Consider the following 56,071-nt stretch of genomic DNA (forward strand, 5'->3'; position numbering starts at 1 on the left):
AACATCATGGACGTTTCCAAGATCTCGCCCGGCAAAGACCTGCCGAACGACATCAACGTCGTCATCGAAATCCCGCAGGGATCGCAGGTGAAGTACGAAGTGGACAAGGACAGCGGCGCCCTCGTCGTGGACCGTTTCCTCTTCACGCCGATGGCCTATCCGGCTGCCTACGGCTTCATTCCGGGCACGCTGGCCGCCGATGGCGATCCGGCTGACGCTCTTGTCCTGACGCCGTCCGCCGTCGTGCCGGGTGCCGTGATCCGTGCGCGCCCGATCGGCATGCTGAAGATGGAAGACGAAAGCGGACAGGACGAAAAGATCATCTGCGTCCCGCACGACAAGGTCCACCCGCAGTTCACGAACGTCCACTCCGTAGACGACCTGCCGGAAATCACGAAGAAGGCGATCACGCATTTCTTCGAGCGCTACAAGGATCTGGAACCCAACAAGTGGGTCAAGGTCACGGGTTGGGCTGACAAGGCCGCCGCAGGCGAAGTCATCATGGCTTCGGTTGCCGCCGCCAAGTAATCCCCTGACTTCCGTCGGAGGAACGCCCATAGTGTGCTCCCGACGGACACCCTGACGGGTACGCTTTCAAAACCCCCTGCTTCCCCCGGAGGCAGGGGGTTTTTGTTCGATATCACATATATTTGTGGGAATTTATGATACAAGTAACATTATATTATGTTCTTTACCGGTAAATATATGTTACCTCCGAGATGCTAACCTGCTTTTCCAAGGAATCAGCGGATTGTCTCGAGTTCATCTCCACGCAGCTTTCTGCCTGGCCACAATTCTTCCGTCCTGCGTCATGGCCCAGAGTGCTGGGACCCAGAACACCTCAGGGACCTCCTCAACACCCAGCACGGGATCCGCTTCAGACCGGACGCTCTCGACCTTTCAGGCCTATAGCCCGGACGCAAAAGTCACACAGATCAAGGTCACAGCCCCGCAGCAGGGAATTCCGCCCGTCATCTGGCCGTCCGAAAACTCGGAACTCCCCAGCGAGCGAGTCAACACGCCTCTGAACCAGATCTATTTCGGCAATGAATGGGTTCCTCCCCTTCCAAAACCCGAAGCTCTTCTGACGAACCCGTTCGGCTGGAATACCTGGCTGCGCGATCGCGGCATCGCGTTAACGATGGACACCACCAACGAGTTTTCCGGCGCCATCACCAGCCCGACACCGGGCTATGGCCTGAAACAGGGCAGCAGCAATGCTGGCCAGTACAGCCTTGAGAACGATATCGACTGGGAAAAGCTCGCCAATGTCCGCGGCTTCTCGACCCATGCACTTGTCGTGGGCCGGTACGGTATCCCCGGCAGCCGCATGTTTGGCGATAACCTCAACCCCAGCTCCGAAATCTACGGCGCAGGCGGCAACGTGGTCGTCCATCTCGTCTATGCCTATGCCGAAGAGACAATCGCCAAGGGCCGCGTGGACCTTGCGGCCGGGCGTATCCCGTTCCTGAACGATTTCTCGTCCAATCCGCTGTATTGCACCTTCCAGAACAATGCGTTCTGCGGAAACCCGAAAGCATCGTCAGACAACACGACCCATTCGTCCTACCCGGATGCGGGCTGGGCTTTCCGCGCCCGGACCCGGCCAACCGTCAGCACCTACATCCAGACCGGCGTCTATTTCGCGCAGGCCGGAATTTACGGCAACGTGCAATACCGTACGGGTTTTAAGTTCAATGGCGGTGACATCCACGGCGAAGCAATCCCGGTCGAAGCCGGGTGGGAACCGCTGTTCGGCAAGGACAAGCTGCCCGGTCACTACAAGGTCGGCTACGCCATCGACAACGCGCCCCACAAAGACAACTACTATGACATGAACGGGCAGCCCTATGTCATCAGCGGCCTGCCCCCCCGGACCGTGAACTATTCATGGTCGGCCTGGGTTCTGGCCGATCAGATGGTGCTGCGCCATCACGTTAAGGGCAATGCCGATGCCGGCCTGATCCTGCTAGGCGGCATGTACGCCAACAGCCCGCGCACCCAGCTTCGTGGCCAGCAATATTTCGCGGGCCTGATTGATACCGGATTCTGGGCCTCACGCCCGCTGGATACGATCGGTATCAACTTCTCCTATGTCCGCGTTTCCAAGAACGCGACCGCAACGGAACGGCTTCAGGCCCTGTATGGCGTGCCGCTCATGGCAGGCTCCCTGACACCGCAGACATTCGGCGAAGTTCTGGAAGCCACATACCGCATCCATGTGATGCGCGGCGTCACCTTCGCGCCTGACTTCCAGTACTATTTCCGTCCGGGCGCACAGAAAGCCCTCAAGGACGCCGCAATGCTTGGCTTCAAAAGCCACATCCAGTTCTTCTGAACAACACTTCGTCCGGGAAGCACGATCTCAACAGGCGGCTTCCCGGATAAACCGCTTGCCCGCATGGCGTTTTTCCAGACCATCCTGAGTTTCGAACAGTGTTCGAAAATGCAGCGGAAATTCCCCGCCCGCACCGCGGAAGGGACTGGTTGATCACTTCAATATGCTGGATTTTTTCTGGAGCGGGCGATGGGATTCGAACCCACGACCCCAACCTTGGCAAGGTTGTGCTCTACCCCTGAGCTACGCCCGCACTCCGTGGAGGGGCTTATGGCCGAATCAGAGCCCCGGCGCAAGAGAAGAAGAGGCCATCCCAACACCACTTTGGCGACAGAATGCAGAAACGAAAAAAGGCACCCGAAGGTGCCTTTTTTTCATTGGAGCGGGTGATGGGATTCGAACCCACGACCCCAACCTTGGCAAGGTTGTGCTCTACCCCTGAGCTACACCCGCACTCCGTGGAGGGGCTTATGGCCGAATCAGCAGAACCGCGCAAGAGGGATTTTTCGATTCTGATGCAATATCTGCTTCCCGCCCCCCTCCGACAGGGTGTGGACTTGCACCACAGGCACACACATCCGATCTTTCAGGGAACTTGTTTTCCCAGCGAACGGTCCCCGCCCCCATGAGCAGCACATTCGACGAACACATTATCGGCCAATCCCCCAAAACACCCCCGGCAGGCGCAACCGCCACCATCATCGACGCCGATCAGTCCAGCTTCATGGCGGACGTGGTCGACGCCAGCAGCACGATTCCGGTTCTGGTCGATTTCTGGGCGCCGTGGTGCGGCCCATGCAGACAGCTGACGCCCGTTCTGGAAAAAATCGTCCGCGCGGCCGGAGGGCGGGTCAGACTCGTCAAGGTGGACGTGGAAGCCAACAAGGCCCTCGCCGCACAGCTCGAACAACTCGGCCTGCCGCTTCAATCCATTCCCGTCGTCGTGGCGTTCTGGAAAGGGCAGGTGCTGGATCTTTTCCAGGGCGCCCAGCCGGAAAGCGAAATCCGCCGCTTTGTGGAGTCCCTGCTCAAACTGGCCGGAGATGTCATGCCCGCCACGGAAATTCTGACAGCCGCCCGTCAGGCGCTGTCAGATGGCCATGCGGATCAGGCGGCCGGTCTGTTCTCGCAGCTTCTGGAAGCAGAACCGGAAAGCCCCGAAGGCTGGGGTGGCATGATCCGTGCGCTGATTGCCCTGAACGAGCCGGAAGCCGCCGAAGATGCCTCCTCGCAGGTTCCGACCAAACTGGACACCCATCCGGAAATCACAGGCGCCCGCGCCGCGCTGGCGTTGCATGTAGAAGGCACCAAAGCCGCCTCGGAACTCGACACGCTACGTCAGCAGAGCGCCGCAGAACCCGATGATTTCGATCTGCGCCTTAAACTAGCCGCCGCCCTTAACGGAGCCGGTCAGCGCGCGCAGGCCGCCGATACGCTGCTGGACATTCTCCGTACCGACCGGGACTGGAACGATGGCGCAGCGAAAACCGAGCTTCTGCGCTTTTTTGAAGCGTGGGGACATACGGACCCTGCTACGCTGGCCGCAAGACGCAAACTCTCTTCCCTTCTGTTCTCGTGAGCCGATGACCGAAACTCCCGATCTCCCGCCTGACGACGTATCGAACGAGCCCGCCCGGCGCGCTCCGCCCCTGACGGAACTGACGCTGGCCGATATTCCGCCCCGCGTCGGCCTGTTTCCGTTGTCAGGCGCGTTACTACTGCCCGGCGGCCATTTGCCGCTGCTGGTCTTTGAAGCGCCCTATGTAGCGCTGCTGGAAGATGCGCTGGCCGGACGCCGGATGATCGGCGTCATCCAGCCACTCATGGACCCTGATACGGACGAGCACCCCCTGCTCTACCGGACCGGAACGCTGGGCCGCATCACGGAATTTGCCGAACATACGGATGGTACCTTCACCGTCACCCTGCTCGGAATTTCCCGCTTCCGTCTGATCCGTGAAACCCCTACCGAGCACGGATGGCGCGAAGGTATCATTGATGCCACCCCATTCGCCGCCGATCTGGTCGAAGAAGATCCGATGCCGATCAATCGCGATCTGCTGCTGGAGGGTCTGAAAACCTATCTCGAATCCCGCGATCTTCAGGCAAGCTGGCCGCTGATCGAGGATATGGACGATGAGACGCTACTGGTTGTCCTGCCGATGCTTGTACCGTTCACACCGGTGGAAAAGCAGTCCCTGCTGGAAGCCATGACGCTGGACGAACGCGCCGGGCTCTTGCTGGATCTGCTTGAGAGGGGCATGGAATAGTCATGACGACTGAACTTGATCCCCGCCTCCTCTCCCTTCTGGTCTGTCCTCTGACCAAGGGGCCGCTGACCTATGACCGCGAGACCCAGGAGCTGATCAGCCCCCGGGCCAAGCTCGCCTTCCCGATCCGGGACGGGATTCCGGTCATGCTGGCTGACGAAGCCCGTTCGATCGAGACCTGAAGTCAGGCTTTTTCCCGGATGCCGTTCTGGGACGGCATTTTTGGCGCGGAGGGGAGCCCTCCTCGCTGTGACGGGCGGGACTGGGCTTTGCGGACCTTGAAGTTCCGCACAACGCGCGTCAGTTCCCCGGCATCACCGACCAGTTTCTGGCTGGCGCTGCTGGTCTGATGGACGATTGCGGCGTTGCTCTTGGTCACGCCCTCAAGCTGCGTTGTGCTGGCGTTGATATCCATGATGCGCTGGGCCTGCGCTTCAGCGCCCGAGGCAATCTGCCCCACAGCCGTTCCCAGACGCTCAACTGACGTGCTGATGTTGCCGAGGGCCGTACCGGTTTCGTCGACCATCTGCACACCGCGCTGCACATCCTGCATACTGCTGGCGATCAGTGATTTGATTTCCTTGGCCGCCGTGGCGGAACGCTGCGCCAGCGCCCGGATTTCCTGCGCGACGACGGCAAAACCACGTCCTGCATCCCCGGCATGGGCGGCTTCCACACCCGCATTGAGCGCCAGAAGATTGGTCTGGAACGCGATCTCGTCGATGACGCCGATGATCTGGACGATCCGGTTGGAGGACGACGAAATCTTGGCCATCGCCTCGACGGTCTTGCCGACGATTTCACGGCCCTGTTCGGTTTCCTGACAGCAATCGGCCACGGTCGTATCGGCCTGACGGGCTTCGTCGGCCACGGCCTTCACCGAAGACGTCAGTTCCGCGATGTTGCGCGCCACAGCCGCCAACGCATCGACCTGCTCGGCGATACGGCCGGTGATGTCTTCCGTAGAGCCACTGATTTCGCGGGCTCTCTGTTCCACGGCCCCCGAGGTCTCGCGAACGGCATGAACGATCCGTCCGAGCCCTTCGCAGGCGCGATGAAATGCACCGCCCATCCGGCTTGAGCCGTTTTCCAACGACGGGTCGATCTGCTGGACCAGATCGCCGCCTGCCATGCGATCCAGTGCATCGGCCAGCGCGTCCGACAGGGCTGCGAGGCTCTGAATGCGCTCGTTTTCCGCCCGCGACCGTTCCTGCACGTCCAGATTCTGGGTGTAGGTTTCCAGCCCGAGTTCCATATCGAGCAGGCCGCAGCGGATCAGAAGTCCGATCTGGGAAGCCGCTTCCTCAGCGGAGGTTCCTTTGGCCGGCCGGCGCAGAAGACGATCCAGAACGCTGCGGCGCGGCTGGGGCCAGTGCTGGCGAAGCAGTTCCGTCACCATGCCTTCGATCAGGAGGGCATAACCGCCGACATACCATTGGGGTTTGAGGCCGATCCGGGCATGCGTGTTCCCAATTGCACGCGTGCTCGCAACATAATCGGCGCCGAACTCGCCCTGGAGGATCTGCTTCCAGTGCTTTTCCTGCTGGCTGCGGGCGCCATTGCGGTGCTGCTCGCTGGAAAAAAACTTGTTCAGGGCCGGAGTTTTAAGAATCCGGCCATAAAAATGGTCCAGCGCAGATCCCAGAACGCTCAGGGCCTGTGGGCGGATTCTGGCCAGATGGGCTTTCTCAGCCGCGCCGATGCCAAGAAAAAGCAGTCGTTCGGCAATATCTGCCTTGACCTGCTCAGTCATAATCGGAGTCTCCAGAGCGTGGATTTGGCGCATGTTCAAGCCAAAGCCCCTAACACGCCAAGTGTTACGCAATCATGAAGAAACCCCGACAGATCTCCGGTCAGTTGGGCGTATTGTTTTTACCGTAAGACACTTCGGTATCCGGCGTTGCCGGATGCGGTGCGATATCGACGCTTCCACCCTGCCCACCGAAGGACATGCCACCAGAGGATGGCCCACTGTCGGTCTCATGGGAGGACGGCGCCGGACTTTCCGCACCCGGCGGCATGGGCATGACCGGAGCGTCATCGGCATAGGACACGCCGCTTCCCTGACGGTGACGGGCGCTGCCATGGGCATGCGATCCGTGACCCGGGCCTGCACCTGGCGGCGGAAGGGGGGCCATGTCCGGGGATGGCCCGCTGAGCATGGAGCCGCAGCCTGTCATGGCAAGAAACGACAGCATAAAGAGGGAAGAGACGAAACGCATGACAGGCAATATAGCACTTTTCAGCGGTTGACGCATCCCTTTGCAGGATGGGACACAGCGCGTTCCCGCCGCGATCAGCGGCCTGTCCAGCAAGGATGCATTTACCATGTTCGAAGGCCGGATCACGACCCCTGCCACACGGCGGCGCGCCTGGTGGGACAGTCTGTTCGTGGACCATTCCATCTTCCGGCTCGGCTGGACCAATCTTGCCCCCGTCGTGCCGGGCAAGGTCTGGCGCTGCAACCATCCGACGCCCGCGCGGCTGCGGAGCCTGAAGCGGCGACTGCATCTGAAGACGCTCGTGAACCTGCGCGGACATCGCAAATGCGGCTCCGATGCGCTGTCACGCGGGGCTAGCGCAAAACTGGGGCTGACGCATCTCGACATGGCATTCGAAAGCCGGGGCGCCCCGCATCGTGACCGTATCCTGCGGTTTTACGACATGTATCAGACGCTGGCTTTTCCCATGCTCATGCACTGCAAATCCGGCGCGGACCGCGCGGGTCTGGCCTCCGGGCTGGTACTGATGTTCGAGGGCGGTACGGCTCAGGACGCTCTGGGGCAATTGCATTGGCGGTTCGGACATTTCAACCGTTCCCGCACCGGGATTCTGGATGCGTTTTTCCTGCACTATCAGAAGGAAGCCGAGGGACGTTTGCCGTTCATGGACTGGGTGCGGAACGAGTATGACGAGGACCGTCTGCGCGCCGACTTCAAGGCTGGAAAGCTGGCGTCTTTCGTCAATGACAGCATTCTGCGTCGGGAATAAAAACCCGACGTTCAGTCCGCTTTCGGATCTGCCGCGCCGAGGGAGCGGATCAGGTCCAGCATCCGTTTACGGACCGCAGGGTCCGGGATGCGGTAATAGGCCCGCACCAGCTCGACCGTCTCGCGGCGGCTGAACAGGGCGGCCTCGTCCACCGGCAGATCGAACAGGCGGGGCGATGCAGCGCTTCGGGCCGGACGATCGCCAAATGCAGCCTGAGTTTCGGCGAACCCCGTAACCGGTCCCTTGAAAGGCTGGGACTGACCAAAGACGGGGGTGAAAGGCCGGGAAGTCTCAGGGAAAGGCCGCGACGCAAAGGTCCGGGATTCCTGAGCCTCCCGCATATCATCGAAAAAGAAGCCGACGGGCACGTCCAGAATCTGCGCCAGATCGTAAAGACGGCTGGCGCCGACGCGGTTGGCGCCCCGTTCGTACTTCTGAATCTGCTGAAAAGTCAGGCCCAGCGCCTCGCCAAGCTTTTCCTGCGACAACCCCATGAGGGTACGGCGCAGCCTGATCCGGTTGCCGACATGGGCGTCTACAGGCCCGGCCGCAGCGGAACTGCGGGTTTCGGAGCGAGTACGATCCGAGGAAGAGGACTGTTTTTCTGGCACGTCCTGATGGTTAATAAAACTACAACAACTTGTCAATGTTAACCTTTTTGTGTCGTTCTATGTCGACTCTGAATCGCAGGAAACAGGGCCATAATCATGCACAGGATCGCAAGCGTGAGGGGCGTCGCGCGCCCGAAGCGGGAGAAAAATGTCGGGGGAAGCGGCGACGGAATATCGCTGACCAGAACACCGGCTAGCCCCCAGCCCAGACGGGCAGTTTCATGTCCGGTCGCGTCATAAATGGCGGAAATTCCGGTATTATTGGCAAAGACAACCGGAAGCCCCTCCTCCACGGCCCGCATCCGCCCCGTAGCGAGATGTTGGCGCGGACCGGCGCTGTTGCCGTACCAGGCGTCATTTGAAATCGTCACCAGCCAGTCCGGGCGGTCGTTGCGGGCCGTGACGGAGCCAGAGAAAATGATCTCGTAGCAGACCATCGGCCCCACGCGCCCCAGACCCGGCAAATCCCATGTCTTCAGACCCGGCCCCGGCGTCAGAACACCGGGCAGCACGTTAAACGGCAGAATCCAGGGTTGGTATTCGCCGAACGGCACCAGACGACTCTTGTCATAAATAGCCGCAATGCTGCCATCGGGAGCAACCGCAATCAGGCTGTTGAACCAGTCCTTGCCGGACTGCCGGTCCGAACCGACCAGAGCCGGAGCGCCATCTGCGGCACGAGCGATCATCTGCCGGGCGAGCGTATCTTCGTCCAGAAGGCCGGGGAAACCGGATTCCGGCCAGATCACCACAGGCGACCGACCACCCTGCGCATAGGCTTTCTGCGCCCCCTGTGCCGTCAGGCTCAGATAGCGGCGGAAATTACCGACCGCATCCGCATGGCTGATGACTTCCGCTTCCGGCACGTTGCCCTGCACCAGAACCGCGCGAGGATTGGTGATGTTCAGGGGCGTTGCAGTGAACAGTCGCCATGCGCCCGCACCAACCCAGAGCACGCAGACGGCCAGTACCGCCAACGCCGCACGTCTGCCGCGAAACAGAGCAAGTGAGCCGAGCACGAGGGCCAGCGATAGCCCATCCACACCCAGAACGGCGGCGGGCTGAATCAGGACGTCTCCAGCGAGGCCCGGTAGTTCAAGGTCGCTGCCAAGCGGATTCCACGGAAAACCCGAGAACATGAAGACGCGCCCCATATCCATGACGGTCCAGCTTCCCGCGAACATCAGCACCCGTCGCCAGCCCGGCGGCACTACACGACACAGCACGGCCGGAACGCAGATGAAGGGAGCGATCAGCAGCGAAACGCCGGGAGATGCAAACGGCACGATCCACCAGAATTCGTGAACGCGGGTCAGGATCGCATTCGTCAGCCAGTAAAGCCCGACGGTGTGGAAGCCCATGCCAAACAGGAAGCCACACCATGCCGCCTGCTTCCACGACCGCGCATCCTCCGACACGCGATACAGGACCATCAGTCCAACGGGCAGCAGGAACAGGAAATGGACCGGAGGCAGGGACAGGGCTGCGAGCGCTCCGGCAAGCAGCATCAGTCCGGCGAGCCGCCAGCCGCGGACAGGGAGCGTCGAAATCATGGGAGAACCGTCCGGCTGACGAAGGGGCTGAAACAGAAAACAGCCGGACCCTCAAGATCCAGCTGCGGAAAGGCTGTCAGTCGAGGGCGTCGCGCAGGCGGCGTTCGTAATGGCGGTAATATTTGTCCGCCAGAAGTTCGCTCTTCACCAGAACGGCGACATCCGTGGTGTTGAACTGCTCGTCCACCACGGCACCATCACCCACATAACCGCCCAGACGCAGATAGCCCTTAATCAACGGCGGGAGCTTGTTGAGGCAGGCCCGGTAGTCCAGCACATGCGGATCGGTGCGCTGCATTTCCACATAACGGTCTGGCAGCGCGCGGATACGCAAAGCCGGGGGTGCCAGATGGTTGTGATGCATGTAGGTAAGCTGGTCGGCCAGAGCATCCGGATCGGTTCCCGGCAGGCTGCCACAGCCGAACAGCACGTCGATCCGGTGCAGGAAGATGTAGGACGCAATACCGCGCCACAGCAGCTGCATGGCGGAACGGCCGCGATATTCCTTCGCCACGCAGGAGCGACCAACTTCGAGCAGACGTCCGGGAAATTCCGTCAGGGTCGAGATGTCGTATTCGGAGGATGTATAGAAACGCCCAACTTTCTCCGCAGCATCGGAACGCAGCAGACGATAGGTTCCAACGACACCGGCGGCACCGGGGCCTTTGTCATGATCGATAACCAGAAGGTGATCGGCCGCCTCGTCGAATTCATCGACGTCACGCTTGGTGCGGAAGGCGCGCTCGTCAGGATGGGCGCCGAGTTCTTCAAAGAAGACGCGATAGCGCAGGGCCTGAGCAGCGTCGCGCTCCTCTTCCGTCTCGGCGATGCGTACCCCCAGCGTGCCACCCCGCAGTTCCTGAAACCCGCCTTCGCGGTTCAGGGACAGGGTGGAGAGCGTCTCCATCTGACGCAGGGTTTCTTCGCTACTGGCCAGCGTATGCGGAGCGGAAATGGGAGTGCCATCCAGTTTGGTGGTCATGATCCGCTCTTGTTCCTGTTTTCGGGAGGAGATTTTTTCCTGCTTTCGGGCTCGGCACGACGACCGAACAGCTCGATGCGATGGGAGACGAGGTCAAATCCCAGACGCTGAGCCAGCTGCTCCAGAAGACGGACCGGTTCGTCGTCCTCGAATTCAATGACACGGCCGCTATCCACGTCGATCAGGTGGTAGTGGTTGCCGCTGTCACTGGCTTCATAGCGTGCTCGTCCACCGCCGAAATCGCGGCGTTCGAGAATGCCTTTCTCCTCAAGGAGACGCACCGTGCGATAGACGGTCGCCACGGAGATGCGGCTGTCGATCTCGGAGGCACGGCGATAGAGTTCTTCGACGTCAGGATGATCGTCGGCAATGGACAGGACATGTGCGATGACACGTCTCTGGCCGGTCATTTTCAGACCGCTTTCCACACACAGGCGGGCAATGTGCGAATCATCCGGCACGGGGGAAGAGGAGGCCTTCCGATTCCCGGGGCTGCTGCGTCTCTCAGCGGTTTTCGTATCTGCGACCATATCTGCGGCCTAGCCGAAAAACAGGCGTGTTGTCCACTTTATGGAGCCTGTCGGGATTTTCCCTGTCACCGGGATGAAGAAACCGGCGACAGGGAAACGAGGCTCTCAGTCTTCGCGACGACGGCCAAGGCCGATCTTGCGGGCCAGCGAAGAGCGGTGGTTCGCATAGTTCGGAGCAACCATCGGGTATTCCGGCGGCAGGCCCCAGCGCTCGCGATATTCCTGCGGCGTCATGTTGTAGGCTGTCTTGAGGTGGCGGCGCAGGAGCTTCAGCTTCTTTCCGTCTTCAAGGCAGATGATGTAGTCCGGGAAAACCGACTTGCGCGGCGAAACGGCCGGGACCAGCTTCTCGGCAGGAGCCTCTTCCGGAACGTTCACCGTTGCAAGAGAGTCATGAACGGACCGGATCAGGGCCGGAAGAGCGTCAGCCGGAATATCGTTGTTTGATACATAGGCCGTAACGATCTGCGCGGTCAGCTGATGCAGTTCGGGAGCATTTGTCTCTTGCGACATATTAGATAAGTCCTTCATCCTTGAGCGAGTGAGCATGTAGCAGTCATAAATTGCTTCGTTCAAGCATAAAAAGAAAGAAACGAGACTGTGACAGAAAATGAAATATTCTTCATAGATATAACAGAGAAAAAATGCCCCATGACGACTGTATATGTTCGGGCCAAACTCGATGCCATGACTTCGGGACAGAGACTTGACGTGTGGCTCCATGGAACAGAAACACGCAAGAACGTCCGGGCATCAGTGCAGGCACTGGCCCATACAATTCTGGCTGATTCGCCTGTTCCAGACAGGGCAGATCTTTACTGCCTGAGTATCAAAAGGCGTTAGAAACAAGGACCTGCGCGTCACTTCCGTCCCTGTAATAGCCGCGACGCAGGCCGGCTTTTACAAAACCGCATTTTTCATACAGTGCAGCAGCCGGATTGTTACAGACTGCTACTTCCAGAAATACTTGTCCTTTGGACAGAATGGCCTGCACCAAAGACATTCCGACACCTCTGCGGCGAAAATATGGATGAACCGCAAGTGTCAGGATTTCCGTTTCATCCAGAACTGTCCGCGAGAGAATGAAACCGGCAGGACTATTGTCGATCAGTGCAATGACGACTTCTGTTCCATGCATGGATAGTAAATCAATAAAGGACGCCGCACTCCAGACTTCTCCGCCATGAAACGCGGCTTCATGAAGCTCCGCCAGAAGCGGCGCGCATTCGATCCCCATCGTCCGCAATTCAAACGCCGGTTCCGGACTGCTCACAGGGGCAAGGGCCTCAGACCGGCTGCGGGCGGCTTGGCTTCGGGCGGATCGACATAAAGCGGCATCAAGGGACCGGGAGAAACGCCCTGTGCGGCCTGAACGATGCCCAGAGCGGTCGGGGCCTCGCAGGACAGCACAGGACACAGCCAGTCCGATTTTTCGGACACGGCATCGCCCGTCACGCAGACCCAGTCCGCGGGATCGAGATCAACCGTTTGGCTGGCCGTGACGGGCCCGTGCGGCGGGTCCACGAACACCCGCCCCCGACGCGCAATGCTAACGCAGACAGCGTCCGGACGACTGAGGGTGGCGCGGATCGCCTCACCCAGCGTGACGCCGATCGTGGGGCAGTTCCAGCCTGCCGCCAGACCTGCGGCCAGTGACAGGGACGAGCGCAGTCCGGTGAAGGATCCCGGACCGAGAACGGCCACAACACGATCAGGGGCCGTGGTCCAGTCGTTCTGTGCCAAAAGGTCGCGGATGGCGGGAGCGAAATGCTCGGAAGCGCCGCGTCCGGCCATCAATTTTTCCGCAACAACCCGATCATCCTCAACCAGAGCCACCAGACTGGTCAGACCGGCCCCTGCCCCGGCTCCATTGAAAACGACCGTCCGTGAAGACCCCGTCACAGACACAGACAGGCTTCTCCGAAATCCAGACGGGGCGCACGCGGCTCGGCATGGTCGGGGGCGGGTTCGTTTTGCGCCGGATAGCCAAGCCCGACAAGGAAGTTCACGCGCCAGCCGGTGGCGTTCAGCAGCGTGTCCTCGACCATGAAGCAGTCAAAGCCGGACATCGGCATGGCGGACAGGCCCAGCATCCGGGCGGCCATGATGAGATAGGCACCTTCGAGCGTACCGTTGCGAAAGGCCGTCTCGTCAGACAAACCCACATCAGCGGCAAACCAGTCGCGCAGGCCCTCCTGCGGGTTCAGACGGGGCAGCGCTTCAAAAAATAGCGGATCATGGCACACGACGGCCAGAACCGGGGCCGCCATGGCGCGAGATACGTTTCCCGGCGATAGCGCGGGGCGGATGCGCTCGCGGGCGTCCTGTGTCGTCAGGAAAACGAAGCGACCCGGCGAGCAGTTGCCGGAGGTCGGCCCCAGCTTCACCAGATCGTACAGACGGCGCAGGACATCTTCCCCGACCGGGCGCGGCGAGAAGCTGCGCGGCGTCCGGGCCTGCGTGAACAGGGCTTCCGCACCCGGAACCGGAGCGCAATCAGGGGCTGTCTGGCCGTCCATGGTTCAGTCCTCGACCTGTTCGACCGAAGCGACTTCGGGAACATAATGCCGCAGCATGTTCTCGACGCCGTGCTTCAGGGTCGCACGCGAAGACGGGCAGCCGGAGCAGGCGCCCTGCATAGCCAGATAGACCACGCCATCTTTGTAGCCACGGAACGCGATGTCGCCGCCGTCACCGGCCACGGCAGGGCGAACGCGCGTGTCGAGCAGGTCCTGAATGCGGCTGACAACTTCGGCGTCTTCGGGCGCAACATCATGTTCCGGAGCGGACTGCGTTCCCGAGAGGACCGGGCGGCCGCTTTCGAAAAACGTCGTGATCGTGCCGAGCACGACGGGCTTAAGGTCGCCCCAGCTGATGTCGTCGGACTTCGTGACGGAGACGAAATCGCCGCCAAGGAAGACGCGGCGCACATTTGGCTGCCCGAACAGCGCGGTCGCCAGTTCGGAGCGTCCGGCAGCGACATCGGCATCACCGAAATCGACGGGACGGGCATCGCCGGTCACGCTGCGGCCGGGCAGGAATTTCAGGGTAGCGGGATTGGGAGTGTCTTCGGTCTCGATGAACATCGTGGTCATGTCCTTGCGTTCCAGTCCGCCCTGACATGTGCCACTTCGCCTCAAGGTGCAAGTGTCGGGACTGCATTGGTCCGACTTCGCGTGTTTTTAACGCTGGAACACGCCCGATCAGACCTGTTCGCCCTGCCCCTCGCCTTTTCCCTCATTTTTCCTTGATGGAGACGGGAGTCCCTTCGGCAGAATGATGGTCGCGCACAGCCCGCCATAACCTTTCGAGGCATCTCCGCGTCCAAGCACCAGCGTGCCGCCCTCGCGCGAGATTTCGCGCTGCACGATGGCCAGACCCAGCCCGATTCCCCCCGTGGCCCGCGAGCGTGAGCTTTCCAGACGATAAAAGGGGGCGATCACACGTTCGTATTCGCTTTCGGGGATGCCGGGGCCGCTGTCGCTGATGGCGATTTCCAGCGCGCCGTCCTCACGGGTGCGGAGCGTGGCGAGGACATTACCACCATAATTGATGGCGTTTTCGATCAGGTTCGACAGGACGCGCTTCATCGCGAGCGGACGGACATGGACCAGTGCGCGGTCCGGCCCTTCGTAATGGGCCTCATGGCCACGATCCACATGGTCGTCCACGAGGGTTTCGAGCGTCGCAACGATATTGATGGTGCGAGGGACTTCGGGATCGTCGGCACCGGCCAGATAGGCGAGGATGCCGTTCACCATGGCTTCCATCTCGTCCAGATCGGCCTCGATGGCGGCCTGTGCTTCGCCGTCATTGAGAAAACCGCAGCGCAGGCGCAGGCGCGTCAGGGGCGTTCGCAGATCGTGCGAAACCGCCGCCAGAGCCTGCGTTCTGTCGTTGATGAGGCTCTGGATGCGCTCCTGCATCGCGTTGATGGCACGGGCGAGGCCGCGGACTTCCGGCGGACCACGCTCAGCCAGCGGCACCCATGTTTCGTTGGAACCGATGCGGTCGGCAACCGAGGCCAGCGCACGGAGCGGCATGCTGAGGCCGCGGATCAACATGGTCGCGGCAATGGCGACCGCTCCGGCAGCAATCGCTGCCGAGGCCAGTCCGCGCGTGACGCGGTGATGACCGAGCATCCCCGGCACCCGGAAATGGATGTAGCTTCCATCTGGCAGACGCTGGGACCCCAGCACGTCCGCACTCCCCGGTCCGAGTGTATAGAGGTCCAGATGGGCCTGTTCGAGAATAGGATCGTCCGCCTTCAGACGCCGGACGAGCTGTGTGAGCGCGACGGGGGGATGTCCCGGCAATACGGGCGCGATGGAGGCTGGCTGCCAGGCCACACTGAGTTCGCTGCCCGAGAGCATGACGGCCAGAAACGATCTCTGACTGACGGGCGCCGCAGCCAGCACCCGCAGATCCGTGCTCAACGCCTCGCCAAGCTGGGCGATGCGCACGTCATCAACGATATAGGTTTCAGCCTGACCGTAGAAAATGGCGTTCGTCAGGAACACCAGTGTCACTGCGACGGTCAGGACAACGCAGACGCGCCCGACCAGCCCCAGCGGCCACAGCAGGATGCGATTCTGAATGTTCAGACCCGTTCAACCTCTGCCACGAAGATGTATCCAAGGCCGCGCACGGTCCGGATGAGCTGGTCGGCGTCCGAACCAAGCTTGCGGCGCAGGCGGCTGACGAGAACATCGATGCTCCGGTCCGACACATCCCCCAGACGGGTGCGCGACAGTTCCAGCAGACGGTCGCGCGCGATGACGCGCTGCGGGTTGTCCAGAAAGCTGGTCAGCAGGTCGTGCTCAGCGCCGGAGATATCGACGGTCGCGCCCGACGGGTCCGTCAGTTCGCGGCGGCGCAGATCAAGCGTCCAGCCCGCAAAACGCAGCGTCTCGCGGCGGACACGCTCCTGCGGGGCGCCGGTGGTGGCGATGCCGCGACGCAGCACGGCCCGCACGCGCGCCAGAAGCTCGCGCTGCCCGAACGGCTTGGGGACGTAATCATCCGCGCCCGATTCGAGGCCGGTCACGCGGTCGCGCTCTTCACCCCGCGCGGAGACCATGATGATCGGCACCTGAGCGGGAGGCGTCTCGTTTTCGTGCTGGGCACCCTGTCCGCTGCGAAGGGCACGGCACAGTTCAATGCCGCTTTTGCCCGGCAGCATGATGTCCATGATGATGAGATCGACGGGTGCGACTTCAAGCGCGGCCCACATCTCCTCCCCACAGGCAACACCCCGTGCGCGGAAGCCGCCGCCCTGAAGGGCACGGAGGATGAGGGTCCGCATTCCGGCGTCATCTTCGACGACGAGGATACGGGCGGGAAGATCTGGGTCGGAAAGATTTGGCACCATGTCTTTTTCCATAGTCTCCACAGGGCGGGCATCACAAGCGACAAATCCTGACAATAAATCTTTCAGTGATTTGAAGGCTCATGACGAAAACCAATTGGCATCGTACAGTACAACGCATTACAGCCGCACCCGTTTTGCTGGCCTGTTTCATGCGTTCAGTTGGAGCCGCCAATGTCAAGAGTTTCACCCGGCGTCGTCAGTGGCGCCAGTTATACGGCCCTTATCAAGGCCTGCCATGAAGGGGGCTATGCCCTTCCCGCCATCAATGTCGTCGGCACCGACAGCGTCAATGCCGTTCTGGAAGCAGCGGCCCGGAATGGATCGGACGTCGTCATTCAGGTTTCGAATGGTGGCGCGCGCTTTTATGCCGGCGAAGGCCTGCCCGACGCCCATCGCGCCCGCGTGCTCGGCGCGGCCTCGATGGCACGCCACGTCCATCTTCTGGCGAAGGAATACGGCATCGCCGTCATTCTCCATACCGATCATGCCGACCGCAAGCTGATCCCCTGGCTCGACGACCTCATCACCCTGAGCGAAGACGAGTTCCGGACGACCGGCAAGCCGCTGTTTACGTCCCACATGCTCGACCTGTCCGCCGAACCGCTCGAGGACAACCTTGCGACGTCCGCCGCCATGCTCAAGCGGCTGGCGCCTCTGGGGATGGGACTGGAAATCGAACTGGGCGTGACCGGCGGCGAGGAAGATGGCGTTGGTCATGACCTCGAAGACGGTGCGGACAACGCCCATCTCTACACGCAGCCCGAAGATGTTCTGAAAGCGTGGAACCTGCTCTCCCCGATTGGCACCGTGTCGATTGCCGCGTCTTTCGGCAACGTGCATGGCGTTTACAAGCCGGGCAATGTGCAGCTTCGCCCGGAGATCCTGAAGAACTCGCAGGAAGCGGTCGAACAGGCCACGCAAAGCGGTCCCAAGCCGCTGCCACTGGTGTTCCACGGCGGTTCAGGCTCGACGCTTGCGGAAATCGATGCCGCGGTTTCCTACGGCGTGTTCAAGATGAACCTTGATACCGACATCCAGTTCGCGTTCGCACAGGGCGTGGGCCACTATGTTCTGGAGCATCCGGTCGCGTTCCAGCACCAGATCGACCCCAGCACCGACAAGCCGATGAAGTCCCTCTACGATCCGCGCAAATGGCTGCGCGTGGGCGAGAAATCCATCGTCGGCCGACTGGACGAAGCCTTCGAGATTCTGGGCTCGAAGGGCCGGTCCGTCGCGCACAAAGCCTAACGGATAAGGGCCTGACGGGACCAGCTTGCGGGAGGCCTAAGCCTCCCGTTCAAGAGCTTTCCGTTCAGGGACCGGGCGTTGCGGAGGCGAGCTGCGCTTTCGTCACGTCCGGGTTGTTTGGGAGAGCGTCTTCCCAGCCACCGCCGAGCGCATTGTAAAGACGCGTCAGGTTGGTCGCCAGCGTGGCGTCGCTGCTGACGAGGTCAAGCTGGGCGGACTGAAGCTGTGACTGCGCGTTCAGGACGTTCAGATAGTTCGTCAGGCCGCTGCGATACTGGCTCTGCGCCAGCATGAGGGCATGGGTGTTGTCGTTGACAGCCGCCTGAAGGCCCTGACGATGGAGCTGTTCGTCCCGATACGCGATCAGCGCATTGTCCACGTCATGCCAGGCCTTGATGACGGTCTGCTGATAGGAAATCGCTGCCGCTTTCTGTGCGTATTTCTTCAGCTCGAGCTGACCGTACAGGCGTCCACCCTGAAAGATCGGGAGCGAAATGGACGGGCCGACATTCCAGGCGCGCGCGTTCCAGAACCCCAGATCGCGGAACGACAGGGTCTGGAAACCGAAATCGGCGTTGATCGTGACCTTCGGATAGAAATCCGCCGTGGCCTCGCCCACCTCGGCCACCGCACCACGCAGATGGGCCTCGGCTTCGCGGATATCCGGACGGCGCTGGGCCAGTTCGGACGGAATACCAACGGGCACCACAGGCGGCACGACCGGCACGCCGGCGTTCTTGTCCAGCTCGGCATTCAGGCTGCCCGGAGGGGCGCCCAGAAGCAGCGCAAGCGCGTTCTCTTCCTGCGCTACAGCCTGTTCGAGCTGCGCTTCCTGACCCTGCATGTCATGCAGACGGCCCTGAGCGGAGTCCACGTCCAGCTCCGTCACCAGACCGCCATGATAGCGCTCCTGCGCGATGGAGGTGATCTGCGTGAGAATCCTGAGGTTGTCGCGTAGGATCTTCAGGCGCTGTTGGTCGCCACGCAGGCCCATATAACCCCGTGCCATGTCGGCCTGCTGGGCGATGAGAATGGAGCGCCGCTCCTCGTCCGTCGCCTGAAGATCGGCCTTGGCGGCGTCGTACTGGTGCGCGACACGGCCCCACAGGTCGATTTCATAGGTCGCATCAATCGCGCTGCGCCACTGGTTCAGCAGCGGAACCGTGGCGCCATCGGCCCCTCCCTGAAGGAGTGGTCCGACCGAAGATCCGAGGGTGTTACCAGCGGACTTCGCGATATTGCCGCCCACCCGGCTGATGATCTCCTGCATTTCCTTGGTGCTGTACTGGCTGCGCTGATATGAACCCGAGGCGCTCAGGGCCGGGAAGCGCTCGGCCCCCGCCATGATGAGCTGCGCGCGGCTCTGCGCCAGATTGGCGGTCGCAAGGCGGAAGGACAGGTTCTGATTGACCAGACGGGCTTCCAGCGACGTCAGTTCGGGATCGTGGAAAACCTGCCACCAGCGGCTGTCGGCCTTCATCTCGCTGATAATGCTGTCAGGCGCACCCGCCATATGGTCCGTATAGTGCGCGGGCGACCAGGGTTTGGGCGCGTGATATTCAGGCCCCACCATGAGGCAGCCGGACAGGGTGAACAGGGCGCAGCCGCAAAGCAGCGCGCGGGAAGTGAAGGCTGCGCTCACAAAGAAACTCCTGAAGCGGAAATGATCTTGCAGTGACCGACCGGTTCGGTCAGCATGTTAGAGAGACGACCTGACGGACAGAAGGATTTTTCGCTCACATGACGGGCATCACGGACGACGGCCACACGGACACTCCCGACGGGTCGGGCAACACCGATCCTGCGGGCAGCGCCAAGCGCGAACAGATCCTGAAAGGGGCCGAAGCGATCTTTCTGGCGGACGGCTATGAAGGCGCGTCCATGTCTCGCATCGCGCAGATGGCCGGCGTGTCCAAGGGGACGCTCTACAACCATTTCGATGGCAAGGCGTCCCTGTTTTCCGCGTTCTTCGAAGAACAGGTCCGCTGCCGTCTTTCCCCCATCGAAGCGCTGTCGCGCGGCGGTGAACAATCCGTCCGCGTGACGCTGACCCGCTTTGCAGACATGACGGTTCACCTGCTGATTTCGCCGGTGGCGCTGGGGCTGTATCGCATCATCGTCAGCGAGGTCGACAAGTTTCCCCATCTGGCCGATACGTTCTGGCGCTACGGTTTTGGCCGGACGCTCAGCAATCTGAGCGAATATCTGGCGCGAAGTGTGGCGCAGGGAGAGCTGGACATCGCCGACCCGAGCCTGTCGGCCGAGCAGTTCCTGCTGATGTGTCAGGCCCGCATCATCCAGCGTCGCCGCTTCGGGCTGCCGGTCGATGATAGCAATGCCGCCATCGCGGACTTCGCCGCCTTTACCGCCGACAGTTTCCTGAAGATCTACGAACCGCGCCATCAGTGACCACCGCCTGAGGCCTGAGCCGCCTTCTTGCCGTTGGGAGACAACAGGAAGCACAGCGGCACCACGAACAGCGCAATCACGCCAATCCAGCAGAAAACCTCGTTATAAGCCAGCATGGCGACCTGAGAGGTGAATTCCTGAAAGGTCCGGTAGAGGGCGAACTGATGTGCCTGCGCGGCCGGGAACCCGTGCGCCTCCGCGACCTTCTGCGCATTGGCGATATAGGAATTAAGCCCCGGATTGGCCGCCGTCATGTTGTCCGTGACATAGGTCTGATGGCGCTGCCGGGTCTCGATGATCGCCGCCGTCGCCAGAGAAATGGCGAGGGAGCCGACATAGTTCCGGGCCATCGAGAACAGGGCCGACGCATCGGCATTCAGTTCACGCGGCAAGGTCGAGTACGCGATCGTCGAAATCGGTACGAACAGGAACGCCAGCGAGGCCGTCTGGCTGATACGGTAGAGCATCAGATGCCTGAAATCGATCGCGGCGTAGAGGTTCGAGGCTTGAAACATGGCCATGCCCATGGCGAAAAACCCGAACGCGATGAGATAGCGCATCTGGATGAACTTCATCAGGATGCCCACGATCGGGATCAGACAGATCACCGCAACGCCGCCCGGCGCCAGAAGCAGACCCGAAGTGGTCGCGGTATAGTCGAGAACCTGCTGGGCAAACTGCGGTACGACGATCGCCGAGGCATAGAGCGTCGCACCGACCATCGAAATCAGGAACGTCCCGACCGCGAAGTTGCGGTCCTTGAAGACCGACAGGCGAACCAGCGGGTTCTTCGCATAGCACAGCCACAGAATGGCTCCGAGGACGCCGATCACACCCAGCACGGCCATGGTCACGATGAAGGGCGAACCGAACCAGTCGTCATCCTCACCACGATCGCACATGACTTCGAGGCAGCCGAGGCCGAGCGTAATCAGGCTGATGCCGATCACGTCTACCTTCTCGCGCTTCATGCGTTCCCACGGCGGATCTTCGACGAAAGCCGTCACGGCCATCACCGTCAGGATGCCGAAGGGCACGTTGACGAAGAAAATCCAGCGCCAGGAGAAATTATCGGTCAGATAGCCGCCTAGCATCGGACCCAGAACCGGTCCGACGATGGTGGCGATGGCCGTCAGGCCGAACGCCGCCCCACGCTTTTCAGGCGGGAACGTGTCGAGAATGATGGACTGCTGACTGGGTTGCAGGCCGCCTCCGAAGAAGCCCTGCATGAGCCGGAACACCACCAGCATCGGCAGCGATGTCGCCAGTCCGCACAGGAAGGACGAGACGGTGAACATCGTGATGCAGATCAGGAAGTAGCGTTTGCGGCCAAAGAACCGCGACAGCCAGCCCGAAATCGTCAGCACGATGCCGTTCGCCACCAGATAGGACGTCAGCGCCCAGGTGGCGTCATCATACGAACTGCCGAGCGATCCCGCGATATGCGGCAGCGCCACGTTGACGATGGTGGTGTCCAGCACCTCCATAAAGGCCGCCAGCGTGACCGTGACGGCCACAAGCCACGGATTATGACTGGGTTTCCAGTCCTGATGCCCGGCAGTATCACTCATTTCACATAAACCGTCGGCTCGACAGACAGGCCAAGGGCCAGCGGAAGGTTCGGGTCAAGTCCACTGTCCACCACGATCTTGACCGGGATGCGCTGGACCGTTTTCACGAAGTTTCCGGTCGCGTTTTCAGGAGGGAAGGCGCTGAAGGATTCACCCGAGCCAAGCTGGATGGAATCCACATGGCCATGCAGTTTGAGCTGCGGGTAGGCATCGACGTCGATATCCACCTTCTGTCCGGGACGCATGTGGGTGAGCTGCGTTTCCTTGTAGTTCGCCACGATCCAGACTTCCGGCTCGACGATGGAGAACATCTCCTGCCCGACCTGCATGTAATCGCCGCGCTCGACGTTACGCTGGGAAATCCAGCCATCATGCGGGGCGCGGACTTCCGTCCATTCAAGGTTCAGGCGAGCCTGCGTCAGCTCTGCATTGGCGGATGCGAGGGAGGCCTGTTCCTGCGTGACGCGGGCATCGGCACTGGCCACGTTTTCCTTGACCGGCTCAGCCTGCGTGAGCTGACCCTGGGCCTGAAGGACACGGGCCTTCGCCTGGTCCAGCGCAGCACGGGCATAGTCGATATCCTGCTGCGACGTGGCAGCACGGGCCACCGAACGCTGGCGACGGTAATCGGCTTCAGCCTTGATGAGTTCCGCCTGAACGGCAGCGAGGTTGCCCTGCGCCGTGACGAGCTGTCCGGGGAAGTTCTTATGCGCCACGGCCAGCATGAGCTGATAGGCGTCAATATTGGCCTTCGCCTGAGACACGGCGGCTTCGGCCTTGTTCAGGGAAGCAGCGTAGTCCCGGCTATCGATTCTCACGAGCAGATCACCGGCGTGGACGAACTGGTTATCGTTCACCAGAAGCTGCGTAACGTACCCGTTGACGTGAGGGGCTATGGCGATCTTGCGACCGGCCGTGTAGGCGTCATCCGTCTCGATATTGTTGCGGGTCAGGAAAAGATAGGCCCCGATACCCACGAGAACCAGAATCACCAGCAGGATCAACGCGATCCGGACAAGGGGATTGCGCTTTTTCTGCGGCTTTCCGTTCTTGTCGGATGTTGTGCCATCCTGCGCGTGATCGGCCTGATCGCCTTGCGCCATAATGTTTTTCTCGCTTTGAAAACAGGTCTGTCAGATCGTGACCGGGTTGACTGTGCAGGGCCTGAAACCCTCATACTGACCGATCGGTTCGGTCATCCATGACATATCGTCTCGCGGGCTTCAAGCTGGAAAAAACTGATCCGTTTCCAATTGTCCGTTCTTCACGCGTCGGGACGCTCGCAAAAATCCCGCAGACGCGCGAGCCCCTCTTCGAACCGCGCCCGTTCGATCTCTCCCTGCGAGCTGTCGCCCAGCCGCAGCAGCCAGGACGGGTGGGCAAGCGCCAGACGCTGGACGGCATTTTCGTCCTCCCCCGCCGTCCAAAGCGTTCCGCGTCTCTCCGCCATCGCCCTGCCCGGACCATCCAGCGCCTTCAGAGCCGTGGCACCAAGCGAGACGATGAGTGTGGGGCGGACCAGCGCGATTTCCTGCTCTAACCAAGGGCGACAGGCCACGACATGTGCCTCATCCGAGCTCTGATGGATGCGGCGGCGCCCCTGAAGGCGGAAGCGGAAATGCTTGACCGCATTCGTCAGATACAGCGCGCGGCGATCGACCCCGACCTTTTCCAGTGCCTCCTGCAACACCTGCCCCGCGGGGCCAACGAAGGGCCGCCCCGCCAGATCCTCCTGATCGCCCGGCTGTTCGCCGACGAGCATGATCCGCGCATCGATCTGCCCCTCCCCGACGACGGCCTGCGTGGCCGCACAGTGCAGCGGACAGGCGGTGCAGGTCCGAATTTTCGCCGCCAGATCTTCAGGCGTGTCCGAAAGAGGTTGGATGGGAAGATTGTCGCGGGAGCGCAGCTTTTCGTGAAAGATCGGCGCTGGCAGAGGCACCTGTTCGGCCATGGCCCGGACGCGCGCCTCTGCCCCGGCGACAAGCTGCGGGATCAGGCGCGTTTCGGGCAGGTTTTTCCAGTACCGGCCCGGCATCTCACGGCGCATGGCTTTCGTGCGGACGCGGGCCGGATTGAACGTAGAGGCATAATAGGTGTTCCACAAATCTCCGAACCCGTCATCCAACTCCGGCTGTTCGCAGGGTTCGGCGGAGTAAGCCAGATTTTTTCCGTCCCAGCGGATGGAGCCGCGAGGCGTCAGGATCATCCAGTCCATGTCCGTAAAGCGCTTGGCAAAGAACGGCGCGACCCGTTCGAGAATATGATGCTGCGGCTCGAACCATGCGAGGAACCGTCGCCGTCCCGCCTCCCCGATCTGTGCGGGCAGTTCGCGAAAGCGGACGAAGGCCGTTATCTTGTGGCAGTCCTGCCGGTTCTGCCGGATCATGATCCGCGCTTTTGCGATATCGACATCCGTCGCCACATCCAGCAGATGCGGATTGCCCTGAACGCGCCATGCAATCCGGTAAGCCAGCGCGAACCGACCGGGATCGGAATGGCACAGCATGTCCCGCAGCAACGCGATGCAGGACGCGCGCAATGTCACGCTTTTCAGGACGGGCCCTTCCATCAGCGCCACCATGCCGTCGCTGTCATTGGTCTGCTGCCCGAACAGATCCGTCTCGCCGCCCCTGATCCGCCAGTCGAGGGCCTCCGGCGGAATCGCACGCTGCAACGCAGAACGCGCCATCTCCCGCCAAGGCTCAAAGGCTGCGTTGTCCTCAAGGGTCAGGACGTAACGTGTCACAAAAGATTCATCTGCTGGGGCGCGGGGCTGAACAGGCTGCGCAGGTCGTGTCGGTCGGTCAGGCGGGCGGGACTCCAACCCGGCGTCTGTACAAAGGGCCGAACCTTGCGGATGGACACGTTCAGCCTAGCCAGATCCTCCAACCGCACGGCCTGATGCCGCCGCGCCCTGAGAATGGCGGCCACGGCTTTCACCCCTAGCCCCGGCACCCGCAGCAGCATTTCCTTCGGCGCGCGGTTCAGATCCAGCGGAAACAACGCCCGGTTATCCAGCGCCCAGGCCAGTTTGGGGTCCAGATCCAGATCCAGCATCCCGTCCGCACGTCCGGCCGTCAGCTCCCCGAAAGCAAATCCGTAGAACCGGAACAGCCAGTCCGCCTGATAGAGCCTGTGTTCGCGCTGAAGCGGCGGACTTTTCGCAGGCAGCAAAGCGGACGCATCGGGAATAGGACTGAAGGCAGAATAATAGACACGCCGCAGCCCATAAGAGCCGTAAAGATTGGCGCTGCTGGCCAGAACATCCTGATCGGACGCCGCATCCGCCCCCACGATCATCTGCGTACTCTGCCCCCCCGGCGAAAACCGTTCGGCCCGGCGTCCAGTATGACTACGGTCCTTGCCCGCATCAATCTTCAGCCGCATCTCCCCCATCGCCTGCCGGATACCGCCCGCTTTTTTCTGCGGCGCATACTGCTCCAGCCCTGCCACGGTCGGCATTTCCACATTGATCGACAGACGGTCCGCATAACGCCCCGCCTCTTCCAGCAGACGCGGCGACGCATCGGGGATGGTCTTGAGATGGATATAGCCCCTGAACCCATGCTTCAGACGCAGGTCCCGCGCCACCTGCACAAGCTGCTCCATCGTGTGATCGGATGAGCGGATGATGCCCGAAGACAGAAACAGCCCCTCAATGCAGTTGCGCCGATAGAACTCCAGCGTCAGCCACACGACTTCCTCGGGCGTAAAGCGCGCGCGCTCCACATTCGAAGACGACCGATTGATGCAATAGGCACAGTCATAGACGCAGAAATTGGTCAGCAGGATCTTGAGCAGCGACACGCACCGCCCGTCCGGCGTATAGGCGTGACAGATTCCGTTCCCGGTCGTGGACCCAAGCCCCCCGCTCTTTGCGGAGTCCCGACGCGTCGAGCCACTCGACGCACAGGAGGCATCGTATTTCGCCGCATCGGAGAGAATCGCCAGTCTCTGGGAGAGTGTTTTCTTCATGTCGTGTTCTTATTTCGTTCCAGATGATGGAACGCAAGAGAAACCGTGAAATTAACCTGTTATTTGCCGGTTTTCCGTTATTTTTGAAGGACTTTTTTTAACGGAACCGATTCAGCTTCCGTTAACCACTCCCCCCTATCCTGAGGCCGCAAACCTGCACCGACGGAGAACCGATTCAATGTCATTGTCCATCAATACGAACACCGCGGCAATGGCCGCACTCCAGAGCCTGAACCAGACGACGGCCGACCTGAACAAGACCGAAAACACGGTCTCCACCGGCAAGTCCGTCAACACGGCCTCTGACAATCCCGCGATGTACTCCATCGCCCAGAACATGACCGCCCAGATCTCGACCCTGTCGGGCGTCTCCACGGGCCTCCAGTTCTCCGCTCAGGTGCTGAACACGGCAACGACCGGCCTGTCGAGCATTTCGAGCGCTCTCCAGTCTCTGGCCACTACGATCGGCACGAACACGACAGGCGTCGACAACTCGACCCTGAACGATGCCATCACCAAGACGCTGGCCTCCATCGACTCTGCTGCTACGGGCGCAAAGTTCCAGGGCGTGAACCTGCTCTCCGGCCAGACCGGCAACGGCACGACCTACACGAGCCTGTCGACTGCCATGGACGCACAGGGTGGCACGTTCACGCAGAACGGCTTCAATGTGACGTCTGCGGGCCTCGGCCTGACGAACCTGAGCATGGAAATGTCCGGTTCTTCGCTGGCTCTGGGAAGCAGCACGAGCGCAAATGCACTGAAGACTGACCCTGGGACATCTTCTGCAGCTCTTGATACCCAGAGCGTTCTTCAGCTGAAAAACGAAGCGGCGGCTGGAACCGGCGGTTCGGTCAGCGCAACCAATCCATCTATCACATACAATTTTATCGCTGACGCTAAAAGTCACTCTAGCACTGACACTACTGCCACTCCCCCCGTGACCACGACCACGGCTAATACCAGTCAGACAAAAGCTATGGAGATGATCGGAGCGGCTGTGGGGGCAACCGCTACCTCGCCGGCGACAGCGTTCAAACTGGATTCAGATGGCAAACTGACGACTGATAGCAGTTCGAGTGTCACGATCACATCGCAGACAACGGCGTCCGACGGGTCGACCACCTACAACCTGTCGGACGGAAAGAGCCTTGTTCAGTCAACAGACGGAAACGGTAATTCCGTATACACAGCGAACACGGCTTTCGACGCCAACGGCAATGCCACGACCCAAACGGTTGTGACCGATGTCGACATGTCCTCCGCAAATTCATTAAGCTCTACTGGCGGCTCGTCCAGCACCCAGAGCGTCAAACAGGTCGATCTACTGACGCAGGCCATGAACTATCAAGGCTTTGGCGCTTCACGGGATTCCAACAACAATCTGACGATCGCCGGTAATTCCATTGATGCGACCAGCACACAGTTGAGCACTGCCACTGCAGCGGGCGTGTTTACTGCGCCAACCAGTTCATCAGGCGTCACTGCCACGGCCGTCACCGGCGCATCCGTCGTCAGCGCTGTCGTTCAGGCAGCGATCTCCAGCGTAACGCGCACCGCGTCTTCGATCGGCTATTCCAGCACGACGATCTCCAACCTCCAGACCACGACGTCCAGCCTGTCCGACGCCCTGACGACGGGTGTTGGCGCGCTCACGGATGCCGATCTGGCAGCCGAGAGCGCCAAGCTGACCTCGCTTCAGACGAAGCAGCAGCTCGCCGTTCAGTCACTGTCGATTGCGAACTCGCAGTCGTCCACCCTGCTCAGCCTCTTCCGCGGCTGATCAGGTTTCTGAAGGGTGCCGGTTCATCCGGCCCCCTTCAGACTCCCCTGCCAATACGCAGGACTACTTCAGAAGCCCCTTGCTCCCTCGCCCAGAGGCTTTTGAAACAGTCTTTTCCGAAAGGAGTTTGCCGTCGTGACCTATGCAGCCTCACAGTATCAGAAACAGTCCGGAAGCTATCTGTCTTCGCGGGAAGTCGAGGTCATGGCGTTCCGGCACGTCAACACGCTGCTGACGCAGGCAAAAGATCATGACAAGAAGGTTGCGGCGCTGGCCGCCAATCTGAAGCTGTGGAGCATTCTGTCCCTCAGCGTCGAGCGGGTCGATTGCCCCCTTCCGGCCGTTCTGCGCGACGATCTTCTCAAGGTCGGATCGTGGTCCATGCGGTATTCCAACGCGGCCTTTAATGCCCCGAAGGACCTTCAACCCCTCGTCGATATCAACAACGACATGATCGAAGGACTGTCCACCGAGCCCGCGCCTTATATCGCAACGCCCTCCGCGTCTCAGGCCTATGCCGGCTCGGCCGCGAAGTCCTCTCTGGAACTTGTGGGCTGAGAGTTTTCGACCGCAAAGCAGCCCCCAACTAAAAAAGGGCGCCGGTTCAGCCGGACGCCCTTTTTTCATGCTCCAAAGTCCGGGCACACGAAACATTCTCGTGTGCCCCGGTGGCCTCAGGGCGTCATGGCCAGTCGGTTGTCGGAACGGTCAATATCCGGGATGACGTGATCGGGGTCGAGCGTCACGGCCTTGAGGCCGTCATGAACCGGCAGCGAGACCACAATGTCGCTGCTCTGGCGCCAGGCTTCCGTCGGGATGCGGAGATCTTCCGATTTTCCGTCCGCATAATCAGCACGCAAAACCACGGGTAGCGGAAGCGCACCATAGTTACGAACCTGTACGGTTACGGGCTTTCCGGCGTCGTGATGGACGGTTCCCAGTGCATAGTCCGGGCCGGCATTGGTGAAGTACCAGCCGCGCCAGAACCAGCCCAGGTCTTCGCCCGCTTCGCTGCTCATCAGGCGGAAGAAATCCGACGGAGACGGGTGTTTGTAGGCCCATTCAGCAATATAGCGCCGGAAAGCCGCGTCGAACCGGACTGGTCCGAGGATCTGTTCGCGCAACAGTTTCAGGCCGTAAGCGCCTTTGAAATACGTCACGCTGTGGCGATATTTTTCAGACACACCATCGGCGGCGGTCATGAGAACCGGTGCATCCGGGTCGGTCAGGACTGGGACGATATCCTGCGCGGGATTGCCGGTTTTGGGCGCAAATTCGGAATCACGCTTGGGGGCGAACTCACCGTTGTTGAAGTGATCAGACGCATAGACGTCGATGAACGTGTTGAAACCCTCATCCATAAAGGCATTACGACGCTCGTCCGTCCCCACGATCATCGGGAACCAGCCGTGACCCAGTTCATGCGTCGTGATCCAGAAAAGCTGCGGATCGCGGTCGCTGATGCCGTCAAAAACGATGCCCGGATATTCCATGCCCGCACCATGGCCGCCCAGATTGATGGCGTTCGGCCAAGGGTATTCGAACCATTGCGACGAGAAATATTCGATGGCGTGTTTGACGTAATCCGTTGAGCGGTCCCAGCCATGCGGCCCGATCCCTTCCCGCGGATAGACAGACATCGCAAGCCTCGGCACGGCATGATAGTTCGTCCAGGGCACAACGGGCGGCAGGTTGATACGCGCGGCATCCCAAACAAAGGCTGGCGAGGCCGCGAAGGCTACATCGCGCGTGTTCCGCATCCCGTAATGCCAGGTGACTTCACCGCTCTGCTTCAGATGGCTTTTCGGATCGGTGATGTCATCGAGCGTGCGGATCATGACGCGCGCATCGCTCTGGGCGGCCTGTGCAAGACGGTTCCGCTCGACGGGTGTCAGGACCTGTTCGGGGTTGAGCAGCGCGCCGGAGCCTACCAGCGTGTAGTTCCACGGCACCGTTACGCTGTAATCAAAGCTGCCATATTCGAGGAAAAATTCCTGCCCCAGATAGGGCAGCGTGTTCCAGCCCCGACGGTCATCATAGACGCTCAGGCGCGGATACCACTGCGCGACTTCATAGATGTCGCCTTCGCGGGTCGGCGTAACAGCGGTACGGCCACCCCACGGACCGGGGATTGTGTAATGCCAGTCGATTTTCACGAAAGCCACGCCATGCGGATCGATCGTACGGGGCAGCGTAAGCTGCATCCGCGTGTCGGAAATCAGCGGCGTGACGTCCACTTCGCGGCCACCCTGCACGACCGAAACGTGTTCGATCGTCATGCCGTCGGTATGATCTCCCGTCATCATGTGGCTGCCAGGAATGGCGCCGACAGCAGCGCGCGTGTCGGCGCGGTAAATGTTCTGGTCAAGCTGGAGCCACAGGACATCCAGCGCCTCGGGGCTGTTGTTGCTGTAGGTCACGGTTTCGGAACCGTGCAGCACATGGGCCTGCGTGTCGATCCGCGAGTGAATGACGTAGTCCGTGCGGTTCTGCCAGTATTGCGGCCCCGGAAGCCCCGACCCTGAGCGATAGACGTTCGGAGCGTCGGGAAGGGTCAGAGGTGCGAAGACGGCGGCCGGGTCAGCGAGGGTTTTCGCAGTAACGGTCTCAGGCAGCAGGGCGGCGGGAACGAGTACGCCTCCCAGCAGGGGAAGCAGAAAAAGGCGCACAGACATCCGGGGCAGGCCCTCCGTTGGGTAAGTTCGATGTTATTCCGTTATAATATCTCCAAGCGCTCCCAGATAGGAGGCAAGATCAACTTTCAGCGGCATCAGATAGGCATTGTCGTTTTTCTGCTTCACGACACCCAGCATCCGGCGCGCAAAAGCAATGTTACCTTCAAGCGTCCCGTCGTAATCGCGCGGGAAGATCACATGATTCATGCGCTCCCAGTACCGGCGGGATTTGTCGCCCAGAACGGGGGAGATACCCCAGAACACCGTGTCGTCCCGCAGCCAGTCCATGCAGCATTCGAGCATCGGAATGTCGAAAAGCGGCTGGGTGAAGAAGCCACAGGCTCCGGCGTCGCGCTTGCGGGCGATCTCTTCAAGCTCGTGATAGGGCGCGCGGCGATAGGGGTCGAACACCGCATAGACCTTCAGATGCGGGGCCTCGCGGCGGTAGCGTTCAATGATCTGGGCGGACGTGTTGGGATAGACCACCCGATCGCTGCCGGCAGGCGGCGGATCTCCGGCGACGACCAGAATGGAAGTCAGTTCCGGCCGGTCCGCACCCGGCAGCGGCGCGTCCGGGGCGATGTCGGTCGCACGGACATGCGCGATCACCTCGAACGGCGTCTGGTTCACAATCAGCGATGCGGCGTCATGGCTGCGCAGATCAAAGCGGATCAGGTCCGGGACGTTCAGCATGCTGACCTGCGGCAGAATATCCCGCACGGTCTGCACATCCGCCATCAGGGATTCCGGCGTGCGCGGAACCAGTTCAACAGAGACGCGCGTCATGAGGAGGCATCCGCAGACGTTGAAGACGATGTGGCGCGAGCCGCCTGAAGCGTGTTGTGCAACAGGCAGGCAATCGTCATCGGCCCAACGCCACCCGGAACCGGCGTGATGTGCCCGGCAACCGGAAGTGCTTCGTCAAACACTACGTCCCCGACCAGACGGGTCTTGCCGTTTTCCGCTGCAACGCGGGTGATACCAACGTCGATCACGGTCGCACCCGGCTTGATCCAGTCCCCACGGACCAGACCGCTCTTACCGGTCGCAACAACCAGAATATCGGCCTCGCGGGCCAGTTCCTTCGTGTTGCGGGTATGGATATGCGCGACCGTAACCGTGCAGTTTTCCTTGAGCAGAAGCTGCGCCATCGGCTTGCCGACGAGGTTGGACGCACCGATCACCACGGCATGCTTGCCGGTCATGTCCTTGTGGACGGACTGGAGCAGCATCAGGCAGCCCAGCGGCGTGCAGGGTACGATCCCGTCGATCCCGAGCGACAGACGGCCCGCATTGACTTCGCCCAGACCGTCTACGTCCTTGTGCGGTGCGATCGCATTCGTCACGACAACCGGGTCGATCTGTGCCGGCAGGGGAAGCTGGACCAAAATACCGTGAATTTTCGGGTTAGTGTTGAGTTGTGCGATCAGATCCAGCAGTTCGTCCTGCGACGTGCTCTGTGGGAGCATGTGCATGAAAGAGCGCATCCCCACGCGATGGGTCTGGATCGCCTTGTTCTTCACATAGACTTCCGACGCCGGATCGTTACCCACCAGCACCACGGCAAGACCGGGGATCGTGTTGCCCTGCTCGACGAATTTCGCCACTTCACGACCGATCTGATCGGTCAGGGCGCGGGCGATGGCCTTGCCGTCGATGATCCTTGAGGCCAGTTCGGACTGCTTCTCGGGGGACAACATGCTCATGGGCTCTCCGGATGACAACAGGCGGTCGTTTCAGTTACGCTGGCGAATGGGCCGTAACGGCTACAGGAACTGAGGATGGTCTCGTGACCGACGAAATACGCAAGAACTTCGCCAGTGACAATGTTTCTCCCGCATGCCCCGCCGTTATGGACGCCATGATGCGCGCCAACGCGGGCAATGTGGGTTCGTATGGCGACGATGCGCTGAGCCGGTCCCTGAATGCGCGGTTTGGCGACGTATTCGAAACGGAGGTTGCGGTCTTCCCGGTCGTGACGGGCACGGCGGCCAACAGTCTGGCGCTGTCCTCGCTGGTAGCACCCTACGGCGCGGTTCTGTGTGACCAGAGCGCGCATATCAGCAACGACGAGGGCGGCGCCCCCGAATTCTTCATGCATGGCGCCAAACTCGTCACGCTCCCCTCCGCCGACGGCCGCATGGACGCCGAAGCCCTGCGCACGGGCCTGCGGGTCAATGCGCAGGGCGGAATTCTCAAACCCCCCATCCACGCCCTGTCGCTGACGCAGGCCACGGAATGGGGCACGGTCTATACGCTGAAAGACCTCGCGGATCTCTGTGCAATCGCGCATGACCACGACATCTCCGTCCATCTGGACGGCTCGCGACTGAGCAATGCCATTGCCCATCTGGGCTGCACGCCAGCAGAGGCGACATGGAAAGCCGGGGCGGATGTGCTGTCGTTCGGCGGCACGAAGTGCGGGGCGATGGCGGCGGAAGCGGTCGTGTTCTTCGTCAATGACCGCACGCGCCCGGTGCTGAAGGATTTCGAGCGTCGCATCAAGCGCAGCGGGCATCTGTGGTCCAAGGCCCGCTTTCTAAGCGCGCAGCTTCTGGCCCTGCTGGAAGACGATCTGTGGCTGAAAAACAGCGCCCATGCCAACGCCATGGCCCAGCGCATCGTCGAAGGCCTGCGCCGTCACGCGGGTGCACAGCTTCCGTTCGAGACGCAGGGCAACGAGGTGTTCGTCATCCTGCCGGACCGGCTTGTCGAAGAACTGGAAGCAGCAGGATTTGGCTTCTATCGCTGGCCCACACCGGAAGGCGTATCGGGCACGCTCATCCGCCTCGTGCCGAGTTTTCACACACGCATCGAAGACGTCGATGCGCTGCTGGCCGAGCTTGCCGCCTGAATGATCAGCCTGTTTGACCTGTTCAAGATCGGCATCGGGCCGTCCTCGTCCCATACCGTCGGCCCCATGCGTGCGGCCGCCCGCTTTGCAGAAAGCCTGTGCGATGCGCCAGACGTGGTGCGACTGCGCGTAACGCTTTATGGCTCGCTTGCCTGGACGGCGCGGGGCCATGCGACGGACCGCGCAGTCATTCTCGGACTGGCGGGAGAAAAGCCCGACACGATGGACCCGACGCTCGCGGACGGCATCGTGCAGTCCGTGACGCAGGCGCATCTCATTGCATTCAACGGTCATCCCACGCCGTTCAACCCGGACACGGACATCGTGCTCGACACGAAGACCGTCCCGCCGGTCCATCCCAACACGCTCCAGTTCGAAGCATTCGATTCCACGGACACCCTACTCGCCTGCGCACGGTTCTGTTCGGTCGGCGGCGGCTTCATCGTGCCGGAACAGGCGACCGAAACCGCGACCTACGCCCAGCCCGACATGCCCTATGACTTCACCAGTGGCACGGAGCTTCTGGAGCGCACGCAAAACACGGGGCTCGATATCGCAGGCGTCGTTCTGGCGAACGAAAGCGTCTTGCGACCCCGTGCGGAGGTCGAAGCCTATCTGGACCGGATCGTCTCCGTGATGATGGACTGCGTGGACGCCGGGCTGCACCGTTCCGGCACGCTGCCGGGGCGGCTGAACGTCCGCCGACGGGCCGCCGCACTCTACGAACGGCTCAAGGAGCAGAGCCGCAGCAATCAACCATCCGCACACGGCATCATGGACTGGATCAGCCTGTTCGCCATTGCGGTGAACGAGGAAAATGCCGCCGGAGGGCGCGTCGTCACGGCTCCCACCAATGGCGCTTCGGGCGTGATCCCGGCCGTGCTGCGTTATTACCGGGAGTTCTGCCCCGAATACTCGCTCGACGGACAGCGCCGCTTTCTGCTGACGGCCGCAGCCATCGGCGGACTGTTCAAGCTCAATGCGTCAATTTCAGGCGCGGAAGTCGGCTGTCAGGGCGAGGTCGGCGTCGCGTCCTCAATGGCGGCGGCAGGACTGGCGGCGGCCTTGGGCGCCACGCCGCTTCAGGTGGAGAACGCTGCCGAAATCGGCATGGAACACCATCTGGGCATGACCTGCGATCCGGTAGCGGGGCTGGTGCAGATCCCGTGCATTGAGCGCAATGCGTTCGGAGCAATCAAGGCCATTAACGCGGCCTCCCTCGCCATGCACGGCGATGGCGCGCATCACGTCTCGCTCGATCAGGTCATCCGCACGATGGCCGAGACGGGACGCGACATGAACCACCGCTACAAGGAAACATCGCTCGGCGGTCTGGCCGTCAATTTCCCCGAATGCTGAAAAGCCTCACGCTGCGGCCATGAACTCCGCAATGGCGTCCGCAGCGCGTTGCGATCCCCCCAGAAGCGGGGTGCCGAAGGTTTCCTGAAACAGGTTTTCCTGCGCCGGACGATATGCCGCATGACGTTCCTGGGCGCGGGCAATGGCGGGCATGAGATCGTCCAGATCCTCCACCACCTCGCCCAGCGTCCAGTGCAAAAAATACGGATCATCCCGCCAAGGCAGTTTGCGTGGATTGAGGAAAACGCAGGGGCGCGGAATGCCGAGGAACTCGTAAACCTGACTGCTGACATCGCCAATATAAAGTGCCGCCTGAGACGTGTAAGTCATGTCCAGCATGGCGGACGACCCCGTATCGACCATCACTTCAGGGCTTCGCTGCCGCTTGAGCTGACGTTCGCGAATACCGAACCCCTTGTGGAAGGTCTTGATATGCGGTGCCACGACCAGATTATAGTCGCTATCCCCGCTCTCGCTCTGGGCCTTGAACCCCCGGATCAGCGGCATCATCCAGCCTGAGGCGGAGGTCAGCTTGCGCTGGTAATGCGGGTTATACAGCGCAAACGGGCGACCATTGCCGAACGCGATCGTCTTTTCGCGCTGCACGGCCTCGAACACATCGAATTTCGGATATCCCACAACCCGCGTGGTTTCCTGCTTCAGAAGGCCCTTGTCCTGAAAATAGCTCTCGACCTTGGGGCCAGGAACGAGCGTCAGATCAAAGTCCCGCACCAGATGCTCGTCATTGACATAGCGGTCTCCAGCACCATGCATCAGCAGAATGAGTTTCGGGCCGCAAAGCCCCATTTCCTTCAGCACACCGGCTGTATATTCCGTCGCCACCACCGCATCATACTGGTTCAGCTCGGCGATATTCTCGCGCAGGACCACCAGCCGCTCCTGATCGAGGCGTCTTGCGCGCTTCAGAAGACGGGCTTTTAGCGATTTGGGAAAAGCCTTCAGCGGCAGGTCAGGCACGTCCAGCGCGCGACGGATGCGTGCAAGATGCTTCACCGTCTCGGGAAAGCTGTAATATTCCACCACCTCATGACCGGGGATCGCAGCCAGTGCGCTTGCGACGGACGCCGTGTGGTAGCACTGATAGGGTTCGGCAATATAGATGAAGGCGATTTTCATTAATCAGATGCGTCCTGCCTGAAAAACAGGCCGGAAACCTGCACTTTTCGGGATTAAGGCCTTCAGGAGAAGACGGGGCGCCGCAAGATCACGTCCACAGAAATCCTGACACCGAATATGTAACATTTTCTTCATAATCTCTGACCTTTTTGTGTCAAGAAACCTTCCCGAAATGCTACAATTCGTTACCGGCATAGACACTCTGGCGGCTTTGTGGTCAGTAAGGCCCGCATGTCCGGCGAACGCTCCGTTTTCAAATCCATTTTCAAAAATGTCAGTGTTCTCACCCTCGGTCGCATTGCCAATGCGCTGTGCAGCTTTATCTATATTGCCGTAGCCGTCCGGGCGCTTGGGCTGTCCGATTTCGGACTTCTGATCCTGATCCATTCGCTGGCCTCGACCGGCTCCGTCCTGTCGCGGATGCAGTCCTGGCAGACGCTGATCCGCTTCGGCAGCGACAGCTTCAACAGCAATGACACAGACCTTCTGCACCGGGTGGTGCATTTCTGCATCCGTCTCGACACGCTTTCGGCGGCGTTCGCCATCGTGTTCGGCCTCGTGGGCGTGCAGATCTATGGACACACCGCAAACTGGTCCGCCCATGTACGGTTTCTGGCGGATCTGTATGTCTGCGTCAGCCCGCTGATGTATTCAGGCTGGGCGAACGGCATCTTGCGGATGGCAGGGAAATTCCATCTCGTCCCGATCATCGACAGTTGTGCCGCCATCGCCAAAACATTCGGCGTGCTGCTGGGCTATGTCCTGCATCTGAAGCTCGGATATTTCCTGTTCGTCTGGGCCATGACGATCATCATCGATTATGGCTTCTACATTTATTACGCGCTGGACATCCTGCACCGGAAATTCAAGTTCCGGTATTTCCGGGCGTTCCGGCACTGGCGCTGGCAGCTTCCGGGCATGTGGCAGTTCACACGCGCGGCCAGCATCAACCAGACGCTGGGCAATATCTCGGGCCATGTGGCGACGCTGGTGGTCGGAACGGGTCTCGGGCCGGCCGAAGCGGCCGTTTTCCGCGTCTGCCGTCAGATCGCGGACGGGATCGTCACCCCGGCGCAGCTCATCTCGCCCGTGCTCTATCCCGAACTGGTCCGGATGCGGGACCGGCAGAACTGGCGCGGCCTCAAACGCGTGACCTGGAAAATGTTCGGCGTTCTGGGCGGGCTTTCAGTCGCGCTTCTGCTGTTGTCGGCCTTCTTCGGATCGACGATCTTCCGCTTTCTGCTGCATGTCCATATACATCACACGTCGCTCTATATTTCGATCATGCTGCTGGCGGCGGTGTTCAGTCTGCTGGTCATCCCGCTGGAGCCACTGTTGATCGTCGTGGGACATGTGAAGTTTCTCATGAAGAACCGCACCGCCGTCATGGCGATCTATTTCCCGGCGCTTTATGTCCTGACACGGCATTTCGGTCTGGCAGGGGCCTGCTTGTCGACGGCGGCGTGCAATGCGACGATCCTGCTGTCGCAGATGCTGGGTGTCTGGTTCTTTTACGACCGGATCGGCAAGGCGGAGCGCTGATCCCGGATCAGTGCAGAAGATGCGTGGCGTGGGAAGAGTGATGGAACACGGCATACCCCGTCACCGCCACTTCCACGAAGACCAGTTCCAGAACGAGCAGGATCTTTTTGCGGGTTGAAAGCGCCCTGAAGCGGGTCTTGATCTTCGCATCGTCTCCGGTCGCAGCCCATGCGATGGCGGCGAACCAGCCTGCAAATGTAAAAGCAAACGCCAGATTGACCACAAACGCCTCACGCCAGTGAACTTTGCGGGTACAAAGCGCAATGATCGTTGGGAGAAAAGTCAGCGCCAGCAAAGCCAGCGCTCCACCGACGAATTTCATGACAGTAATCAGGTGCACGACAACACAGTCCCGGACGGGTGAAAGTCCGAGAGTATTTCGGATTCGATATAAAAACAAACATAAAAAAAGGCGGGAAGGTCTGACCCTTCCCGCCTTTTCTGGTTTTAGCGTGCCTCTTACTGGGCGTCGTCGGAGCTGTCGTCATCCGAACCGGTCGGGGAGACGGCCACGAAAAGCTGCTGCCCGTCACGCAGGATGCGCAGGAGCGGCGGCTGCTTGCGGCCCAGAGCATCATGCACCTGCGCGACGACGGCCTTGGGCGACGGCGTAACGTGATTGCCAACCGCCACGACAATATCGCCCGGACGGATGCCGGCCTGATCGGCGGGCGAGCCCTGCACGACATCGGCCACGACCGCGCCCTGCACACTGTCGTCCAGACCCAGTTCCTGACGCGCACGCGGCGTCAGAGAGGCCAGCGACACGCCCAGCTTGCCCGCACCGGACTGCGCGCTGTCGGTCGCATCACCCGAAGCATGATCCTGCGCGGACAGGTTGCCGACCGTGAAGTTCACCGTCATCGGCTTGCTGTCACGGAGCAACCCCAGCGTCGCCTGCGTGCCCGGCGCAATGGACACAACCTTCACCGCCAGATCATGACCGTTCTTGATAGGCTTTCCGTTCAGCGTGGTCACGACGTCACCGCTCTTGATGCCAGCCTTCTCGGCCGGGCTGCCCTTGGAGACGGACGCCACCAGCGTTCCGTGCGGCGGCGCGCCCGGCTCGGGGGACTGGAGGTTCAGCGCCTGCGCCATCGTGGGCGAGATGTCCTGCCCTTCAATGCCGAGATAGCCGCGCGTGACATGGCCGGTCTTTTCAAGCTGGCTCACAACGGATCTGACGGTGTCGGACGGGATGGCGAACCCGATGCCGATCGAACCACCACCATTGGGCGAAATGATCATGGAATTGATGCCCACGACCTTGCCGTCCTGCGTAAACAGCGGGCCGCCGGAGTTGCCATGATTGATCGGCGCATCGACCTGAATGAAGTCGTTATAGGCGCCCGAATGCAGGTCACGACCCAGCGCCGAGACGATACCCGCCGTCACCGTACCGCCCAGACCATACGGATTACCCACGGCAATGACCCATTCACCCGGCTGGACCTCGTCGGAATCCCCCAGCTCGATGAACGGCAGCTTGCCGGTCGGCTTAACACGCAGAAGGGCCACGTCCGTCTTCGGGTCACGCCCGATGATCTTGGCCGGAAGCGTCGTGCCGTCATCAAGCGTGACCGTCACTTTGGTCGCACCGTTCACGACGTGGTTGTTCGTCACGACATAGCCGTCAGACGAGATGATGAACCCCGAACCGCGAGCTTCGACCGTCCGGTTAGGCTGCTGCTGTTGCGGCATCATCTGGAACGGGAAGGGAAACGGGAACGGCGAACCCTGTCCCATACCACCGCCACCGCCCGGACCATTTTCCTCTTCTTCCGCCACATCCGCCTTGATGTGGGACGTAATGGACACGACCGCCGGCTTCACCTGCTTGACGAGCGTGACGAAATTGGGGAGCGCCTGAACGCCCGTCTGGGGCTTGATGGCGCCGCTGGGTGCTGTGGCAGCGGGCGTTGTGTCCGCGAAAGCAAAAGGGGCCGCGACCAGCATGGTGGTGGCAGCGAGAGCGGACAGGGACATGCGAAAGCGTGTGGTCATATCAATCCCGACTTGTTGCGAAACATCGTGGCTTATAGCGCTGAACTATGAACCCCGTTCCCGTTCCACAAGCTGACCGCCGGGTGAAACATCCGTAAGTTCGTGACGGACTGTGAATTTCGCCCTCCACAACGTCATTCTGCGATGGGTTTACGGAGTTTGCGGAAGAAATCTTTCAGCAGCGCCGACGCCTCGCGCTCGCACACCCCGCCGATCACTTCAGGGCGGTGCAGACAGGAAGGGCGCTCGAAAATCCTTGGCCCATGCTCCACGCCGCCGCCTTTGGGATCATAGGCCCCGAACACCACACGCCCGATGCGGAAATGCACGATCGCCGCCGCACACATCGGACACGGTTCCAGCGTCACGACCAGAGTGCAGTCCGTCAGACGCGGACTTTGCAGACGCGCAGCCGCCTCGCGCATCGCCAGAAGCTCGGCATGGGCAGACGCATCATGCGCGCCCTCGACGTGATTGCGCGCCACTGCCAGAACACGCCCGTCCGGGGCCAGCACGACCGCACCGACCGGCACCTCGCCACACGAGGCCGCCTCCCGCGCGGCTTGGAGCGCCGTCTGCATCGCCGGACCAATATCCGTGTGAATCCTTGTCTGACCCTGACTCATGATGCGATGATGCGGCGCATGACCCCTCCCCGTCCATCCCCTTCGCAGCGCGCGCCGCTGATCGGCCTGACGCTGGATCATGAACCCGGCGGGCCCGGGCAGTTCTCCCGCTATCCCTTCCATGCGCTGCGGGAGAATTACCTGAGCGCCGTGAGCGATGCGGGGGGGATGCCGGTTTGTCTGGGTTACGGCTGCGACGCCGAAGCCCTGATGGCGCGGCTGGACGGGCTGATCGTCACAGGCGGCGCATTCGACGTCGATCCGGCGCTTTATGGCGAGACGCCTCATCCGCTGACCAGCCCGCGCCCGGCCCGCACCACCGCCGAACTGGCGCTCATGCGGGCGGCGCTGGCACAGGGCAAGCCGGTTCTGGGCATTTGCGGCGGAATGCAGCTTCTGGCCGTACACGCCGGAGGCACGCTGATCCAGCATCTTCCTGAAGAGCTGCAACACGAACAGCCCAACCCGCGCCACGAACCCGGCCATGCGATAGACATCGTTCCCGGCACGAAACTCGCGCAGATCTTGGAGGCAGAGCGCATGAGCGTGAACTCCTCACATCATCAGGCCGTGCGCGACCCCGGACGGGCTAAAATCTGCGCTTATGCGCCGGATGGAACGATCGAAGCGATCGAGCTTGATGGCCCCGGTTTTGCCATTGGCGTACAGTGGCACCCCGAATTCTCCCTCGACCCCGGCGACCGTCGCCTGTATGCGGCGCTTGTGGAGACTGCACGATGACTGACGACAATACCGAAAATACCGCCCCCGAGATGCCCGAAATCTCTGACCTGCACGAGGACACTGCACCCGAAACGGACGCAGCAGCCCCGAGAGGCGAGCGCATCGCCAAGGCACTGGCCCGCGCTGGCGTGGCGAGCCGCCGCGATATCGAGCGCATGATCGAGGACGGGCGCATCAAGCTGGGCGGGCAGATCGTCACGCATCCGGCGACGTTCGTGCAGCCGGGCGACATCATGCTGGTGGACGGCAAGCCCGTGGACTCCCCCGAGCGCACGCGTTTGTGGCGGTATCATAAGCCCGACGGCCTGATGACGACCCACAAGGACCCCGAAGGCCGCAAAACCGTATTCGACACGCTGCCCGAGGGGCTGCCGCGCGTCATCAGCGTCGGGCGTCTGGATATCAATTCCGAAGGTCTGCTGCTGCTGACCAATGACGGTGAACTGGCCCGCCGCCTCGAACTGCCGGGCAATGCCTGGGTCCGCCGCTACCGCGTGCGCGTGTTCGGCGTCGTGGACGAGAAGCGTCTGGCCTCGCTGATTGATGGTTTCGAGTATGACGGCGTGCGTTACGGCTCCATCGAAGCCGCGCTGGACTCGAAAAAAGGCGACAATGCCTGGCTCACGGTCAGTCTGCGCGAAGGCAAGAACCGTGAGATCCGCCGCGTCATGGAAGGCCTGAACCTGCATGTCAGCCGCCTGATCCGCCTGTCCTACGGCCCGTTCCAGCTTGGCTCGCTGAAAGCACGCGAGTTGGAGGAAGTTCCCGGCAAGACTCTGCGCGAACAGTTGCCGGACCTCCCCGCCCCGAAGCGTCATCGGACGCGCTGATCCATGCGGATCGTTGGAGGAGACAACAAGGGCCGCGCCCTGACCGCGCCGTCCGGAACCAGTACGCGCCCCACGTCAGACCGTACGCGGCAGGCGATTTTCGACATGCTCGCCCATGCGCCCTGGTACGGGCAGGAGGAGCTGGAAAAGGCTTCCGTTCTGGACTGCTACGCCGGAACCGGCGCGCTGGGGCTCGAAGCGTTGTCGCGCGGGGCGGAAAAAGCCGCGTTCATCGAACGCGACCGCAGCGCGCTGGCAGCATTGCGGATCAATCTGGACATCTGCAAAGCCCGGGACCGCTCGCGCGTGCTGAGTTGCAGCGTCACGCATCCGCCCAAGGCCACGGAGCCCTACACGCTGGTTTTCCTTGACCCGCCCTATGGCAAGGGACTTGTCGAATCGGGTCTGCGGGCGCTGGCGCGGAACGGCTGGCTGGCGCAGGGCGCGCTGATCGTGGCCGAAACGGGCGCCACGGAAGAATTTACGCCCATCATGCCACCTTCTGAACACTTTATGCCCACACTCACGCCAGAAATCCTCTGTGAGCGTCGTTTTGGGGCGGCAAAGGTGACGATCTGGAAGCATTCCTCCACTTTTCCTTAATTTTCCCTCTGTATTCAGTACCCTGTCGGCTATAGTTCAGAGTGAATTTTACAAGCCGCAATCCAGAAAACCGACGGGGTGACGAGACTTGGCCGCGTTCAGCCGATCGACCAGTACAGTGCGCAACATCGTCCGCGACGCGCATGACCGGCACATGACACCGAAACTGCGAAGCGCTCTGCGCGCCCGCTGCATGGAGCTTCTCGGGCTGGTCCTGCTGATCTTCGCCGTGGCGGTCGGGATCGCGCTGTGGAGCTTCAATCCGCACGATCCGTCCTTCAACACCTCGACGGGAACGCAACCGACGAACCTTCTGGGCCGTACGGGCGCGACCATTTCGGATGGGCTGATCCAGTGGCTCGGCCTCGGCAGCGGCATGCCGATTGTCATTCTGCTGGCCTGGGCGTGGCGCATGGTCCGCCATCACGGCATGAGCCTGCCGATCCTGCGGATCGTGGCCGCCCTTGCCCTGCTGCCCGCCGCCGCCACCTTCATCGGCACGCTCCAGCTTCTCATTCCAGGCCTTCAAGTCGATTGGCCGACCGCCAGCGGTCTGGGCGGCGAAATGGGCGTTTCTTTTGCCCATCGCCTGCTGGATGCCGCCCATGCCGAAGCCGGGGCCGCCGGAAACGCGATTGCCGTTCTTCTCGTCCTGCTGTTGATGGGTCTGCTTCTGCCGCTGGCGATGGGTCTTGAAGCCCGCGAATGGCGCGCTCTGGGCAAGACGGCCGTGGTGCTGGGTCGCCAGCCCTTCTCGCTGGCGAAGCGCATGAACGGCCCGCAGACATCCGATCATCGGCCCGCGCCCGATCCGCGTCTGTATGAATTCCAGCCCAGCCCAGCCGGTGGCGCTCCAGCAGCGGATGCAGCCCCCCTGTCCTTCCTGCGCCGCAGCTTCGGCAAGAGCGATCCGCGTTCCCGCCCCGAGCCATTCGTGCCGCAGAATACCGGCTGGATGCAGCCCCCCATGGACACGCAGGACGATCCCTACAGCCAGCCCGCCGCCGAGACGCGCCCGGTCAGCCGGACGGAAGCCGCGGCCGCCCGCGCTCGCCAGACTGCGACGCCGGAAGAGGAAGACGCGCCCTCCAACCCCTATGCCGAACGTCTGGCCCAGATCGCCCGCCAGCGCGACACGCCACTGCCGCCCGTGCGTCGTCAGATTGACGACGAAATGGATGAAGACCTGCCACAAAGCAGCATCGACACACCGCCCGAACCCGAGCCGCAAAAGCGTGGCCTGTTCGGAATGCGTCGCCCGGAACGTCCGCCCGAACCTGTTGCCCCACGTCCCGCCGCGCCGCGCAATGCCGTGACGACGGGCTGGGAACTGCCCCCGCTCGCCCTGCTGAACCCGCCGCCGCCGCACGCCGTAACGGGGCCTTCGCAGGAGACGTTGCAGTCCAATGCCCGCCTGCTGGAGAGCGTTCTGGCGGATTACGGCGTACAGGGCACGATCGGCGATATCCATGCCGGTCCGGTCGTCACGCTGTACGAACTCGAACCCGCACCGGGCATCCGTTCGTCCCGCGTGATCGGACTTGCTGACGACGTGGCGCGCTCGCTTTCGGTTCTGAGCGTGCGTATCGCGACCGTGCCCGGACGCAACGTCATCGGCATTGAGGTTCCCAACGCCAAGCGCGAGACGGTCTATTTCTCCGAACTGCTCCGCACGCCGGAATGGATGAACGGAAACGGCCGTCTTCAGATCGCGCTCGGCAAGGACATCGCCGGCGTTCCGGTCTATACCGACCTTGCGAAAATGCCGCATCTGCTCGTCGCGGGTACGACAGGTTCGGGTAAGTCGGTCGGTGTGAATGCCATGATCCTGTCGCTGCTCTACCGGCTCAGCCCGGAAGAGTGCCGCCTGATCATGATCGACCCCAAGATCCTCGAACTGTCGATCTATGACGGGATTCCGCATCTCCTGACCCCGGTCGTGACGGAACCGACCAAGGCCGTCAGCGCGCTCAAATGGACCGTGCAGGAAATGGACCGCCGCTACCGCCTGATGGCGCAGCTTCAGGTCCGTAACATCAACGGCTACAACGAGCGCGTGAACCAGCTCCGCTCTTCGGGCGAGATGGTCACCAAGCGTGTCCAGACCGGCTTTGACCCCGAAACGGGCCGCCCGGTGTTTGACGAGCAGCAAGTCGCAACGGAAAACCTGCCTTATATCGTCGTCGTCATCGACGAAATGGCCGATCTGATGATGGTCGCGGGCAAGGAAATCGAGACGGCGGTGCAACGTCTGGCCCAGAAAGCCCGTGCCGCCGGCATCCACGTCATCATGGCAACGCAGCGCCCGTCCGTTGACGTCATCACCGGCACCATCAAGGCGAACTTCCCGACCCGGATTTCCTTTCAGGTTATCAGCAAGTTCGACAGCCGCACGATCCTTCAGGAACAGGGCGCGGAGCAGCTTCTGGGTCAGGGTGACATGCTCTTCATGCAGGGTGGCGGACGCATCACGCGTGTCCACGGCCCGTTCGTGGCGGATGAGGAAGTCGAGGCCGTCGTGGCGGATCTGCGCTCCAAGGGCGATCCGATCTACAACGACGACGTGGTGTCCGGGCAGGACGACGACAGCGCGGGCGGCCTGACGGCGGGGTCCGGCTCGGGCGGTGACGGAGAAGGCACCCTGTTCGATCAGGCCGTGGACATCGTGATGCGCGAAGGCCGCGCCTCCACGAGTTTCATCCAGCGCCACCTCTCCATCGGATATAACCGCGCGGCCAAGCTGATCGACCAGATGGAAAAGGAAGGCATCATCGGTGCGGCGAACCATGTGGGCAAACGCGAGATCCTTGTCCGCCGCAAGGAAGAACATGAAGACTGACCGCAAGGAGCGGATCCGACGGGCCAAGGCCTCGCGCAATGCCCACAAGCCGCGCCGCCTGCCAACGCAGGCGGACTCCCCCGCCACGGAAAGCCCGCGCACGCCGTTTTATCCGGGAATGGACATTCCCGTCCTGCTGGAAACCCCCCGTTTCCTGATTCTAGACAAGCCAGCGGGACTGGCGGTGCATCCCGGTCCGTCCACGCAGGATTCCGTCGAAACGCGCCTGCTGCCGCATCCGCGCGGAGGGCCTTGGCTGGCACACCGGCTGGATACGGATACGTCTGGCTGCCTGCTGGTTGCGCGACGCAAGACGGCCCTGATCGAGGCGCAGGCGGCGTTTCAGAACCGGCAGGTCCGCAAGCTCTACTGGGCGGTTGTGGTGGGGACTCTGCAGCAGGACAGCGGCGAGATCGACGCACCGCTTCTGCGGCAGTCCGGCCCCTCCGGCTGGCGCATGGTTGTGGATGCGAAAGGCGATGAGGCCCGGACGCGCTGGCGCGTGCTGGGGCGCGGCAAGGGTCTGTGCTGGGTGGAACTGGAACTGCTCACGGGACGGACTCATCAGGCCCGCATCCATTGCGCGGAACTGGGAACGCCGATCCTTGGCGATACGGTTTACGGTGCTTCGGGAGGATCATCTTTGCCGGGGCTGCATCTGCTCGCCCGCAGTCTGGAACTAAATCTGCCGTCAGACACACTCGCCGCAGAAGCCTCCCCACCGGACTTCATGGCGGAGACGCTGCAACGGATGGGCTGCGAGGGCGCGACTCAGTCCTGAACGAGTTTCAGCGTGCCGACCACGCTGTGGATGATGATGTGATCGCGGCCATCGCCGACCTTCCCGGTGGCCGTGATCGTCCGGACCTCTGCTGACCCACCGGATTCTTTTTCCCAGTTCCCGATCTGCACCGTCAGGCCGAGAGACTGCTGAAGAGGCAGCGTCTTGTCCGAGCGGCGCTGTTTCAGGTGGATGTCGAAGGTTCCGCCAAAACCATGAGGCAGGTGGATCGTCATATCACCGCTGACCGTGCCGATATCAATCGTGCGCATCTGCGGCGCGGCATCAAGCGTAAGGTTTGTATCCCCGCTGACACTGCGGATCATGACATTGTGGGTCGCATGATCAATCGTGCTGTCACCATTCATGGTGCGGATCGAGACTGCACCGTCGGAATGATCGAGCGTGATATCGCCGCTGGCACTGCGGATTTCCACAGCGGCTACCGCATGATCCACATCCAGCGTGCCATTGACCGTATGGACCTCGAGCGGCCCTCTGGACTGCTTGATATGAATGTCGCCGCTGACGGTCCGGACAGACAGCGGACCGTCTGACGTCCCGATACTGACATCTCCGTTGATGCTGGAGAGTTTTCCACCCTCGGGCAGGGTGGACAGGGACATATCGTCCGAAATCGAGGACTGGCTTAGGGGCGCAGCACAGACCGGAAAGGCCAGGGCTGTGCCGAGGGCGAGGACAGGAAGGGAAAGCACGAAACGGTTCATGATATGGGCCTTTCGGGCTTCAGCGACCTGCGACGGAACGATTGAGCAGAGCGGCATGGACGCCGCGAGCAATGGCCCAGGCCGTGAGAATGCCCCAGGCCAGTGTCAGCCCCCAGGGCACCACCATGAACACCAGCCCAAGCCCGCCCGTAATAGCGCCCAGACCCGCGACCATGAGATGGATCGTCCCGATAACGGTCAGGGCGAGCGCACCGTACCAGAACATCCGCACCTGCCAGTCGAGCTGCGTACGCGTCAGACCCGTGGCGGAACGGCGGCTTTTATGCGCGATCATCACGCCGATCAGGGCTGTCACGCCCGTGAAAAATCCGGCGACGTACAGTGCGTAGATCAGCAGGACCAGATCGCGACCGCTCCGGGCATCATCTCCGCGACCGTAGCGGCTGGCGGGTTCGTAAGGGGCGTAGGATGCGTACATGAGGGAAACATTCCTCTGAGAAAAACTCGACAGCAACCTTAATGCACAAACCGTGCCAGATACGGATTTTCGGCATTCCGACGCATCGAGTCCATCGGGAACTCTGAAGGAATGGCGTATCGCGCCAGTTCCCGACGAGCCTATTCCGCCAATGCCCGGAAACGTTCAGGAAGTGGGCCATCTCCTGCGAGAATGCTACGCACGCCCACGATCAGAGCCACCAGCAGGACGATGTTCCAGACTGCGAAAATACCGATTGGCAGCAGGAAAAGAAGCTGGCCGGGGCCGGAACTTCCGGGCGGTTCCGTCAAGAAACACGCCAGAAACAGAGCGGCGGAACCGACGATGAAGGCAACATCATACCAGAACAGGCGCACCAGCCAGTTCAGATGCATCCGCTCTATCCCAACGCTCGGTCGGCGCAGGAGATAGGCGACGATGACACCCGCCAGAAGGCTGATTCCCGTGAAGAAACGGGCGATATACAGCGCGTAAACAATCAACACGCCGCTTCTGCCGATGACCGGGCTGGAGTTTCGGGAGGTTCTGGAAAATTCGCTCAAGCGCGTCTCCTCAAGGAAGGTTCACATAAAAACGCCCGACCAGAGAGGCCGGGCGCAAGATCACGCGATGGTGATATCCCGGAGGATGTCAGCGGCCCAGTTTGCGGAGTTTCACACCCGACATGAGCCGTTTTTCGATGACGGCGAGGGACATCCCCCGCGTCTCGGGGACGAACAGGATCGTCAGCAGCAGGAACAGTGCGTTCAGCCCGGCGAAGAGCCAGAATGTGCCTGCCGTGCCGAGGGTCTGCATGAGGGTCAGGAAGCTCACACCGACCAGAAGATTGGTCATCCAGTTGGTGAAGGTTGAGATGGCAATGCCGAAATCACGCCCGCCCAGCGGCTGGATTTCGGAGCACAGCACCCACATCAGCGGCCCCGCCGACATGGCAAATCCGGCGCAGAAGATCATTAGCAGGAACACCGCCGCAATCTGGGAGGACTGCGTGGTCATGCCGGTCTGAAGCAGAATGGCCAGAATACCCATGCCGAACGCCATGACCGTAAAGCCCGCATACAGGATCGGCTTGCGGCCCCACCGGTCGACCAGTCCCAGCGCTACGAAGGTCGCCAGCATGTTCACCAGACCGATGATGGCCGTGCACCACATCTGCGACTGTGCATCGAAATGCGCCGCCGCGAGAATGTTGGGCGCGTAATACATGACGATGTTGATGCCCGCGAGCTGCTGCATCATCTGAAGCATCACGCCCAGCGCCACGGAGCGGCGGAAATTGGGATTGGTGCGGAAGAGCTTGAAACCCTCCTGTTTCGTCTCAAGCTGCTCGCGGATGGCGCGGATTTCCTTGGCAGCCGTCAGCGGGTCATCGCGCAGATCCAGCAGGATCTGCCGCGCTTCCTTGTGGCGCCCCTGCGCCATCAGCCAGCGCGGACTGTAGGGCAGGAACAGCACGCCGATCAGGAACAGAACGGCCGGAATGCCCGCCACGCCGAACATCCAGCGCCAGTTGCCGCTATAGGAAAAATACGTGTCGGACAGGAACGCGATGAAAATGCCGACCGTCACCATGAGCTGATAGGTCGAAACCATCGCCCCGCGCGCATCCTCGCTGGCGATTTCCGACAGGTACAGCGGGGCCGTGAAGGCGGAAATGCCGACCGCGACACCCATGACAACCCGAAAGGAAATCATGGACGCGACCGACCAGCTCATGGCGCAACCAAGCGTGCCAATAACGAAGATCGCACCACCCACGATCAGGGAATGTTTGCGCCCCAGCGTCTTGGACATCCAGCCCGCACTCAGAGCACCCGCCGCTGCCCCCGCCATCATGGAACTGACGACCCATTCCAGCGCAATGGTGGAGGCGTGGTATTCCTTGCCGAACAGGTCCAGCGCTCCTGCCACTACCCCAATATCAAGCCCGGACATGAGACCCGCCAGCGCCGCGATCACGCCAATGGCGATAATCTTGAAGCGCGTTGCGTCGAAAATGGATGTGCCGCTGTCATCCTGCGGCGAAATGGTCCCTGTCATTCCGGGCTGATCGTTCATAGGCCAGTGCGTTCCTCTTGCTCAGTCATAAAATGACACCAATCTTTCATGCGGATGTCATATCCGTAACCTATAACACAAAACCGTTTACAGCGTGAGCGCACTGCGGAGTTCGCCGACGGTGAACCCGTTCCAGTTCCGCATGGTCTGCGTGGCGGTTGCGTCCAGAATGTCGCGGTCTGCGGCGTCCCGACACAGCGTTTCGCCGCCGAAGCGACGCAGCAGGGCGGACATTGCGACTTCCGCAGCGCGATTGGCGCCATCATCAGTCTTGATGGCCAGACCCAACCCCAGTTCCGGCAAAGACGCGATCATCACGCCTTCCGCGCCCATCTTCACAAAGGCCCGCGCGCCGAACCGGTCCATGATTTTCGTGTCATAGCGCCCCGTCCCGGCGACCATGAACGGATTGGCCGCCACGGCCTCACGAAGACGTGTGGCCGCACGGAAACGCCCTTCGGACAATCCGGTTCCCGCGCCAAATCTTGCAAAACCTTTCGCAAGTGCTTTCAGGGGGACGGCATAGGTCGGCATGGAACAGCCGTCCATGCCGCGGTTTGCGTCGTCATGCGGCGTGTCCATCATGGCGGCCAGCACATCCGTCACGCGGCGCTGGATCTCGTGGGACGGGTCGATATAGCCGGTCGGATCAACGCCCTGATCGCAGGACAGGCACACCATGCCCGCATGTTTGCCCGAACAGTTGTTGTGCAGCGGACAGGCCTCTTGATGCGCGGCCGCCAGCGCGCGGCCAGCCGGTTCATAGGTCGGCCAGTGCGTTCCACATTCCAGAGACCCGACATCGCGGCCGACCGTTCCCAGCATCGTGGCCGCCATGTCAGCATGGGCTTTCTCGCCACCATGCGAGGCACAGGCGAGTGCCAGCGCATCGTTGCTCAGGCCAAGACGGTCCGCCGCGCCACTTTCCACCAGTTCGATCGCCAGCAGGGATTTGACGGTCGAACGCGGAAATACCGCAGCCTCCACATCCCCGCAGGACCAGACCACGCCACCATCGGCATCCACGACGACCGCCCGGCCCAGATGATGGGATTCAACACGTCCGCCGCGCGTGACCTCGGCCAGAAGGCCCGACTGTGCTGCCATATGATACTCTCCCTGCCTTTCATGATGTTTCCGGACCGAGCACATAGCACGGACGGCCGTCCTGACGATCTGCCGCTAACCAAGGCTGGATCAGACGCCGCCGGACACGCACGATACCCAGATCTTCCGTCACCGGAGCATCCGCAAGATCCTGCGCCAGATGCGCGGCCGTGCGGAACATGAGGCCGTCCGTCAGGAGGAGGCCGTTTTCCACAATCATCCGCGCGCTGACGATATCTGTCAGATGATACACAAACGCTTCCCCGGACGGAGGGCGGAACCCGACAGGATTCAAGAAACAGGCCTCAACCTCATCCGCATCCAGATGCGTCAACGGTGGTGTCCAGCCCAGAAGATCCGGTTGATCAGTCGGGGCCACAGAAACGCGGGGCAGCGGATTTTTCGGGCGCGGACGACGGGACTGGGGCAGCGTTTCAAACAGCAGCGCCGACGACGGGGAACGACGGCGGCCCATGCGTTTCAGCCTGCCGTGGTTTTCGGTCGGCGGACCGGCAGGGCACCGGCTTTCTGGCAGGCCACGCACAGGCCTTCGATTTCGACGGTCGCGGACTCGGCCTTAAAGCCCATGCTTTGCGCGGCACGGGTCAGAACCGGCGCGATGGCCTCCTGCTCCAGTTCCCACGCCCGGTCACAGCCTCGGCAGATCAGAAACTGTGCCCGGTGCATTCCGCCTTCGTCATGGTGGTTGCAGCCATGCGGACACTCCACGGCATGCGAACAGCCCACGAAGGCGCTCAACCGCTCCAGGCGGTGGATCAGGCTGTTTTCCAGCAGAAAATCCAGCGCCCGGTACACGGTGGGCGGGGCGGCTTTCGGGTGGGCCGGGCGCAGTCTGGCCAGAAGATCATAAGCCCCGGACGGCTTCTCGCTGGACAGGATCAGCCCCAGCACCTGCCGACGCGTTTCGGTCAGGCGCTGCCCGTTGCGCTGGCACCACTCGGCCGTGAGGTCGAGGCGCTGTGTGACTTCGGGCGAAAAAACGAGCGTATCAGCAGTGGCAGAAGAATCCGGCATGGACGTCAATATGGCATCCCCGCTCCGCTTTGCCGAGAGACCCACCCGCAAACAGTGTCAGGTTGCGAACTGCCGGACCAGATCCTGGATCACGTCCGGATCGCTTTCCAGCATGACCTGTCGGCGGAGCTGGTCGCAGTCTTCGAGCGTCAGGGTGCGGATCAGGCGTTTCACACGCGGCAGGGAGGCGGAATTCATGGAAAAGGACCGCAGACCCAGTCCGATCAGCAGCGCCACCACGCGCGGATCAGACGCCATTTCTCCACAGACCGAAATCGGACGGCGCGCCTTCAGGGCCGAATCCGCCGCCGCCTCGATCAGCCGCAGCACACCCGGATGAAGCGGACTGTAGCGGTCCGCCACCATGGAATCCGAACGGTCCACGGCGAGCGTGTACATCGTCAGGTCATTGGTGCCGAGCGCCATAAAATCAGCGTGCCGGGCCAGCGTATCCACCGTCAGAGCGGCGGCAGGGGTTTCGATCATGACCCCCAGCGGTGGCAGCGGCTCGGGCAGCGTATGGCCCTTGCGTTTGAGACGTCGGGCCACCCGGTCATAAATCTCCCGCGCCGCCACGATTTCGTCTGCGGACGTCACCATGGGCAGCAAAATCCGCACCGGACCGATGGCTGCGCCTTCTTCAGACTCGGCGGCCCGCAGGATCGCGGCAAACTGCGTTTCCAGCACGTCCGACACCCGCAGGAGCAGACGCACGCCTCTCAGCCCCAGCGCGGGATTTCCACCATCCGCGACCTGTTCGGCCAGACCCAGCCGGCGCATACAGGCCCGACCCTTTTCGCCGCCCCAGTCCAGCACGCGGATCGTGACGGGACGGCCGTCCATGGCCTGCACGATGGCGCGATAGGCGTCTGTCTGACCGTCTTCGTCCGGCAGGTCTTCGCGCTCACCGAACAGAAATTCACTACGCAGAAGACCTATGCCCTTGGCGCCATTACGCAGCAGCATCGGCATTTCCGCGGGCAGTTCCAGATTGGCCGAAAGTTCGATGTCCTCGCCGCTCTGAAGCTGGGCAGGCAGGCGTTTGAGCCGCCCGAACGCCCGCTTTTCCCTGACTTCACGTTGTGCGGATTCTGCCGCCAGACGCAGTTCGGTCTCGTTGGGCGACAGCGTGACGGTCCCGAGATGCCCGTCCACGACCAGCATCTCGCCTTCCTGAACCTGCGCCATGAGGTTTGGCACGGCGAGGATGGCGGGAATATCGAGCGCGCGCAGCAGGATCGCGGTATGGTCCGCGCCGCCCCCGCCCTGCGTGACGACCGCCGCAATCCGCGCAGGATCGATCATGGCAACATCGGCCGGACGCAACTGCTCCGCCACCAGAACCGAGCCGGGAGGCAGGCTGGAAAAGGCACGATAGGAGATGCCGGTCAGGTTCCGCATCAGGCGACGCCCGACTTCTTCGAACTCGCCCGCAAGACGCAGATTGGCGTCGGCGTCCTGCGCGCTGTTTTCCCGTGCAACGGCATCGGCCATGCGCGAAACCTGCGCCGCCAGCTCCTGCGTGACGTCCGAGACGGCTGCCTCCGCACAAAGCCCCTCCCCCGCGATCCGCTCCCTCACCTGACGCACAAGTCGCGACGGGCCGAGCATCCGTTCATAGACCGTCAGGAGGGAGGCGATTTCCGCCCGCCCCTCTTCCGGCAGACCGACCAGCCGATCGCGCATCTTCTCGATCTGGTGGAACGCCCGGGCGATGGCTTCGTCCAGACGGACGTTCTCTGCCTCCGGCCCGATGGCGCTGTAGCGTTCGGTGATGTCGGGCAGCGGGAGGGCTTCAACCCGTCCGGCAGGGCCGAGTGCCATACCGGGCGTGATGGCCTTGCCCTGAAGAAACGTACTGGAGGACGCGCTGCGGCGGGGCTGTCGGGAAGAGCGGCGGCGGGGCGGCGTTTCAGTCACGCTCGCCAAATCCGTCCGCGATCAGAGCCTCCAAAGCGTCGAGCGCCTCGACCGCCTGAGGCCCATGAGCCCGGAGCGTCACGCTCTGCCCCTCCCCGGCTCCCAGCATCATCAGTCCCATGATCGACAGGGCGGAGACGACATTGGAGCCGTGAGCAATCGTGGCTTCGGCGTCGAAGCGCTCGGCAGTCGTCACGATCTTGGCGGCGGGGCGGGCATGAAGGCCCAGATGATTGACAATGCTGACAGTACGCGGCGGAACGGACAGGGTCGTATCACTCATTCAGCGAACTCGATTCAATGAACCGGCAGCGTACAGGCACGCGGCCCTCCATGGAGGCAGGGGGCGGGAAGCTGTGACGCCACGGCGATATACTTCCGCCCCGCCATTGTGGCCTTTTCCACGCAACCCGCAAGGTCCAGATCGCGACGTGTTTTCGCCAGCTTGACCAGCATCGGCACATTCACGCCCGACACGACCTCAACATGCCCCGGCTCGCGCAGGGACAGCGCCAGATTAGAAGGCGAACTTCCAAAAATATCCGTCAGCACCAGAACGCCATCGCCAGTATCGAGACGCTGGAGCAGGCGCTCGGCCGCAGGACGCAGCACGGCAGGATCGTCGTCATCCGCAACACCGACCACGCCTACCTGAGTCTGCGGGCCCACGACATGAACCAGCGTTTCCAACAGGACATCGCCAAGACGTCCGTGCGTAATCAGCATGAGTCCGATCATACTGTTCTGTCCTGTAAAGAAAGATCCTGTGGCGGGTCCTGTGGAGGGACGGCCCAGCGCCGGGGGGCCACCCCTTTGCGGGCGAGTTCGCGGTGCAGAACCATCATCGGCCCGACCGGCATGGCTTTGGGAAGAATACGGGCCAGTTCTTCCACGATCGTCACCGAGCGATGGCGTCCGCCGCTGCATCCGATAGCGATAGTGGCATATTTCTTGCCTTCCGCGACAAAACGGGGAAGCACCAGTTCCAGAAGGCTCTGGATATGGCCGAAAAAGGCGGGATAGGCCGGGTCCGACTTCACGTACTGCACAACTGCCTCATCCAGACCGGTCATGGGCTGGAGGAACGGATCATAATGCGGATTACGCAGGAAACGCGCATCGAAAACCATGTCGGCTTCGCGCGGCAGACCTGACGGATAGGCAAAGGACATCAGCGCAACCGTCAGCCCGTCCCCGCCCGAGCTGCCAAAGCGCGTTTCAATCAGCTGGCGCAGCTCCGGCGAGGGCAGGTCGGACGTGTCGATCACCAGATCCGCATTGGCGCGCAGCGGGGCCAGAAGAGCGGTTTCCTGCTCGATTCCGGGAAGAATGGTGCCACTTGTCACCAACGGATGGCGGCGGCGCGTGGCGGTGAAGCGACGCAGAAGGATTTCAGGTTCGGCAGTGGCGTAGAGGAGTTGCACCACGCAGTCAGGCAGAAGGCGAAGGCGCTCTAGTTCTTCAAGAACGCGGGAGGCTTCGAACCCGCGACTGCGGACGTCGATTCCGATGGCCAGATTCTGTCCGGCCCGTGACGCGAGCGCTTGGATCAGGTTCAGAGGTGGGTTGTCCACGACCTCATGACCCAGATCTTCCAGAACCCGCAATATGGATGATTTTCCCGCCCCGGACAGACCCGTTACAATCAGGATCCGACGGGACCCGTGACCATAGCCGGATAAGGAGCCAGACTCGGGATGGTTCGCCGATGCCATGCCACACTCTAGCCTTTTTTCTTTTGGTACGGAACTATTTCAAACCTTCACGTTTTTTTAGCGTTTCTCCGGCCCCGGCGACCCATTCGTAAGAGCCGCAACAGGCCTTGAGAGCCGCCCTGATCCGGGCCACCGTTCCCGGAAAACCGGGCTCCAGACACAACATCACCGCACCCGTCCACGGGTCCCGGCACGATTCGGGCAGACGGGGTTGTCCCTGCCCCAGACAGACCCGCAAATGGACCGTCGCTTTCGCAACAAAAGGTATCCGCAGGATTCCCACACCCCGGACTTCAATCAGCCCCGCAAGTCGCGCGGGGGCCGAAGCCACCGCGCCCTCCAGAAGCACACGGTCATCCGCCACGAGGTCAAAACCCGCATCCATCAGCCGCAAAGCCAGTTCCGATTTCCCCGAGCCCGATGGCCCCGAAATCAGGACAGCCGCCCCGTTCCACGCCACACAACTTGCATGGACCGAACCTTCAGGCAGGGATGTCGGGACAGACATGACGGATTGCGACCTCCTCAGGAGCAGACTAAGACCTTGGGCCGGACAGGGGCATGACGGCCCCCTGACATGGATCAGGACTCAGAACCACCATGGGCACATCCTTCCCCTCCCCGACCGTCACCGTACATGGAGACGAGGTTACCTGCACGGATTTCAGCGGTTTCAGCCCGGATGGGGATCGCCCCGGACGGCTGACGGATGAATGTCAGGCAGCACTGTCGGCCATTTCTCTGGCGCTGGCCGATCATGGCCTCACGCTGAACCATACCCGGCATGTCGCGGCCATGATCCGCGAAGGGCAGACGTTCAACCAGTGCCAGACAGCCCTGAACGAGGCTCTGGGCGCAGCAAAACCCGCCCTGACCTTGCGGATCGTGCAGCGTTTCCCCCTTCCCGAACAGCGCATCGCCCTCAGCCTGACCGCCACACCCCACGGATAGTGAAAAAATACGCCATTTTATGGCGGATTTTATGATTTTTCCGAAATAATCCATTTTCAGCCTGCTGAAGATCGAATTTTTCTGACTGAAAATAAAAACTGGCACGCTTCCTGCATTGAAGATTTCCAGACGCAATCAGCGTCGGAACCGACTTCAGGAATGTCGTGCCATGATCCGTTTTTCCACTCTGCTGCTCTGCGCTCTCTCCACCGCCAGCCTCGCCCTGCCGCTTCAGGCCGCCCATGCCGCTCCCACCGGAATCGGCACGACCAGCACGGAAATCGACCTCTCGTCGCTGGATCTCAGGACTACGCGCGACTGGACCATCGCCAACCAGAAAATTACCCAAGCGTCCCACGCCGTTTGCCAGAAGCTCATTCAGGACAACTGGCTGGTGGACAGTGATGGCGCCGACTGCGAGCAGGACGCGTTCTCCCGCGCCCATGAGGATCTTTACGTCCTGCGGGA

General features: G+C 61.6%; 58 protein-coding genes and 2 tRNA genes (1 of these 60 cut by a window edge). 21 read left to right on the plus strand and 39 right to left on the minus strand.

The genetic code is table 11. The annotated features are described in order from the left end of the window. The first annotated feature begins 6 nt into the window (after positions 1 to 6). Both ppa and JK176_RS04420 read left to right on the plus strand, forming a co-directional pair. Positions 7 to 528, plus strand: coding sequence for an inorganic diphosphatase (ppa, locus tag JK176_RS04415; RefSeq protein ID WP_062030065.1), 522 nt, complete (start codon positions 7 to 9; stop codon positions 526 to 528). A gap of 223 nt (positions 529 to 751) precedes the next feature. Further along, positions 752 to 2,338 carry a carbohydrate porin gene (locus JK176_RS04420; protein WP_211586581.1) on the plus strand — a complete coding sequence of 529 codons (1,587 nt, stop codon included), beginning with the start codon at positions 752 to 754 and terminating at the stop codon, positions 2,336 to 2,338. Positions 2,339 to 2,516: 178 nt separating this feature from the next. Here the strand turns inward: JK176_RS04420 and JK176_RS04425 are convergent. Both JK176_RS04425 and JK176_RS04430 read right to left on the minus strand, forming a co-directional pair. Beyond that, a tRNA-Gly gene (locus JK176_RS04425) sits at positions 2,517 to 2,591 on the minus strand. 125 nt (positions 2,592 to 2,716) lie between these two features. After that, positions 2,717 to 2,791 (minus strand) — tRNA-Gly (locus tag JK176_RS04430). Between the two features lie 172 nt (positions 2,792 to 2,963). Between JK176_RS04430 and JK176_RS04435 the strand changes: the two genes are divergently transcribed. From JK176_RS04435 to JK176_RS04445, 3 genes are read left to right on the plus strand one after another with little or no spacing between them, the layout of a single operon-like run. After that, positions 2,964 to 3,917: a co-chaperone YbbN gene (locus tag JK176_RS04435; protein ID WP_211586583.1), complete on the plus strand. Its 954-nt coding sequence runs from the start codon at positions 2,964 to 2,966 to the stop codon at positions 3,915 to 3,917. 4 nt (positions 3,918 to 3,921) lie between these two features. Beyond that, a complete protein-coding gene (locus JK176_RS04440) occupies positions 3,922 to 4,608 on the plus strand; it encodes an LON peptidase substrate-binding domain-containing protein (protein ID WP_194261216.1) in 687 nt (228 codons plus the stop codon). A gap of 2 nt (positions 4,609 to 4,610) precedes the next feature. Then, entirely contained in the window at positions 4,611 to 4,790 is a 180-nt protein-coding gene (locus JK176_RS04445; RefSeq protein ID WP_194261215.1) for a Trm112 family protein, read from the plus strand. Positions 4,791 to 4,792: 2 nt separating this feature from the next. Here the strand turns inward: JK176_RS04445 and JK176_RS04450 are convergent, their stop codons facing one another. Further along, positions 4,793 to 6,361 carry a globin-coupled sensor protein gene (locus JK176_RS04450; protein ID WP_194266948.1) on the minus strand — a complete coding sequence of 523 codons (1,569 nt, stop codon included), beginning with the start codon at positions 6,359 to 6,361 and terminating at the stop codon, positions 4,793 to 4,795. Positions 6,362 to 6,461: 100 nt separating this feature from the next. After that, positions 6,462 to 6,938: a hypothetical protein gene (locus tag JK176_RS04455; protein ID WP_249194189.1), complete on the minus strand. Its 477-nt coding sequence runs from the start codon at positions 6,936 to 6,938 to the stop codon at positions 6,462 to 6,464. Between JK176_RS04455 and JK176_RS04460 the strand changes: the two genes are divergently transcribed. Further along, positions 6,937 to 7,599 carry a tyrosine-protein phosphatase gene (locus tag JK176_RS04460; protein ID WP_211586585.1) on the plus strand — a complete coding sequence of 221 codons (663 nt, stop codon included), beginning with the start codon at positions 6,937 to 6,939 and terminating at the stop codon, positions 7,597 to 7,599. The genes JK176_RS04455 and JK176_RS04460 overlap by 2 nt on opposite strands. An 11-nt stretch (positions 7,600 to 7,610) precedes the next feature. Here the strand turns inward: JK176_RS04460 and JK176_RS04465 are convergent, their stop codons facing one another. From JK176_RS04465 to JK176_RS04485, 5 genes are all read right to left on the minus strand, one after another. Beyond that, entirely contained in the window at positions 7,611 to 8,093 is a 483-nt protein-coding gene (locus tag JK176_RS04465; protein WP_235993316.1) for a helix-turn-helix transcriptional regulator, read from the minus strand. A 155-nt stretch (positions 8,094 to 8,248) separates the two neighbouring features. Then, complete coding sequence (lnt, locus tag JK176_RS04470; RefSeq protein WP_211586587.1) at positions 8,249 to 9,763, minus strand: apolipoprotein N-acyltransferase; 1,515 nt, start codon at positions 9,761 to 9,763, stop codon at positions 8,249 to 8,251. Between the two features lie 76 nt (positions 9,764 to 9,839). Continuing rightward, positions 9,840 to 10,670, minus strand: a complete 831-nt coding sequence (locus JK176_RS04475; RefSeq protein ID WP_174694226.1) for a GNAT family N-acetyltransferase — start codon at positions 10,668 to 10,670, stop codon at positions 9,840 to 9,842. Between the two features lie 71 nt (positions 10,671 to 10,741). Next, entirely contained in the window at positions 10,742 to 11,275 is a 534-nt protein-coding gene (locus JK176_RS04480) for a Fur family transcriptional regulator (RefSeq protein ID WP_194266955.1), read from the minus strand. A 105-nt stretch (positions 11,276 to 11,380) separates the two neighbouring features. Then, positions 11,381 to 11,788, minus strand: a complete 408-nt coding sequence (locus tag JK176_RS04485; RefSeq protein ID WP_062029993.1) for a MucR family transcriptional regulator — start codon at positions 11,786 to 11,788, stop codon at positions 11,381 to 11,383. A gap of 87 nt (positions 11,789 to 11,875) precedes the next feature. Here JK176_RS04485 and JK176_RS04490 point away from each other — a divergent pair, with 87 nt between their 5' ends. Further along, complete coding sequence (locus JK176_RS04490) at positions 11,876 to 12,118, plus strand: sulfurtransferase TusA family protein (protein WP_211586590.1); 243 nt, start codon at positions 11,876 to 11,878, stop codon at positions 12,116 to 12,118. Here the strand turns inward: JK176_RS04490 and JK176_RS04495 are convergent. From JK176_RS04495 to JK176_RS04520, 6 genes are all read right to left on the minus strand, one after another. After that, on the minus strand, positions 12,105 to 12,548 hold the full coding sequence (locus tag JK176_RS04495) for a GNAT family N-acetyltransferase (protein WP_349291902.1): 444 nt from the start codon (positions 12,546 to 12,548) through the stop codon (positions 12,105 to 12,107). The genes JK176_RS04490 and JK176_RS04495 overlap by 14 nt on opposite strands. After that, positions 12,545 to 13,177, minus strand: a complete 633-nt coding sequence (gene tsaB, locus JK176_RS04500; protein ID WP_194261208.1) for a tRNA (adenosine(37)-N6)-threonylcarbamoyltransferase complex dimerization subunit type 1 TsaB — start codon at positions 13,175 to 13,177, stop codon at positions 12,545 to 12,547. Before tsaB ends, JK176_RS04495 begins: the two co-directional genes overlap by 4 nt. Continuing rightward, entirely contained in the window at positions 13,174 to 13,794 is a 621-nt protein-coding gene (locus JK176_RS04505; protein ID WP_211586591.1) for a malonic semialdehyde reductase, read from the minus strand. Before JK176_RS04505 ends, tsaB begins: the two co-directional genes overlap by 4 nt. A gap of 3 nt (positions 13,795 to 13,797) precedes the next feature. Continuing rightward, complete coding sequence (locus tag JK176_RS04510; protein ID WP_194261340.1) at positions 13,798 to 14,361, minus strand: NifU family protein; 564 nt, start codon at positions 14,359 to 14,361, stop codon at positions 13,798 to 13,800. Positions 14,362 to 14,478: 117 nt separating this feature from the next. Beyond that, a complete protein-coding gene (locus JK176_RS04515; RefSeq protein WP_249194223.1) occupies positions 14,479 to 15,855 on the minus strand; it encodes an ATP-binding protein in 1,377 nt (458 codons plus the stop codon). A 20-nt stretch (positions 15,856 to 15,875) separates the two neighbouring features. Continuing rightward, positions 15,876 to 16,646: a response regulator gene (locus tag JK176_RS04520; RefSeq protein ID WP_099285864.1), complete on the minus strand. Its 771-nt coding sequence runs from the start codon at positions 16,644 to 16,646 to the stop codon at positions 15,876 to 15,878. 171 nt (positions 16,647 to 16,817) lie between these two features. Here JK176_RS04520 and fbaA point away from each other — a divergent pair, with 171 nt between their 5' ends. Continuing rightward, on the plus strand, positions 16,818 to 17,894 hold the full coding sequence (fbaA, locus tag JK176_RS04525) for a class II fructose-bisphosphate aldolase (protein WP_211586592.1): 1,077 nt from the start codon (positions 16,818 to 16,820) through the stop codon (positions 17,892 to 17,894). 64 nt (positions 17,895 to 17,958) lie between these two features. On the opposite strand, the gene JK176_RS04530 is transcribed toward fbaA, so the two are convergent. After that, entirely contained in the window at positions 17,959 to 19,536 is a 1,578-nt protein-coding gene (locus tag JK176_RS04530) for an efflux transporter outer membrane subunit (RefSeq protein WP_211586597.1), read from the minus strand. A 98-nt stretch (positions 19,537 to 19,634) separates the two neighbouring features. On the opposite strand from JK176_RS04530, the gene JK176_RS04535 reads away from it, so the two are divergent. Then, complete coding sequence (locus JK176_RS04535) at positions 19,635 to 20,303, plus strand: TetR/AcrR family transcriptional regulator (protein WP_211586598.1); 669 nt, start codon at positions 19,635 to 19,637, stop codon at positions 20,301 to 20,303. Here JK176_RS04535 and JK176_RS04540 read toward each other — a convergent pair. The 4 genes from JK176_RS04540 to JK176_RS04555 form a co-directional block, all read right to left on the minus strand. Continuing rightward, positions 20,297 to 21,874 (minus strand): DHA2 family efflux MFS transporter permease subunit, encoded by a 1,578-nt coding sequence (locus tag JK176_RS04540; protein ID WP_211586600.1) that lies wholly within the window; start codon positions 21,872 to 21,874, stop codon positions 20,297 to 20,299. The genes JK176_RS04535 and JK176_RS04540 overlap by 7 nt on opposite strands. Continuing rightward, positions 21,871 to 22,977 (minus strand): HlyD family secretion protein, encoded by a 1,107-nt coding sequence (locus JK176_RS04545; protein ID WP_211586601.1) that lies wholly within the window; start codon positions 22,975 to 22,977, stop codon positions 21,871 to 21,873. The genes JK176_RS04540 and JK176_RS04545 overlap by 4 nt, the downstream gene beginning before the upstream one ends. Positions 22,978 to 23,138: 161 nt before the next feature. Further along, positions 23,139 to 24,623, minus strand: a complete 1,485-nt coding sequence (locus JK176_RS04550; RefSeq protein WP_211586603.1) for a UdgX family uracil-DNA binding protein — start codon at positions 24,621 to 24,623, stop codon at positions 23,139 to 23,141. Continuing rightward, positions 24,620 to 25,852, minus strand: coding sequence for a putative DNA modification/repair radical SAM protein (locus JK176_RS04555; protein ID WP_211586605.1), 1,233 nt, complete (start codon positions 25,850 to 25,852; stop codon positions 24,620 to 24,622). Before JK176_RS04555 ends, JK176_RS04550 begins: the two co-directional genes overlap by 4 nt. A gap of 178 nt (positions 25,853 to 26,030) precedes the next feature. Between JK176_RS04555 and JK176_RS04560 the strand changes: the two genes are divergently transcribed. Next, positions 26,031 to 27,635, plus strand: a complete 1,605-nt coding sequence (locus tag JK176_RS04560) for a flagellin (protein WP_211586609.1) — start codon at positions 26,031 to 26,033, stop codon at positions 27,633 to 27,635. A gap of 135 nt (positions 27,636 to 27,770) precedes the next feature. Then, on the plus strand, positions 27,771 to 28,193 hold the full coding sequence (locus JK176_RS04565; protein ID WP_211575147.1) for a flagellar biosynthesis regulator FlaF: 423 nt from the start codon (positions 27,771 to 27,773) through the stop codon (positions 28,191 to 28,193). A 116-nt stretch (positions 28,194 to 28,309) separates the two neighbouring features. Here the strand turns inward: JK176_RS04565 and JK176_RS04570 are convergent, their stop codons facing one another. Genes JK176_RS04570 through folD form a run of 3 tightly spaced genes read right to left on the minus strand, consistent with a single transcriptional unit; the run spans position 28,310 to position 32,016 of the window. Beyond that, positions 28,310 to 30,310, minus strand: coding sequence for a M1 family metallopeptidase (locus JK176_RS04570; RefSeq protein WP_211586611.1), 2,001 nt, complete (start codon positions 30,308 to 30,310; stop codon positions 28,310 to 28,312). Between the two features lie 33 nt (positions 30,311 to 30,343). After that, entirely contained in the window at positions 30,344 to 31,096 is a 753-nt protein-coding gene (locus JK176_RS04575; protein WP_211586614.1) for a methylenetetrahydrofolate reductase, read from the minus strand. Beyond that, positions 31,093 to 32,016: a bifunctional methylenetetrahydrofolate dehydrogenase/methenyltetrahydrofolate cyclohydrolase FolD gene (gene folD / locus JK176_RS04580; protein WP_194261196.1), complete on the minus strand. Its 924-nt coding sequence runs from the start codon at positions 32,014 to 32,016 to the stop codon at positions 31,093 to 31,095. Before folD ends, JK176_RS04575 begins: the two co-directional genes overlap by 4 nt. An 83-nt stretch (positions 32,017 to 32,099) precedes the next feature. Here folD and JK176_RS04585 point away from each other — a divergent pair, with 83 nt between their 5' ends. After that, a complete protein-coding gene (locus tag JK176_RS04585) occupies positions 32,100 to 33,164 on the plus strand; it encodes a low specificity L-threonine aldolase (RefSeq protein ID WP_349291903.1) in 1,065 nt (354 codons plus the stop codon). Continuing rightward, positions 33,165 to 34,523, plus strand: coding sequence for an L-serine ammonia-lyase (locus tag JK176_RS04590; protein WP_211586620.1), 1,359 nt, complete (start codon positions 33,165 to 33,167; stop codon positions 34,521 to 34,523). Between the two features lie 6 nt (positions 34,524 to 34,529). On the opposite strand, the gene JK176_RS04595 is transcribed toward JK176_RS04590, so the two are convergent. Continuing rightward, a complete protein-coding gene (locus JK176_RS04595) occupies positions 34,530 to 35,660 on the minus strand; it encodes a CDP-glycerol glycerophosphotransferase family protein (protein ID WP_211586623.1) in 1,131 nt (376 codons plus the stop codon). Between the two features lie 231 nt (positions 35,661 to 35,891). Here JK176_RS04595 and JK176_RS04600 point away from each other — a divergent pair, with 231 nt between their 5' ends. After that, a complete protein-coding gene (locus JK176_RS04600) occupies positions 35,892 to 37,202 on the plus strand; it encodes a lipopolysaccharide biosynthesis protein (RefSeq protein ID WP_211586625.1) in 1,311 nt (436 codons plus the stop codon). A gap of 7 nt (positions 37,203 to 37,209) precedes the next feature. On the opposite strand, the gene JK176_RS04605 is transcribed toward JK176_RS04600, so the two are convergent. From JK176_RS04605 to JK176_RS04615, 3 genes are all read right to left on the minus strand, one after another. Further along, the gene (locus JK176_RS04605) at positions 37,210 to 37,542 is read right to left on the minus strand and encodes a superinfection immunity protein (protein WP_194267001.1); all 333 of its coding nucleotides are present in this window, start codon (positions 37,540 to 37,542) and stop codon (positions 37,210 to 37,212) included. 119 nt (positions 37,543 to 37,661) lie between these two features. Beyond that, the gene (locus JK176_RS04610) at positions 37,662 to 39,206 is read right to left on the minus strand and encodes a Do family serine endopeptidase (RefSeq protein ID WP_211586629.1); all 1,545 of its coding nucleotides are present in this window, start codon (positions 39,204 to 39,206) and stop codon (positions 37,662 to 37,664) included. A 134-nt stretch (positions 39,207 to 39,340) separates the two neighbouring features. Continuing rightward, positions 39,341 to 39,787, minus strand: a complete 447-nt coding sequence (locus JK176_RS04615) for a nucleoside deaminase (RefSeq protein ID WP_249194193.1) — start codon at positions 39,785 to 39,787, stop codon at positions 39,341 to 39,343. Positions 39,788 to 39,838: 51 nt separating this feature from the next. Here JK176_RS04615 and JK176_RS04620 point away from each other — a divergent pair, with 51 nt between their 5' ends. The 5 genes from JK176_RS04620 (at position 39,839) to JK176_RS04640 (ending at position 45,629) form a co-directional block, all read left to right on the plus strand. Continuing rightward, positions 39,839 to 40,573 (plus strand): gamma-glutamyl-gamma-aminobutyrate hydrolase family protein, encoded by a 735-nt coding sequence (locus JK176_RS04620; protein WP_211586633.1) that lies wholly within the window; start codon positions 39,839 to 39,841, stop codon positions 40,571 to 40,573. A gap of 32 nt (positions 40,574 to 40,605) precedes the next feature. Further along, on the plus strand, positions 40,606 to 41,406 hold the full coding sequence (locus JK176_RS04625) for a pseudouridine synthase (RefSeq protein WP_211586846.1): 801 nt from the start codon (positions 40,606 to 40,608) through the stop codon (positions 41,404 to 41,406). A gap of 3 nt (positions 41,407 to 41,409) precedes the next feature. Further along, a complete protein-coding gene (gene rsmD / locus JK176_RS04630; RefSeq protein WP_211563953.1) occupies positions 41,410 to 42,009 on the plus strand; it encodes a 16S rRNA (guanine(966)-N(2))-methyltransferase RsmD in 600 nt (199 codons plus the stop codon). A 154-nt stretch (positions 42,010 to 42,163) separates the two neighbouring features. Beyond that, positions 42,164 to 44,848: a DNA translocase FtsK gene (locus JK176_RS04635; RefSeq protein WP_249194194.1), complete on the plus strand. Its 2,685-nt coding sequence runs from the start codon at positions 42,164 to 42,166 to the stop codon at positions 44,846 to 44,848. After that, complete coding sequence (locus tag JK176_RS04640; protein WP_211586635.1) at positions 44,838 to 45,629, plus strand: RluA family pseudouridine synthase; 792 nt, start codon at positions 44,838 to 44,840, stop codon at positions 45,627 to 45,629. The genes JK176_RS04635 and JK176_RS04640 overlap by 11 nt, the downstream gene beginning before the upstream one ends. Here the strand turns inward: JK176_RS04640 and JK176_RS04645 are convergent. From JK176_RS04645 to JK176_RS04700, 12 genes are all read right to left on the minus strand, one after another. Next, entirely contained in the window at positions 45,620 to 46,414 is a 795-nt protein-coding gene (locus tag JK176_RS04645) for a DUF4097 family beta strand repeat-containing protein (protein ID WP_211586638.1), read from the minus strand. The genes JK176_RS04640 and JK176_RS04645 overlap by 10 nt on opposite strands. Next, positions 46,377 to 46,796: a hypothetical protein gene (locus JK176_RS04650; protein ID WP_228125299.1), complete on the minus strand. Its 420-nt coding sequence runs from the start codon at positions 46,794 to 46,796 to the stop codon at positions 46,377 to 46,379. Before JK176_RS04650 ends, JK176_RS04645 begins: the two co-directional genes overlap by 38 nt. 140 nt (positions 46,797 to 46,936) lie before the next feature. Further along, positions 46,937 to 47,359, minus strand: a complete 423-nt coding sequence (locus JK176_RS04655; protein ID WP_211586640.1) for a hypothetical protein — start codon at positions 47,357 to 47,359, stop codon at positions 46,937 to 46,939. A gap of 88 nt (positions 47,360 to 47,447) precedes the next feature. Beyond that, positions 47,448 to 48,875, minus strand: a complete 1,428-nt coding sequence (locus tag JK176_RS04660) for a sugar porter family MFS transporter (protein ID WP_228125298.1) — start codon at positions 48,873 to 48,875, stop codon at positions 47,448 to 47,450. Positions 48,876 to 48,962: 87 nt separating this feature from the next. After that, the gene (locus JK176_RS04665; RefSeq protein ID WP_211586643.1) at positions 48,963 to 49,982 is read right to left on the minus strand and encodes an asparaginase; all 1,020 of its coding nucleotides are present in this window, start codon (positions 49,980 to 49,982) and stop codon (positions 48,963 to 48,965) included. A 19-nt stretch (positions 49,983 to 50,001) separates the two neighbouring features. Then, positions 50,002 to 50,457 (minus strand): hypothetical protein, encoded by a 456-nt coding sequence (locus JK176_RS04670; protein WP_211586645.1) that lies wholly within the window; start codon positions 50,455 to 50,457, stop codon positions 50,002 to 50,004. A 5-nt stretch (positions 50,458 to 50,462) separates the two neighbouring features. Further along, the gene (locus JK176_RS04675; RefSeq protein ID WP_211566232.1) at positions 50,463 to 51,017 is read right to left on the minus strand and encodes a Fur family transcriptional regulator; all 555 of its coding nucleotides are present in this window, start codon (positions 51,015 to 51,017) and stop codon (positions 50,463 to 50,465) included. A gap of 57 nt (positions 51,018 to 51,074) precedes the next feature. After that, entirely contained in the window at positions 51,075 to 52,937 is a 1,863-nt protein-coding gene (gene ptsP / locus JK176_RS04680; protein WP_211586646.1) for a phosphoenolpyruvate--protein phosphotransferase, read from the minus strand. After that, the gene (locus JK176_RS04685; RefSeq protein ID WP_099285745.1) at positions 52,930 to 53,220 is read right to left on the minus strand and encodes an HPr family phosphocarrier protein; all 291 of its coding nucleotides are present in this window, start codon (positions 53,218 to 53,220) and stop codon (positions 52,930 to 52,932) included. Before JK176_RS04685 ends, ptsP begins: the two co-directional genes overlap by 8 nt. Positions 53,221 to 53,234: 14 nt before the next feature. After that, a complete protein-coding gene (locus tag JK176_RS04690; RefSeq protein WP_099285746.1) occupies positions 53,235 to 53,675 on the minus strand; it encodes a PTS sugar transporter subunit IIA in 441 nt (146 codons plus the stop codon). Continuing rightward, positions 53,672 to 54,652, minus strand: a complete 981-nt coding sequence (gene rapZ / locus JK176_RS04695) for an RNase adapter RapZ (protein WP_211586648.1) — start codon at positions 54,650 to 54,652, stop codon at positions 53,672 to 53,674. Before rapZ ends, JK176_RS04690 begins: the two co-directional genes overlap by 4 nt. A 34-nt stretch (positions 54,653 to 54,686) precedes the next feature. Continuing rightward, a complete protein-coding gene (locus JK176_RS04700) occupies positions 54,687 to 55,160 on the minus strand; it encodes an HPr kinase/phosphorylase (protein WP_211586650.1) in 474 nt (157 codons plus the stop codon). Positions 55,161 to 55,252: 92 nt separating this feature from the next. Here JK176_RS04700 and JK176_RS04705 point away from each other — a divergent pair, with 92 nt between their 5' ends. Continuing rightward, a complete protein-coding gene (locus tag JK176_RS04705) occupies positions 55,253 to 55,603 on the plus strand; it encodes an endoribonuclease L-PSP (RefSeq protein ID WP_194261175.1) in 351 nt (116 codons plus the stop codon). Between the two features lie 169 nt (positions 55,604 to 55,772). After that, positions 55,773 to 56,071 carry the 5' portion of a UrcA family protein gene (locus JK176_RS04710; RefSeq protein ID WP_211586652.1) on the plus strand. 61 nt of this gene lie beyond the right edge of the window, so only the first 299 of its 360 coding nucleotides appear in the window; the start codon lies at positions 55,773 to 55,775; its stop codon lies off the right edge, out of view.

This window comes from Gluconobacter sp. Dm-73 (genome assembly GCF_018256215.1).
GTDB classification, from domain to species: Bacteria; Pseudomonadota; Alphaproteobacteria; order Acetobacterales; family Acetobacteraceae; genus Gluconobacter; species Gluconobacter cadivus.

Bases quoted from the DNA above. Each gene is read 5' to 3' on its own strand.
- JK176_RS04595 (WP_211586623.1), bottom strand. From the start codon at position 35,660: ATGAAAATCGCCTTCATCTATATTGCCGAACCCTATCAGTGCTACCAC.
- JK176_RS04435 (WP_211586583.1), top strand. From the start codon at position 2,964: ATGAGCAGCACATTCGACGAACACATTATCGGCCAATCCCCCAAAACA.
- JK176_RS04650 (WP_228125299.1), bottom strand. From the start codon at position 46,796: ATGTACGCATCCTACGCCCCTTACGAACCCGCCAGCCGCTACGGTCGC.
- JK176_RS04445 (WP_194261215.1), top strand. From the start codon at position 4,611: ATGACGACTGAACTTGATCCCCGCCTCCTCTCCCTTCTGGTCTGTCCT.
- JK176_RS04520 (WP_099285864.1), bottom strand. From the start codon at position 16,646: ATGGTGCCAAATCTTTCCGACCCAGATCTTCCCGCCCGTATCCTCGTC.
- JK176_RS04700 (WP_211586650.1), bottom strand. From the start codon at position 55,160: ATGTCTGTCCCGACATCCCTGCCTGAAGGTTCGGTCCATGCAAGTTGT.
- JK176_RS04675 (WP_211566232.1), bottom strand. From the start codon at position 51,017: ATGCCGGATTCTTCTGCCACTGCTGATACGCTCGTTTTTTCGCCCGAA.
- JK176_RS04640 (WP_211586635.1), top strand. From the start codon at position 44,838: ATGAAGACTGACCGCAAGGAGCGGATCCGACGGGCCAAGGCCTCGCGC.
- JK176_RS04600 (WP_211586625.1), top strand. From the start codon at position 35,892: ATGTCCGGCGAACGCTCCGTTTTCAAATCCATTTTCAAAAATGTCAGT.
- rsmD (WP_211563953.1), top strand. From the start codon at position 41,410: ATGCGGATCGTTGGAGGAGACAACAAGGGCCGCGCCCTGACCGCGCCG.
- JK176_RS04555 (WP_211586605.1), bottom strand. From the start codon at position 25,852: ATGAAGAAAACACTCTCCCAGAGACTGGCGATTCTCTCCGATGCGGCG.
- JK176_RS04545 (WP_211586601.1), bottom strand. From the start codon at position 22,977: ATGGCGCAAGGCGATCAGGCCGATCACGCGCAGGATGGCACAACATCC.
- JK176_RS04505 (WP_211586591.1), bottom strand. From the start codon at position 13,794: ATGGACGGCCAGACAGCCCCTGATTGCGCTCCGGTTCCGGGTGCGGAA.
- JK176_RS04475 (WP_174694226.1), bottom strand. From the start codon at position 10,670: ATGGAGACGCTCTCCACCCTGTCCCTGAACCGCGAAGGCGGGTTTCAG.
- ppa (WP_062030065.1), top strand. From the start codon at position 7: ATGGACGTTTCCAAGATCTCGCCCGGCAAAGACCTGCCGAACGACATC.
- JK176_RS04615 (WP_249194193.1), bottom strand. From the start codon at position 39,787: ATGCAGACGGCGCTCCAAGCCGCGCGGGAGGCGGCCTCGTGTGGCGAG.
- JK176_RS04660 (WP_228125298.1), bottom strand. From the start codon at position 48,875: ATGAACGATCAGCCCGGAATGACAGGGACCATTTCGCCGCAGGATGAC.
- JK176_RS04645 (WP_211586638.1), bottom strand. From the start codon at position 46,414: ATGCCGCTCTGCTCAATCGTTCCGTCGCAGGTCGCTGAAGCCCGAAAG.
- JK176_RS04540 (WP_211586600.1), bottom strand. From the start codon at position 21,874: ATGAGTGATACTGCCGGGCATCAGGACTGGAAACCCAGTCATAATCCG.
- JK176_RS04535 (WP_211586598.1), top strand. From the start codon at position 19,635: ATGACGGGCATCACGGACGACGGCCACACGGACACTCCCGACGGGTCG.
- folD (WP_194261196.1), bottom strand. From the start codon at position 32,016: ATGAGCATGTTGTCCCCCGAGAAGCAGTCCGAACTGGCCTCAAGGATC.
- rapZ (WP_211586648.1), bottom strand. From the start codon at position 54,652: ATGGCATCGGCGAACCATCCCGAGTCTGGCTCCTTATCCGGCTATGGT.
- JK176_RS04670 (WP_211586645.1), bottom strand. From the start codon at position 50,457: ATGGGCCGCCGTCGTTCCCCGTCGTCGGCGCTGCTGTTTGAAACGCTG.
- JK176_RS04460 (WP_211586585.1), top strand. From the start codon at position 6,937: ATGTTCGAAGGCCGGATCACGACCCCTGCCACACGGCGGCGCGCCTGG.
- JK176_RS04575 (WP_211586614.1), bottom strand. From the start codon at position 31,096: ATGACGCGCGTCTCTGTTGAACTGGTTCCGCGCACGCCGGAATCCCTG.
- JK176_RS04440 (WP_194261216.1), top strand. From the start codon at position 3,922: ATGACCGAAACTCCCGATCTCCCGCCTGACGACGTATCGAACGAGCCC.
- JK176_RS04590 (WP_211586620.1), top strand. From the start codon at position 33,165: ATGATCAGCCTGTTTGACCTGTTCAAGATCGGCATCGGGCCGTCCTCG.
- JK176_RS04690 (WP_099285746.1), bottom strand. From the start codon at position 53,675: ATGATCGGACTCATGCTGATTACGCACGGACGTCTTGGCGATGTCCTG.
- JK176_RS04480 (WP_194266955.1), bottom strand. From the start codon at position 11,275: ATGGTCGCAGATACGAAAACCGCTGAGAGACGCAGCAGCCCCGGGAAT.
- JK176_RS04455 (WP_249194189.1), bottom strand. From the start codon at position 6,938: ATGGTAAATGCATCCTTGCTGGACAGGCCGCTGATCGCGGCGGGAACG.
- JK176_RS04705 (WP_194261175.1), top strand. From the start codon at position 55,253: ATGGGCACATCCTTCCCCTCCCCGACCGTCACCGTACATGGAGACGAG.
- JK176_RS04610 (WP_211586629.1), bottom strand. From the start codon at position 39,206: ATGACCACACGCTTTCGCATGTCCCTGTCCGCTCTCGCTGCCACCACC.
- JK176_RS04465 (WP_235993316.1), bottom strand. From the start codon at position 8,093: ATGGGGTTGTCGCAGGAAAAGCTTGGCGAGGCGCTGGGCCTGACTTTT.
- JK176_RS04485 (WP_062029993.1), bottom strand. From the start codon at position 11,788: ATGTCGCAAGAGACAAATGCTCCCGAACTGCATCAGCTGACCGCGCAG.
- JK176_RS04685 (WP_099285745.1), bottom strand. From the start codon at position 53,220: ATGAGTGATACGACCCTGTCCGTTCCGCCGCGTACTGTCAGCATTGTC.
- lnt (WP_211586587.1), bottom strand. From the start codon at position 9,763: ATGATTTCGACGCTCCCTGTCCGCGGCTGGCGGCTCGCCGGACTGATG.
- fbaA (WP_211586592.1), top strand. From the start codon at position 16,818: ATGTCAAGAGTTTCACCCGGCGTCGTCAGTGGCGCCAGTTATACGGCC.
- JK176_RS04635 (WP_249194194.1), top strand. From the start codon at position 42,164: ATGACACCGAAACTGCGAAGCGCTCTGCGCGCCCGCTGCATGGAGCTT.
- JK176_RS04570 (WP_211586611.1), bottom strand. From the start codon at position 30,310: ATGTCTGTGCGCCTTTTTCTGCTTCCCCTGCTGGGAGGCGTACTCGTT.
- JK176_RS04560 (WP_211586609.1), top strand. From the start codon at position 26,031: ATGTCATTGTCCATCAATACGAACACCGCGGCAATGGCCGCACTCCAG.
- JK176_RS04665 (WP_211586643.1), bottom strand. From the start codon at position 49,982: ATGGCAGCACAGTCGGGCCTTCTGGCCGAGGTCACGCGCGGCGGACGT.
- JK176_RS04450 (WP_194266948.1), bottom strand. From the start codon at position 6,361: ATGACTGAGCAGGTCAAGGCAGATATTGCCGAACGACTGCTTTTTCTT.
- JK176_RS04510 (WP_194261340.1), bottom strand. From the start codon at position 14,361: ATGTTCATCGAGACCGAAGACACTCCCAATCCCGCTACCCTGAAATTC.
- JK176_RS04620 (WP_211586633.1), top strand. From the start codon at position 39,839: ATGATGCGGCGCATGACCCCTCCCCGTCCATCCCCTTCGCAGCGCGCG.
- JK176_RS04625 (WP_211586846.1), top strand. From the start codon at position 40,606: ATGCCCGAAATCTCTGACCTGCACGAGGACACTGCACCCGAAACGGAC.